Origin of the sequence: Rhodococcus sp. PSBB066 (genome assembly GCF_017068255.1) — a bacterium.
GTDB lineage: Bacteria > Actinomycetota > Actinomycetes > Mycobacteriales > Mycobacteriaceae > Rhodococcus > Rhodococcus aetherivorans.
This window is the reverse complement of the sequence record NZ_CP070859.1, coordinates 6002114-6058675: the sequence shown is the minus strand read 5'-3', so window position 1 is coordinate 6058675 and position 56562 is coordinate 6002114. Positions and strand designations below refer to the sequence as shown.

Here is a 56562-nt window from a genome sequence, read left to right as displayed (position 1 = left end):
CACCCTCGGCCGGGTCAACGGCCGTCTCAACGGTGTCGGTACTCCGTCGGTGCCGCTGTCGTACGCGTGGTGGCACGAGCCGATGCCGTCGGACACGCAGGTGGTGCGGGCGGTGATGCGGTGGGACGGCTACGACCCCGAGCACTCCGCCTGCGGCCTGGTCGTACGGGCGAACCCGTACCAGGATCCAGTGACGAATCCGGGTGCGCAGTTCGGTGTGCAGTTCTCGTGGACGCGTTCGATCATGGCGCTGTACTACGAGGACTACGACGCGACGAATGGTTTCGTGCCGGTGACCGGCGTGGCGCAGTATGTGTCGACATCGAAGTTCCCGGAGGGCGCGCTCGTCGAGCTACGTGCCGAAGGGAACCTGTACACCGCCCGGGTGAACGGCACGATCATGTTGCAGGGCACCGTGGAGAACAGCGTGATCCCGTTCTCCAACCGGTACGTCGGACTGACCATCCAGGACGACTCCGCGGTGCAGAACGGCGGCGGGCCCCCGGGGCGCCTCGACGACTTCCAGGCGCTCACCCCGTAATCTACCGCCGATCAGACTCTGTGCACGAAAGCGCCCCGCCTCCGAACAGGAGGCGGGGCGCTTTCGTCGTCTGTGCGGTCAGGAGTTCACGAGTTGGTGGACACGCTGAAACGACACTCCCAGTACTTCACCGATGTCGCGGAGGGTCGCACCGCGCTGTTGAAGCGCACGTGCGGCGGTGATCTGCGCTTCGGCGGCGCGGGCGCGCGCTTCCTCGGCGGCGCGCTGAGCCTGGTGAACCTCGCGCACTGCGGCCGCGAGATCATCGGGCAGCTGGACGTCGACCTCGATCTCGGCTTCCGGGGTCCCCGTCATGATGTGCACGAGATCGGTCGTCATCTCCTTGACCTCGCGCAGGTGGCGGGCCTGGGTGGTGCGGTCCACCTCCGGCACGTGGACCGACCACCACCCGTCGTCGTGGGTGAGTTGTGCGGTGACCTTCACTTCTTCCACCAGTCCTTTCCGAGCTTGTCGGCGGCTTCCTTGTAGATCGCCGTGGTGGTCAGTTCCTTGATCTCGTTGTGGCGGGGGACCGGGATCATCAGGCCGTCGATGGTGACGATGGTGTGGCGTCCACCCTCGGTGACCTCCACCGTGAGGCCCGCGGCCTTGGCGGCGTTGCGGAGGTTCTTGAGGATGTCCCGGCGCTTCGTCATAAGGATAGTCTAGTGTGACTAGACATATCAAGTCAAGTGAAACTAGACAGATTTGGCGCAGTGGTGGCACGGTGGCGTCCGAACGTGAAATCACCCACACAACGAATGCGCCCCACCTCGCCGAGGTGAGGCGCATTCGTCGCTCTCGAGATCCGCTTACTCGCAGGCGACGCCGTCGTTGTCACCGTCGAGGTGTGCCGCGTAGCCAGGCTCCCCGCGGAAGATCGGAGTCACGCCGGCCTGGCGGGCCTCGGTGCAGTTCGCGTACGACGGGCCGGACGACCCGGCAGAACCGGAACCGGAGCCGGATGAGATCCACGACAACGGGCCAGCCGATGCCACAGCGGGCGCCGCGATAGTCATCAGTGCAGCGGCGAAACCAGCAGCGACCAAACGTGCCTTCATGTTCTCCCTATTCGTTCGACGGAACCCCGACGAATGGGACATTAGATGACTGTCTCGGCATCGTGACAGCCAGGGAATCCTGCCCGAAGTGGGGCGGCCCCATTAGGGCGCCAGCTTCGGACCGAAGCTGGCTGTGCCTATCCGTCGACAAGGAGTAGAAGAACCAGGATGATCACCACTCCGATGGACAGGGAGATCACGAGCCCACCGGTGGGGGATCTGGCATCACCGAAAAGCGGTTCGTCGGAATCCCATTTCCACCGCCGCTTACCCACCCCGCCATGAAACCGCACTGTCCGGTATGTCTGCAATGAGTAGATCTACGCGCGCGGCTTGGAGCGGCGGCCGTACATGTGGGCCAGCGGCTCGTGTAACGGTCGAACCAGCGCCGCCGACACTACCGGCGGTAACCGTGAGTACCCCGACGCTCGACGGTGCCGCAGCAGAATCGCCCCCGCTCCATTGCCTCCGGCGCGGGGGCGATTTGCTTTTGCGCAGGTTACGAGCGTCTTGCATGCAAGGGTGCGAGTAATGCTCGCTCACTACCGGCGGCCGAATCGGCTGTGCAGCCCCCTGCGGCGCACAGACCGATCCGGCCCGAGTTGAGGATCGCACGCAGCCCTGAGAAATAGATGAGCCTCCCTGAACAAGAGAAGAGCCCCGCCGGGGAATCAACTCCACTCCGGCGGGGCTCCTGGCCGCCGGCAGGGGGGATGCGGCGGCCGATACCGCCCGAATGCAGGGGGTGCACGGGCGGCCAACAGGAACTTTACTTCAACTTTGAACCAGATTGAAGACCGCCCACAGCGCCCCTCCGTCGGTGCGGCCGGTGGAGGCGCCGACCGCACCGACGGTGGCGCCCGCGGCGTCACACGGATCCCCGCCGTCCAGAACTCCACAGCCGGGCGGGCGCACAACGTCGGGGTTGCGCACTTCCGAAGGTGGAGAAGCGAGGAGCCGAACGCGATGTCCAGCCCTCCCCGGCGGTCCACCACGCTTCGACGAGGGTGAGATTTCGACAAACCGGGCGTAACGCCAACAGGTGTCCGACTGCCCGCCCCGCGGAATACGCATGGCCAGTGTCAGGGCTATGGCAACATTTGTAACGTTAGGGACTAAAGTCCCGACAACGTTGCCGGTGGTCCCGCATCCCCCGAGGCGGGCCCACCCTTCCGCACTACCCTCCCCGGTGTGTGGATGAGAAAGGTACCGTCGGCGGACGCGCCGACGGGACCCAGCGGGCAGGAAAACGAGCAGGGCCGGCTCTCACTGTGCAGCCCCCCTGCGACGCGCAGACCGAACCGGCCGGTTTCCAGAATCCCACGCCCGCCTGCGGTGAGGACGAAATCGGACTGAAAACCCCGCCGGAGAGAGAGTGGGGCAACTCCGGCGGGGCCTCGGTCACCGTGCAGGGGGGGTGACGGTGACAAGACCAACGGTATCGAAGGTCGAGCGACCTCGTGGGAGAACGCACGCCTGGCCCGCTCAAGTAGGTGAAGCCCCGCCGGGGATCTCTGTGAGGAGCCAACCGGCGTGGCCTGGCCGCCGGACGGGGGAGAACGGCGACCAAGATCAACTATCCAGGTCGGCGTCGATGAGGCGGGCTGAGAAGCTCCTCTCACAGGCGCTAACAAAGTACCGCCTCAAGGCTATAGACGGCTGGGATCCCCGCCCCGGGAGGTGTAGGGTTCTGTGGAACAGGTAGTCGAACACGTGTGCGAATGGAGAGGGCTCATGGCCGACAAGTCGCCGATTGAATGGACCGAAGCTACCTGGAATCCAGTGACGGGATGCGACCGCGTTTCGGCTGGATGTGACAACTGCTACGCTCTTACTCTCGCTAAGCGCTTGAAGGCCATGGGGGCGGAGAAGTATCAAAACGACGGTAACCCTGTAACCTCTGGCCCGGGCTTCGGGGTGACAATCCATCCGCAAGCCTTAGAGCAGCCATACAAGTGGCGAAGTCCGCGCCTTGTATTCGTAAATTCAATGAGCGATCTATTTCACGCTCAGGTGCCAATTTCCTTCATTCGTGACATCTTCGATGTGATGCGTAATACGCCCCAGCACACGTACCAAATTCTCACGAAGCGTGCCCTCCGACTTTCCCGAATTGCGCCCAAACTCGACTGGCCCGAAAACGTATGGATGGGTGTATCGATCGAGGACTCCAGCACCCTTGGGCGAGTGGACCATCTCAGAATGGTGCCAGCAAGTATTCGTTTTCTATCCTGCGAACCGCTCCTGGGTCCGTTGGATGGAATCGATCTGCGCGAGATTGATTGGGTTATTGCTGGCGGCGAATCCGGCCCAAATTATCGCCCGATGGAGATTTCTTGGGCTCGGGGAATTAGGGATGCATGCGCCGCCGCCAGCGTCCCATTCTTCTTCAAACAATGGGGTGGGCGGACGCCAAAAGCGTTTGGCCGTGAGCTAGACGGTAAGCTCTGGGATGAGATGCCAGACTACGCGTTAGCTTGAGGGTAAGGAGAACGTGACACCTGCGGAGAACTGCCGTTTTCCATTCGGTCTGAAAACAATAATTTCTCCGGCCTTCTCCATTTCTTTGAGGATTGGTGTCACATGTGTTTCCCTATAAGGGGTACATAAGACGGCGAATTCCTTCACCTCATCCGCTGAAATACCGCTGCGTCCGACATATTCGTTGACGATCGCCTGCTTCAGCGGTCGAAGGTCCGGTGTCTGCTCAAATAGGGTGCCCTGACCGTCCATGCGGTCTGAGAACTTATAGTTTCCGCCTGGATCGATCTTCCACATTGCGGCCTTCATCCGTTGAACCCCGACTGGGCTATTGGTTGCATGAATAAGCGCATATGATACATTTCCAGTCCGGTTCAGCATATAAAATTTCTGGATGTGCTCTAGCTTTGTGTTCTTGGCTAGAGATTTGGCGTAGACCTCGACCAAATGTCCGATTCGGTCGTGGTTTTCTTCGTATTCGGCAAGTACTTCATCAACTTCCATTCCGTACAGTGCCTGAATCGGCGCCTCTTGGTGGTCTCTGGTGATGAATCGCTGTACGAAACCAACCATGAAATTGATAAACAGCTCGCTTCGCTCCGTTTCGGCTATCCCCTTCAGTAGGTCCATGGGGAACCGTGTATACCCGAATGGATCGATGAAGGCAAATGTCGGTGCGAGCTTCCGGTTCTGCTCACGAACAGCCTCGATAAGTCGATTCATTTCGTTATCGAAGGAGCCGTTGATGACATGAGTCTTAATATTATCGGGCCATGGCGCTAGCTCGATCTTTAGGCGCTCTAGCTCCTGTTCCAGTGACGCGCAGTTATCAATATCCTTCTCAATAAATACGAACACGAACTCACAACCTGACATTTTCGGAAGGAAGTGATGAGTGCGTAGTCGGCGCAAAGCAATCTGCGGTGATCCTTCGCTACCGTCGTCGTACCTACCGCGGCCAGCAAACCCGTCAATGTAGAGCACGCGTCCGCGCCATCGAGACAAAATGGGAAACCAAGCGCCGAGATAATTCTCAAGGATTTGATGCTTCGCCTTTGTGTGTGGAGCCATTTTCCACTTACTTGGGTCGCTGTCCTTGCTCACGTGTTCTCCTCTTTGGGGCAGTCGGCTAAGTCTCTGACGAAGAGTCGAACAAACCGATCGTTCTGTTACAGTGTGACTGTCGGTATCACGCAACCATCTAACGCCTGCGGTTGGCCGCTTCTCGGTGGCGTCCCGGTTGATGACAAACGCCTTGTCCGATGGCCGGGGCGTTCACGGGGCCGGATCTTTCCTCCGGCCGACTGGGAACCTGCTGAAACTCGAACGCATGTGCAGAAATACTGGTTATGGCCTCATTCGAACGCGCACCCAGGAAGTGCCCGAACGGACACTCACTCACCCTAGAACGGGATCCTCGTCGGTTGGGTCCCATGCAACTGCACACTGGTCGCCGTGGGTCGCCACACGTGGATCTGCCGAACTTTGCGAGACAACGATTGGCCAGCCGCCGCATGTCGGTCCGCTGCGGCCCGGAGTGAAGTGGTCGTGACATGAAGAACGCCCCGGGTGTGTGGGTGCCGGGGCGTTCAGTCAGCAGTGTAAGAGAAGGGTGTCACCTTCGGCGTAGACTGGTCCGTTCGCCGTTGCCGGGCTGCTGCGACCTATCCGGCAGCGCACTCCTGAGTCCACCCGGTCGTCCCGTCGGTGAACATCGTCGTTCCGGTCTGATACATCGACGAATCCATGCAGTAGTCGATGACCTTCCCCACCAACGGCTGCGGATCACCGATCGGGGCACCGGTGTAGCCGACAGGGGGACTCCCAACCGGAGCCTGCGCGGGCGCCGGAGCGTCAGTGGTCCGGGCTGTAGTCACCGCAGGCGAAGTGCTGACCGGTACCTCCTCCACGATCTCAGACTCAGGCGCGGCGGCCACTTCCGGAAGCACCCACTCGATCCGCACATCATCACCGCTCTGTGTCGTGTGATAACCGATCACACGCGCATCGTTCGGCACGTCGAGCGTCACCGTCCCATCTGCCGACGAGTTCGCCGGCAGATCGATGAACGCGTTCGACCCGCGAGTCGAGCATGGCGTCGCATCCGATGTGTCGAGGTTCTTCGCGATCTTCCCGGCATTGTCGACGTAGTAGAAGTCCGACTGCCAGAGCCACTGGGTCGCTGTCGCATCGCCGATCGCCACAGTCGCCTGGAATGCCTTCTTCGTGATCTGGTCGGGGTCCGTCGTGTTGATGGGACACCCTTCGGTGGTCAGCGCCGTATCGGAAACCTCAAGGACGATCGCGCCGCTCTGGGACACGGTCGCGGTCTCACCGAGTGCGATTTCGACTGCGCCCCGAGCGTTGAGGCCGGAGGACCGCTCCGCGCCGGTCGTGCTGGTAGGGCCGGCTGATTCGACGACCTCGGTGCCGTCGTCGCTACCTCCGCAACTTGCGAGCAGGAGTATGGCGGCGGGAGCAAGGGCGACGGCGCGGAGTCTCATGCCCGGATCATCCCATCCGGTCTGTTTTGTGTTACTTCCTGGCCGGCTCGTGCCCACCGTCGTACCGACGTGTCGGTGACACCGACTTCCTTCGCGACGGCGCGGAAGGACATGGTTGTGGTGGCGAGCAGCTCAAGTGCGCGTGCTCGCCGATCTTTGGGTGTCTCGACTGCCACCTCCGGTTCGACAGTCGGTGCCGCCGCCTCCGCAGGCATCGTGTCCGGGGTTGTGTCTACGTCGCGACCAGGTCGCGACTGTGCGTCGCGGGCAAGTTGCACCGCGAGGTGCGGCGCGACCAGTAGGCACAGCGGTGGCACCACCGACACCGCTGCGGCCGCGAGCGGCGGGAGTGGTCCCGGCGGAAGGACCTGGCTGCCGACGGCGGCGGTCATCGATACTCCGGTGCCGGCGGCGAGGAGGGTCCACGCGTAGCGGCGGGATCCGGTAAGGCGAAGGACGCCGCGGGTGGCGACGATGGTGATGCCGTCGACGATGAGCGGCCACACGTGTGCGGCGTAGGCGCCGTAGCCGGCGCGGAGCGCGAGGTCTACGAGCTTGGTATAGGAAAGCAGGAACGCGAGGGCGGCGATCGTGACGGTGAGGTACGCGTCGGTGCTGTGGGCACGTTTCATGGAGGGATTCCTTCCGGGGAAGTGCGAACGGAATCGAGTTCGAGGGAGTACGCGCGGGCGAAAGTTGTCACACAGTTGTCACAACTCGCGCACCGATGCACGTTCCCGGGCGGTGGCGAGCGCGGTAAACGCGCAGGTCACGGTGTTGCACGACGGCCACCGTTGGCCTCGTGTTCGCCTTGTAAGCGAGCGGTCGTCAGTTCAATCCTGACAGGGGGCTCTACCAGCGGAAACGCTGCACGGCAGGTCAGGGGCCGGTTCCGGGAACGGGAGCCGGCCCTGTTCTGGTTCTTGCCCACATTCTCTCGCTCGACGCCGTCGTGGCCGGCCTGCAAGCCCGCGGGCGCGAAGCTCGTCGCGGCTCCCGTGGCGCCGCAGAGTGCGCGGTGTCAGGAGGATCGCCGGGAAATGTCGCGGTGGGATGTCGAGATCCCGAGCACGGCTCCGTCTCTGAGGTGAACACGGCCACAATGGGCTGTACCGCATCAAGGAGAACACGATGGCCAAGTACCTGCTGCTCAAGCACTACCGTGGCGCGCCGGCACCGGTCAACGACGTGCCGATGGACCAGTGGACGCCGGAGGAGATCTCCGCCCACATGCAGTACATGAACGACTTCGCCGCTCGGCTCGAGGGCACCGGAGAGTTCGTCGACGCGCAGGCGCTGTCCCCGGAGGGCACGTTCGTCCGGTACGACGGCGAGGGGCGGCCGCCGGTCACCGACGGCCCGTTCGCCGAGACCAAGGATCTGATTGCCGGCTGGATGGTGATCGACGTCGACAGCTACGAGCGGGCGCTGGAGCTGGCCGGCGAGCTGTCTGCGGCTCCGGGGGCGGGTGGGAAGCCGATTCACGAGTGGCTCGAGGTGCGCCCGTTCCTGTCCGCGCCTCCGACCGTCACGGAGTGAGGCACGGTGGATGAGACCCTGCTGCGGACCCTCACCCCCACGGTGATCGGGATCCTCGTCCGCCGCGGAGCCGACTTCGCGGCGGCCGAGGACGCCGTGCAGGACGCCCTGGTCGAAGCGGTGCGCGTGTGGCCGGACGATCCGCCGCGGGACCCGAAGGGCTGGTTGGTCGCCGTGGCCTGGCGCAGGTTCCTCGACGCCACCCGCGCCGAGTCCTCCCGGCGGCGGCGCGAGGTGCTCGTCGAGGTCGAGCCCGGGCCCGGCCCGGCCGAGGCAGTGGACGACACGCTTGCGCTGTACTTTCTGTGCGCGCACCCGTCCCTGACGCCGGCCTCGGCGGTCGCGCTGACACTGCGCGCGGTCGGCGGTCTGACCACGCGACAGATTGCGCAGGCCTACCTCGTGCCCGAGGCAACCATGGCCCAGCGCATCAGCCGGGCCAAGCGGACCGTCTCGGGTGTCCGGTTCGACCGGCCCGGTGACGTCGCCACGGTGCTGCGCGTGCTCTACCTCGTCTTCAACGAGGGCTACTCCGGCGACGTCGACCTCGCCGTCGAGGCGATCCGGCTCACTCGCCAGCTGGCGGCCATGATCGAGCATGAGGAGGTGGCGGGCCTGCTCGCGCTCATGCTGCTCCACCACGCACGGCGCCCGGCGCGGACCCGTACCGACGGCAGCCTCGTGCCGCTGGCCGAGCAGGATCGCAGCCTGTGGGACACCCGTCTGATCGCCGAGGGCGTCGACGTGCTCCAGGCAGCGCTCGCCCGCGACCGACTGGGGGAGTTCCAGGCCCAGGCCGCCCTCGCCGCGCTCCACGCCGATGCCCGCACGGCCGAGGAGACCGACTGGGTGCAGATCGTCGAGTGGTACGACGAGTTGCTGCGGTTCACCGACAACCCGGTGGCCCGCCTCAACCGCGCCGTCGCGGTCGGCGAGGCCGACGGCCCGCGGGCCGGTCTGGCCGCCCTGGCGGGGCTCGACCCCGCCCTGCCCCGCCACGCCGCCGCCGCGGCGTACCTCCACGAGCGTGCCGGTGACCTGGTGACCGCAGCACGGCTCTACACCGAAGCGGCCCGATCGGCGCCCAACCTCCCCGAACGCGACCACCTCACGCGTCAGGCTGCACGGCTGGGCGCAGAGCTCCGCCGTCGAGGAGGCCGTTCGAATCCCGGAAACAGGACCGCCAGGGTCCCCCACTACTGACACCGTGTATGCCTCTGATCGGTGCATATGGGCGCTGGAGACAACGGCCCGCCGCGGCCCGGAGGGACGTGGTCGTGACGAGCATCACTGTCATATGTGCTTTCGGGCCCTAAAATTCCCGGCGTGCTTCCCGAACCGAACGATCGTATTCTCACGTCCGTCCGAAAAGGCGCCGTGCGGCTCGGCATCGTGTGTGGGTCGCTCGCACTCGCAACTGGACTGGCACCTCTGGCTGACGCGGATCCGGGTACCGCGGACCCACATGCCCGCCCTGCCGGGCCCGAATTCGCTCCGATTCCGAGGATCGCGGCCTCGCCGCTCATAGACACCGCCGACGAGAGGGGCGGGGACAACTACCGCGCACCGGCTCCGGCGACCCCCTTGGTGCTGCGTGCGGCCGACGACTTCGATCGCCCGGACGGCCCGCTCGGCCCGAACTGGATCACCTGGGGTGGAGGCACACTGAAGATCGTGAACGGTCATCTCGACGGCCGGGGGACTCCGTCGACTCCGTTGAGTCTTGCGTTCTGGAGTGAGCCGATGCCGAGCGAGACGCAGGTGATGCGGTGTGTGGTCCGCTGGAACGGACGCGAGCCGGAGCACTCGTCGATCGGTCCGGTGGTGCGCGCCAATCCCGGTGTCGACACCGGTGTGCAGTTCGCGTTCACCGACAGCATCATGGCGTTGTACCACGAAGATCCTGCCAACCCGAACGGGTTCACCCCCGTGGCGGGGACTCCGCAGTACGCGTCCACGTCGAGGTTTCCCGAAGGCGCAGTGATCGAGCTGCGGGCCGAGGGAGACCTGTACACAGCCCGGGTCAACGGCAAGATCGTGCTGCAGGGGACCGTGGGGGCCGACAAGATCCCGTTCACGAATCGGTACGTCGGCACGGTGATCCAGGACGACAGCCGGGAACGCGGCGGTGGCCAGCCCCCCGCTCAGCTCGACGATTGTCGGGCGTTGACCCCGTGACGTCGCATTCCTGTCTCCTTCAGCACAGGCCACGATGCCGCAGCCAACCCCTGCGCGCCGAGTTGCCGCTGTCCAACGCCCGGACGCCGCCCGGCTGTGCGAGCGGATCCGCGGCCAGCCGGAAATCGTCACCCGGGATGAGCACATGGCCCGGACAGCTCGCTCCAACGCCCTCGAAGCCACCCGCCAGGCCGACACCACCGCGGTAGCCGAGCCACTCGAGCCGCTCACCGTCGCAGCAGCTGGAAAGCACCGTCGGGTCGCTCGCCGACCGCTGCCACTCGCAACGATCGAGGGTTGATCCGGCTCGGAGAGATCATCCAGGACACGGTCGAGCGGAAAATGCACGACCCGGCCCTCATCGGCCGCGAACTCGATAGCGTCTCAGGCACCGGTCCCGCCGAGACCGGACCGATGCACCCCATCAGGTTTCGGACGGCCTTGTCACCTGTCGATAATGCTAGCCTTCGGTTCGTCGACAGCTGACGGTCCGGCACGCTGATACCGAATGCCATATCAGCGTGTCGAGTCTGCCACCGCCACTATGCCGGTTCGGCTTCGTCGCCGAGGTCGGGCGCGTGGCATGGCAGCTCGTCTCTTCCGCTTCGGTGCCGGCATCGGTGTTGGGGCCGGTCTCGTTGCGCTGGTGTGCGGCGAGTGCTTCGCCGACGGTGCGCAAGTAGGCGGTGCCGGCAGTGCGCAGTGCGTCGTATAGTCCCGCCCGCCCGGTGTCCTGCCCGACCGGCGCTATTTCCCCAGCGGTGTGCTGTGCGGAGGCTGGCGGGTCGAGGGGCACGGTCGGCTTGCCATACGCCGTGTCGGCCTTGTTCGTGGGTCATGGCAACCTCCCTGCTCGAAGCGCCGGACTGGGCGACCTGCTTGTTCTGCCCTTCTGGCGCAGGGAATGTGGACCAGCATGAGGACCGGGGAGTGCCATCTACTCACGGGAACGTAGGTTCGACATCGGTAATGCCCCGGGGCTGGCGGCCGCGTACACCGGTCCCCGGTGCGGCTGCGGTGTGTCCCCGACATCGGATACTGGGCTGTCCAGCGCGACAGCCGGAGCACACACACGGCCGTGGGTGTGGGGCGTACCGGGGCGGCGTGGCTACTCTCCGAGATATGACCCTGTGCCCCAACATATTACGATGTTCAGGCAATTGGTGCGGTGGGAGGATTGTGCCATGATCACCCCCTGGTCGGAAAGAGCAGGGCATCAGCCGGGCGACCGCGCAGTTGTGTGGGGATTTCCCCGTATCCTCGTACACCGACGTCGAAGCCGTAGTCCAGGAGATCAGGGCGCGACTGTAGATCGTGCGCTCGATGGTTGGGGTGCAGGCCTGGACCTTCGGACCCGAAGTGGAGTTCCAGGCCGCAGGCATACAACGAATTCCCCTTTTCGATCACCGGGGAAGAATTCGGCATGCTGGTGGTGATCGGGCAGTTCGCCGCGCAATTGTGGGTGGGATTACGGGTGGCGATGGGTTCGGCTGATCCGTTCCTGTGCATGCTCGCCGCGGTGGCGACGATGTGGATCATGTTCCAGACGTTCGTCGACATCAGCTGCACGGTGACGGCGGTGTTGCCGCGCTATTCTGAAACTGTCCGCAGAGGTGGCACATGGCATTGAAGGAACGGCGAACAAGCCTGATTGTTGCGTTGAAGCGGTCGAGCCGACACGCTGGAACAGGTTGCTGCGATGGCAGGCGGTGATCCGCGGGCGACTCAGCGCGACGACGCGACGGCCATCGGTGCCGAACTCGGGGCAGCGGGTTTCGAGGACGCCGAGCAGATCGGACGCGGCGGCTTCGGCATGGTCTACCGCTGTCGGCAGCGGGCCTTGGACCGTACGGTCGCCGTCAAGATCCTCACCGTGTCATTGGACGAGGAGAACCTTGCCCGGTTTCTGCGTGAGCAGCGGGCCATGGGCCGGTTGACCGGGCATCCCAACATCGTCCATGTCCTGCAGGTCGGGACGACCGACAGTGGCCGGCCCTATCTGGTGATGCCGTACTACCCCCAGACTTCCCTCGACGCATGGATCCGCCGCCAAGGTCCGTTGTCGGTCGACGACGCCCTGCGGATGGGGGTCCGGCTTGCCGGTGCCTTGGACACGACCCATCGGCTGGGAGTCTTGCACCGCGATGTCAAACCGGCGAATGTCCTTCTCACCGAGTACGGCGAGCCGGTGCTGACCGACTTCGGGATTGCCCACATCGAAGGGGGCTTCGAAACCGAAACCGGGGCGATCATCGGGTCGCCCGCATTCACCGCGCCGGAGGTGCTCAGCGGCGAGCGTCCCAGTGTGGCCTCGGACATCTACGGCCTCGGAGCGACGTTGTTCGCAGCTCTGACCGGGCACGCTGCCTTCGAACGCCGACAGGGTGAGCAGGTGGTCGCCCAATTCCTGCGGATCACCACCCAGCCGGTCCCGGATCTACGCGAAAACGGATTTCCGGATGACATCAGCCGCGCTGTTGAACGCGCCATGGACGCCGATCCCCGCCGACGCCCGAGCACTGCAGCAGCCTTTGGGCACGAGCTGCAACAAATCCAGGTGAGTCGAGGGCAGCGAGCCGACGAGATGGCGCTGCTCGAGTACAGCGGCCGGCTCCGGCCCGGATTACCCGATGCTGTGAGACCTGTCCGCCGAGTGGGGAACCTGCCCGCCGAATCGACCACCTTCGTGGGGCGCCGGCGAGAAGTTTCCGCCGCGAAGAAGAGATTGACGGCCTCCCGCGCGCTGACGCTGACCGGGATCGGTGGGGTGGGTAAGACGCGGCTGGCGCTGCGGGTCGCGACGGAGCTGCAGCCGAGCTACCGCGACGGTGCGTGGCTGGTCGAGTTGGGAGAACTCAACGACGAGGCGCTACTCGTCGATGTCGTGGCCGAGGTACTCGACGTCCGAGATTCGCCGGGTCGATCGCTGGAGGATGCAGTAGTCGACTTCGTGGCCTCGCGACAGCTTCTGCTGGTACTCGATAACTGTGAGCAGATTGTCGACGCTGCGGCGCGGCTGGCGGACCGGTTGTTGCGACACTGTCCGGATCTACGCATTCTGGCCACCAGCCGTGAACCCCTCGGTATTCGCGGTGAGGTGGTCATGCGGGTATCGCCGCTGTCGGTGCCGCCCTTGGATCAATTGGGATCGGTCCGGGAACCGCGCCGATTCGATGCGTTGAAGCTGTTCGTCGAGCGGGCAGCAGCCGCCGTGCCGGACTTCGAGTTGACCGAGTACAACCGTGCCGCTGTGGTGGAGGTCTGTACCCGGCTCGACGGACTGCCCTTGCCCATCGAGCTGGCGGCGGCCCGCATGCGGGTGATGTCTGCCGAGCAGCTCCGGCAACGCTTGGCCGAGCGGTTCACCGTCCTGACCACGGCGGAGCGGCACGTGCCCACACGACAACGGACGCTGCGTCTGTCGATCGACTGGAGCTACGATCTGTGCACGCCCGCCGAACAGCAACTGTGGCAACAGTTGTCGATCTTCGCCGGCAGTTTCGGCCTCGAGGCGGTCGAGTACCTGAGTGGCGGCACCGCGACCTCTACCGACGTTCTCGACCGGGTCACTGCGCTGGTCGACAAGTCGATCATGATTCGAGAACAGCACGATGATCAGGTTCGCTTCCGGATGCTCGAGACGATCCGGCAGTACGGTCGCGAGAAGGCTCAACAGTGTGATGAGTACCTCGGGTGGCGCCACCGCCACCGGGAGTGGTTCGAGCAGATGGTCCTGCGGGCAGAAGCGGAATGGATCAGTCCCCGGCAGCTGGACTGGATCACCTGCTTGAACAGAGAGTTGCCGAATCTGCGTGAGGCCCTCGAGTTCGCTTCGACCGAACCGGCCGCGTCCAGATCGGATCCCGCATTACGGATGGCCACCGCGCTGTTTCCGTACTGGCTGGCACGGGGGCTGCTCAACGAAGGCCGCCACTGGCTCGGACGTATGCTCATGCATCCTCTCGCCTCCAGCAATGACAGGATCGACGCCCTCTATGCCCACAGTGTTCTCGCCGAACTGCAGGGCGATTTGGCTACCGGGGCTGAGTTGGTCGAGCAGTGCAAAGCCCTGGTCCAGGGCGCGAACGACCCGCTCCTGGATGCCCGCGCCGATCACGCCGCCGGCCTTCTCGCTTTGTACAGCGGTGATCTGGTCCAGGCCTGCACGCATTTGGAGCGTGCACTCGCGGTCTTCGATGCGGAACATCACCTTTCGCGGCACGTCTGGATTCTGGTGATGCTCGGTCTCGCATACGAATTGCGCGGCGATACCGACCGAGCGATCGAGTGCCACCGGAAGGTGCTGGCCATCACCGAAGCGCACGGTGAGTTCGTGTATCGGTCCTACTCGCAGTGGGCCTTGGGTGTTGCGCTGTTCCAGGAGGGCGATCACCATGAGGCTCGGGTGATGCTCGAGCAGGCGCTCGGTGTGATTCGGCGTGTCGGCGAACCTCTGGCTGCTGCGGTATGCCTCGAGGCGCTGGCGTGGACCGAGGACGTTGAGAACCGTGCCGAACGCGCTGCCGTACTGATGGGCGCAGCGGAGTCGTTGGGACGTGCGACCGGAAGCTCATCGCTACTCTTCCGTGCGCTTGACCGCAATCATGCGGAATGCGAGAAGTCCGCGCGGATTACTCTCGGTAACAACGAATTCGAAGCCCGACTGCGCCACGGGAGAGGACTCGGGCTCGACGATGCCGTCGACTACGCTCTGGATGGCTGATCGCCTCGTCGACGGACCATCCCTTCATCTCGTTCGTGAAGCCCCCAGGTCTGTCGAGACGCGGTGGTGGATAACCGAACACCCTGCCGAGGAGGAGGCAGGGCGCTCGGCTCCGGCCGATCGCTCAACTGAGACCACGACCACCGACAGGGGAGAGGCAACCGTGGGGATGGTGGGTAGTCCGGCATCGGCTGGATCGGTCGGACCTTTCGCCAGCGGATCGACGGAGGGGCGCATCGACCAACTCTGGACGCGCTGTCAGATGGCGTGGCAGTGGCCGCCGTCGACGTGGACGGCGGTGCCGGTGATGTAGCCCGCTCGGGGCGAGAGCAGGAAGGCGGCGGTGTCACCGAACTCGTGAGCTTCGCCGACCCGACCGAGCGGGATCCGCATCCGGTCGGCCATCGTGTGTAGGTATTCCTCGACGTCGCGGCCCGCCTCGAGTGCGGGGCGCTGGATCTGGCCGCTGCGGATGACGCCGACGAGGATTGCGTTGACCCGGATCCCGTCGGGCCCGAGTTCGGTGGCGAGCGCATTGGTCATGCTCAGCCCGGCGGCGCGCAGAGGGGCACTCGGCATGGCTTTGCGTCCGGGAGTGCGGGCGCCGGTGCTCAGGACGTTGACCACGGCCCCGCGGCTGGCTCGCAGGTGCGGAAGGGCGAGGCGGATCGTCCGGGCGGCGGCGAGGAACTTCAGTTCGTAGTCCGCGATCCATTCCTCGTCGGTGATGTCTTCGAACCGGCCGCCGGTATGCACGCCGGCGGCATTGAGCAGTCCGTCGACGCGGCCCCACCGGTCGGTGGTGGCGTCGATAAGGGTGGTGAGGTCGTCGATGCGGGTGACGTCGGCGGGGACCGCGTGCACGTCGTGACCGAGGGCGGTGACGGCGTCGTCGAGTCGACGCTTGTCGCGGCCGCAGATGGTGACGTGGGCGCCTTCGGCGAGCAGCGAGCGCGCGGTCGCCAGACCAAGGCCGTCGGAGCCGCCCGTGATCACGAACGCCTTACCGTGCACACCGAGATCCATCCGTCTGCCCTTTCTCCTCGAGTTTCGCGCCCCGAGACCCGGGGTCGACGTAAGCGGTCAAACCAACTCGGAGGCGCGTCGACTCCTCTGGGACAGCTTTGCTGCGCACGCTTCGGCCAGTTTGCGCTTTGCCGTCAGCCCCAAGCCGAGCGTCGGACGTGACTGCAGCAGGGTGTGCAGTCGTAGGTAGAAGGTGTACGGCGTGACGCCGAACTGGGGAAGAATGTATTCGTCGCCCCCGCCGAAAGGGAGCCACTTGGTTGCGAAGTCGATAAACTCTTGGTCTTCGGTGGTCATCGATCTCTCCTTTCGTTCACGTTGTGCCTCGGGGCGCAACGGACCGGACGGGAAGTACTGATCCGTAGATGGATCGGCCCAGTGTGAGAAGTTCGGGCGTTCCGGCATCCAGTGGGCTGGTCTCCAGTGTTGCAAACAATCATTTGTTTTTCAATACTGCGGATTGATTCCCCTGGGTGCACTCGGCCGACGCAGGGGCGCCCTTTCGGACAGCTGCCGCTGATCGACGGGCGGATGCACAACGCGACTGTTCGCACACACTGCAGCGCAGGACTATCGCGGCGTGTCCTGCGGTCCCGCCCTCGAATCGAAGGCCCGTGCAGTGTCTGCATTGACGTGTTCAAACCCTGCTCTTCCGCCACAGGACTGACTCCCGCCGTGACCGCACCGCCGTTGCGAGGTGGGAGATCAGCGTGTCGAGGTGTCGTGCACCTTGACCACTTCCAGCATCGCCTTCACATTGGTGATCTTGATGCGGGGACGTCCGTGTTCCCTGCCTTGCTTGCGTTCGGCAGCGTCGATGGCCTGCCATCCTCGGTAGTCGACGACCTCCGGCTGTCGTTCGGTGACGAGGGCGCTCAGTTGTTCCCTGCTGCAGTCGGAAGCGGGTCCCTCCAGTGTGCCGGCGAGGAAATCCTCGAGCAATACCTTGACGGTCTCCTGGGCGCACTTCTTGTTGGTTCCGATGACGCCGGAGGGTCCGCGCTTGATCCAGCCTGCGGTGTACACACCGGTCAGGGACTCGCCGGTCTGCGGGTCGATGACCCGCCCGTCTCGATGGGGGATCGTTCCTGTGGCGTCGTCGAAGGGGACGCCGGGAACGCCTGCGCCGCGATATCCGATGGAACGCAGCACAAGACCCGTCTCTATGGTCTCCGTCCGGTCGGTGAGGCGGGCTTTGAGAGAGCCGTCGGCGGCCCGATAGAGTTCATTGTGTGCGATTTCGATGGCTTCGACATGGCCGGCGCCGAGCACCGCGGTCGGTGAAGCGAGATAGCGCAGCACGATTCGCTTGCGCGTCGGGTCGGGGACTCGGGTGGAGTACTCGCGGGCGAGCTCGGTCTTGAGCACAGTCGAGGGCTCGGCCGCGGGGTCCTCCAGCGCAGCTCTGCTGTGCTCGTCCAAGATCAGATCCTGAGAATCGACCACCACGTCGACCCCCTCGAGCGCTCCGAGAGCCAACAGCTCCGGGGTAGTGTATGCGGCTTGAACCGGTCCGCGACGACCGAGCACCAACACCTCGCGAATACGGCTGTGTCGCAGAGCGTCCAATGCGTGATCGGCGATGTCGGTTCCAGCGAGATCGTCCGGGTCGGAGACCAGGATACGTGCCACGTCCAAGGCGACGTTGCCGTTGCCGACGACGACGGCACGTTCACCGGACAGATCGAACTGCAGGTCGGCATAGTCCGGGTGACCGTTGTACCAGGCCACGAACTCGGTCGCAGCGTGACTGCCGGGCAGGTCTTCACCCGGAACGCCGAGACGACGGTCGCGTAGCGCGCCGACCGCGTAAATGACGGCGTGGTGGTGCGACATCAGCTCCGGGTGGCTCAGGTGCTTGCCGATTTCGACGTTGAGGTGAAACTGCAGAGCCGGCTTGGCTGCGGCGTTTCGGAAGAGATCGGTGACAGCCTTGGTGCGCTGATGGTCGGGAGCCACACCCGCCCGCACGAGCCCCCAGGGGGTGGGGAGCCGGTCGAACATCTCGACCTCGACGGCCCCGTGAACGTTGGTGAGCAGATCATCGGCCGCATAGCAGGCCGCCGGGCCTGAGCCGACAATCGCAACCCGCAACGGTTGGTCCTGCTCGGGCAATGCGATCGTCGATACCGAAATGTTCGGCATGCCCTTGGACTGGAGCGGGTGCTTGTCGAAATAGTCTGCGTTGATGCTGGCGTACCGCACGTCGGTCCCGGTGAGGTCCCACTCCGGGTAGATGGCGCCGACCGGGCATGCGTCCATGCACGCCCCGCAGTCGATGCACGTCACGGGATCGATGTAGAGCATCTCCGTGTTCAGGTATTGCGGGTCCCCCGGGGTGGGGCGGATGCAGTCCACCGGGCACACCGGCACGCAGGAGGCGTCGTTGCAACACGGTTGGGTGATCACATAGGCCATGACAAGTGTCCTCGGTACAACCCTGCAGAAGGGGATGGAAGTGGCGATGGATGGCTGGTCGCCATCGATGAAAGCGTGGTCGGTGACGAGTGAGTGTGTCGGAGTAGCCGGGTCAGCGCTGGAAGGTAGAGGGGGCGGGCGCGGAGACGTTGCCTTTGCTCCGCGCCCGCCCGTGTGTCCCGTCCTAATTGTCGACGAGGGCGATCGCTCCCTCGGGGCAGTTTCGCATCCCGAGTTCGGCGGCTGCCTCCTGGCCGGGCGCCACTTCGATGGTGGAACCGCGGTCGGCGTTGTAGCCTTCGTCGTCGAGTCGGTACACATCCTTGGCGAGGATGAAGCACCGTCCATGACCTGAGCACAGTGTGCCGTCGATCTCTACCTTCATCGTGATCCTCCATCACGTCGTTCATGCGTGGTTCACTACATCCACGACCGAAGTGTCCGGTCGCGCCACTGGTCGGCGCGTCTACGCCCGGAGCATGCTGGTCAGAAGACCAGGTGCAGATCCTTCATCGTGCGCAGAATTCCGGTCTCGTAGCTCGGCTCGGTTCCCGGCTTGATACCGAAATCGGGGATCCGCTTGAGCCACTCGTCGAAGGTGGCACGCAGTTCCAGTCGTGCCAAGTTCGACCCGATGCAGCGATGCTGGCCTACGCCGAAAGCGGTGTGGAGCACCGTCTGCCGGGTGATATCGATCTTCCCGGGATTTTCCACCACACGGGGATCGCGCGATGCTGTGCTGTAACCGAGCAGAACAAAATCCCCTTCCTTCATCGGCGTGCCGGCGACCTCGGTGTCTCGGGTGCAGGTGCGCCCGAGGGCAACCACCGGTGGGAAGACCCGGACGAATTCCTCCACCGCCCGTTCGATCATGTCGGGATTGTCGACAAGGGCTTCACGATCCCCCTGATGCGTGGCCAGGTGATGGATGGCACCCGCCATGACGTAGGTGGTGGTGGCGATGCCACCGAAGGTCAGGTCGACGAGAATGCTGACCCGGTCCTCCCACGGTGCAGGCTGACCGTCCTCGTACTCCACGCCGGCGGCGATGACGTCGACCAGGTCACCGCGCGGGGGCTGGTTCTTGCGGATCTCCAGGTATTGGCCGAGGTACTCGAAGACCTTCGCCATGTGTCCGGGCCGTTCCTCCGGCGGAGCGAAGGTGCCGTTCTCCACGCCGGTGACGAGCATGTCGAGGTCGTCGATCGGCACGCCGAGCACGTTCTTGAAGAAGGCCCATCCCGGTAGCTTCGATCCGAATTCGCTGACGAATTCGCATTCGCCCTTGTCGATGAATCGGTCGATGAGGGTGTTCACGTCGGCGCGGATCTGATCCTCGTACCGGGCGACGGTGGTCGGGCTCAGGTACGGGTTCAGGACCTTCCGCCATGCCGTGTGCTTGGGCGGGTCCGATTCCTCGGGCATGAGGTACGGCAGCCCCTCGGGGCGGTTCGGCATGTATCCCTTGGCGCTGCTGAAGGTACGCCAGTCCTGGCCGACCTTCCGCACGTCTTCTTGACGGGTGACCATCCAGTACCCGTTGCCGACGTTGCTGCGCACAACCGGGCACTTCGCGACCATCTCGTCGAGGATGTCGAAGAAGTGCTCGTTGAACTTCGGGTCGTCGATATCGAAGTCGTTGAACATGTCTCGTCCGAAGCGTCCCTTGAGGGACTCGACGTCCGGGGTGGTGCGCGTCTGCTCTTGAGTCATGCCTCGTTGCCTCTCTGGGTGGACTTGGCCCGACGGTCCGGGTCAAAAAACAAGTGTCTGTTTTTTCCAAGGCTAGATGCCGATCGGTGTGACGTCAACCACCCTTCGGTCAGGGTTGTGAGTGCCGGCACTCTCGGCTGCTTCTGGCGGCGCCACCATCCCTCCTCGGCCTGACGGGGTAAAGGCGGCTTCATCGTCGTCTACCCGGCTTGTGCCGAAACCTATTGACGCTGTTTGCCCCCCGCGTTACCGTCTCTGGAAACGAATGATTGTTTTCCACGGTCGTTCACCCGATGCGAGGAGGAAGAAATGTCCGGAAGGCTGGCAGGTAAGGTCGCCGTCATCAGCGGAGCGGGATCGGGAATCGGAGAGGCGACAGCGGAGGTCTTCCATCGGGAAGGTGCCAAGGTCGTGGTGGCCGATATCTCCGGAAAGCAGGAAGAGGTGGCCAAGCGCCTCGGCGAGGGCTGTATTCCGGTCCACGTCGACGTCTCCAAGTCGGCCGACGTCGAGGCGATGATCCAGGCAGCCATCACCCACTTCGGCCGTCTCGATGTGCTGTACAACAATGCAGGCATCGACGGCGACCAAGCGGCCACCGGTGAATACACCGAGGAGGCGTGGGACCAGGTGCTGAATGTGAACCTCAAAGGTGTATTCCTCGGCATGCGGCACGGCATCCCGGCAATGATCAAGAACGGTGGGGGCTCCATCATCAGTACGGCCTCGATGGCCGCCAACGTCGCCTTCGCGAACATGCCCGCCTACTGCGCGAGCAAGGCAGGCGTCGTTATGCTGACCAAGACTGCTGCCGTGGAGTACGCCAAGGACAACATTCGCGTCAACGCCATCCTGCCCGGCGTGATCGGCACCGGAATGACACCCCACCTTCCGGCCGATCTCATCCAAGGCATCAAGGACGCCACCCCGTTGAATCGCATCGCCAGTCCCTCCGAAGTGGCGAACCTTGCTCTGTTCCTCGCCTCCGACGAGTCCTCGTTCATCACCGGCGACGACATTCTCGTGGACGGCGGCTACACCCTGGTCTGAACGCGTCAGCGTCGTGACAGGGCGGCCGGGACAAGCCGTGACCCGGCCCATTGAAGGGAATGGGGCTCGGCATGCAGGCTGTGCTGCCGTCGATGATCGGTTCCGGTGGCGGGAAGATTGTCAATGTCTCCTCGGTCGCCGCGCTGATCGGCATGCAGAACACGGCCGCGTACGCCGCTGCGAAGGGAGGCATCCTCGGCCTCTCCCGCCAAGCTGCCATCCAGGACGCCTCCGAGAAAATCCGGGTCAACGTCCTCGCGCCCGGCACTATCGAGACTCCCATCCTGGGCGATATCCCGAAGGAGCTGTACGACGTGATGATCGCCGGTACCCCGGCCGGCCGACTGGGCAATCCCGACGACGTCGCATCCATGGCTTTACACCTGCACGGCTCCGGTGGTGACCTCGTCACCGGACAAACCTTCGTGGTCGACGGAGGTGGGACCGCCCACTGAGCCTGTAAATCGGCAAATGCGACGCGGTGCGCCGTGTCGGATAACGAAGTGCTACAGCGTTATCCGACACGGCGCATGGTGTCCGCGACATTCCCACCCAGGAGAACGCGACGACACACTGCGTGCAGGACCCGTCCAGAGCCAAGTTATCGAGTACGAAGTGAACGCGATGTGTACGCCCATGGTAACGAGGCCGAAGACATCACCACTGACGTCGGCAACCTGAACCACACCGGAGACCGCTGCCCCCGCGTCACATGCAGTGAGAACCAGGACCAACGAGATCCATGACTAACCGGGCGCCAAGACCAAGATCAGTCCGATGGTGAATCCTCTGCTTTCCTACGCCCGCGTGGAGTTCCGGCGCTTCCTCCAACTCAGTCGTCAGGACGGGTGAGGCAGACCCACGCGCAGGGTCTGCCTCACGTGCTCCGGCCCAAGGGGCGGAACCTGAGGGACGGTCACGGTCGCCACGGCGTGGCGATGCGTGTCGACAGCGTGGGCACTTGTGGCTGCGAACGCTATTGCAGGCCGTCGAACGCACGTCGGGCACGATTCCACAAGAATCGGTCCGGCGGGGGTACCCCCGGGCATGCGTCAGCGCGGGTACCGGGGCTTGGCAACGCACATCCCCATCCGAAAAAGCGTGCGACGAGAGGGCCGATCGGGACGGCCACGCCTGAATCAGCATCCCACCCGTGCCGTGCGGAACGGTGGAAGTCGGCGTTCCTGCCCGAGGACCGAGAGTGCAGCGACGAGGCTGGCAGCCCCCATCGCCAACCAGGCAAACGAGTACGAAGCGGTCGTGACGAGAACCCCCATTATCGAGAGTCCTACGACACCACCGCCGAAGTATGCACCTTGGACCACACCGGAGGCCGGTGCCACCGCATCGCAATACCGGCTCGTGACCCCGTGTACGAGCAGCGGGATCCACGACCAGCCGGGCACCAAGACCAAAATCAGTCGGGCGACAAATGCTCCGGGAATCCCTGACGCCAACAGAACGAAACCCCACCGCCGCCGGCCACCACCATCATCCAGGCCACGGGGAACGGGTCCGATCCCCGCCGGTCGACTATCAGAGCACACGTCAGACGGAACAGGATCGATCCACAGGCACAGGCGGCAACGACGAACGAGACGGACGCGATGTCCAGGCCGGCAGTGGGAGCGGCGATCACCACGAAGGCCGTGGCGCCGCCCAATGCCACGTTGCCGGCCAGGACCCCGGTCATCATCACCACCAGAGGGACGCAACGACACCTTCTCCAGAGCAGCGGCCGGGACGGAACGCGTCCGTTGCGATTGTGCCCCGCGTAGCCACAGCACGATCAGCGCGGCGACCAGACCCCCGATGCCGAGGGCGGACCGCCATCCGATCAGTCTCTCCAGCACCGGCGCGGTTGCTCCGGCCACCATCAGCGCCGTCACGGGACTGGCACTTGCCGCCGCGAACGCAAGCGCGCGTCGTTGGACGCGCACACCCGACATGATCACCACGTTCACTGCGGGTGTGGCCAAGGCCGGAGCGAGTCCGACCACCGCGAGTGCGAGTACCAAACCCGCACCGGAGTGCGCGGCCCAGGTGAAGACAAGACCCAGGGCGAACGCACCGAGGCCGGCGGCGCGCAGTGCTCTCACGGCGCCCATCGGTCTGCGAGTACGGCCCTCGGAAACGCGGCAACGGACGCCACCAGCCGATAGCCGGAGAACGCGAACCCGAGGACAGCTTCGTCGAGGTGCAGATCGGATGTTCTCGCCCATCGCGCTGACCAGAAGCTGGGCAGAATGCGCATGGTGTTCAGGGAGATCGCGTCCACTATGTGTCTGCTACGAATGCTCGCCGGCGACTCTACCGATACCGGAGTGTCGTCCGTGCTGCCCTCGATCAGGATTTCTTCTCGCGCCTGTGCGGGGCTTCCGCCCTCTTCGTCCAACTCGTCGTCCTTTTCACGACGGTGAGGCAGACCCGCATACAGGGTCTGCCTCACCCGGTCCCGCCGGCGGAGCTGGGGCATCCGAGCCCCGTCGGCGTGACGCTCCGCGCTGACGGGCTCGATCTCGGCGCAGTGACTCATCGCCCGTGGTGGAGGCGGGCGTGGCTGTCTCGCCGTCGCTCGCGGACACAACTCGAGATCACGAGGACCGCGGGTTGCCCGCACGCAGGGTCTGCCGCCTCAGTTGTACTTTCCGAGATAGCCCGCATCGACGGGGATAGTGGCGCCGGTGACGTACTTCGCATCGTCCGACGCCAACCATGCGACCGCACCCGAGATCGCCTCCGGCTCCATCCACGGCACCGGCAGCAGGTTCATGGCGGTGAAGGTGTCACCGAAGTCGTCGAACGTGGGATTCTCCACTCCCGGTGCGAAAGCGGACCAGATCGCGTCGTTCTGGATCATCTTCGTGTCGACGGAGCTGGGGTGGATGGTGTTGACGCGAATGAACTGGGGTGCAAACTCGTTCGCCAAGGTCCGCATGAGTCCGACGACGGCGTGCTTGCCCATGTTGTAGTGCACCTGGTTGGGGAAGCCCCGCATCCCGGCGGTCGAACTGATGATGATCACCGAGCCGCCGCGGCCGCCGTCGACGATGTGGGGAAGGGCGGCACGACACGTGTTGTAGGGTCCGTGCATCTGTACATCGATCATCTCGTGGTACGTCTGTTCGGGCATGTCGAGGAAGGGAGCGCTGGACCAGATCCCGGCGTTGGCCACGACGATGTCCAGGCGGCCGAACTCCGCGACCCCGGCATCGACGGCGGCGCGCAGAGAGTCGAGGTCCCGCACGTCTGCCGTTCGCGCCACGATCCGTCCACCGGCTTTGTCGACGAGCCGGGCGGTTTCGGCGAGGTCGTCCTGGGTCGCCAGGTCGTACGGGACGCTCGCCATGTTCGCGCAGAGATCGACGGCGATGATGTTCGCGCCCTCCTCGGCCAGGCGCACGGCGTGTGCGCGTCCCTGCCCGCGGCCGGCTCCGGTGATGAAGGCGACCTTGTCCTGCAGTCTGTTCATGTGGATCTCTCCTGGGACGATTGCTCGATGGGTGGTGTTGTTGTGAGACTGATCTGGGTGGTGACGGCGTCGTCGGCGGCTCAGCCGCCGAGGCGTGAGGGATCGATGGTCAGCGGACGCTGATAGGAGATGTCCGAACGGTCTCGGCGAGGCTGGGGACCCGTCCGCATGAGGGTCTTTGTCCGTTCCGGAAGGTTTTTCACCACTGTCATCGCGACCTGGTCGAGTTGGTCGGGGATCGAGTCGAGCGGTGCCCAGTCCCGGATGCAGGCGCGCGCGGCGATCGCCCAGTGGCCGTCGCGTTTTTCGAATCGGTCGAGGTAGCGGCCACCGCTCATGGTCAGGGGTGTTCCTTCACGGTTGAGCCCGACGAACATGTAGTACGTCTCGGTGTGGGCGACATCGCCGTCGAGCTCGCAGGTGATGTTGAAGATGGCATGTTGGTGGGACAGGTGGGTCCGGGTGTGCATGTCGATCGCCCAGTCGGCGAACTCCTCCGGGCTTCCGACGAAGACGCCGTGGTCGTCGATGGCGTCGGGATGGTAAACCGACAGCAGCAATTCGCGATCGAGCCGGTCCACCGCCCGTGAATAGGTCATCAGGCAGTCGCGGATGCTCTGCCTGTCCTGCAGCTCTCGAACCGAGGCGGCCAGCTCGGTCAGGGACGGGGTTTTCTCGATCTCGGGATTGGCGGTCATCACTGCTCCTTGTCGTCCAGCGGGGCGCATCAGGCGATCGGGTGGTCCTCGCGTACACAGGCGATGTAGTCCCGCCACACGATGCGGCCGGCGAGGACGTCCTCGCAGGTGTAATCCTGGGTAGGGGTGTCCCACCGCAGATCGGTACTGACGAACTGGAGCAGCGCTCCGAACGTGACTCGAGGCGAGAGGAACGTTTCGCTCCAGGCCGATAGGCGGGTGTCGGTGTCGATGGGTTCGCACCCGTCGGTGCGCAGGGCCTCGACCGTGCGCGGGATGTCGTCGACCAGGAACGTCATGTGGTGAAAACCCGGGCCGCGGCGGCGCATCGCTTCGGAGATGAGCGAATCGCTGCGCAGCGGCTGCATCAGTTCCAGTTTGAACCCGGGCAGCATCCAGTGCGTCAGCCGGATCCCGGTCTCGTCGTTGTCCCCGCCGCACAGGAACGTCCCGCCGATCACGTCACGGAAAAACGTTGCGGCTTCGGCCATCGACGAGACCGCGAAGGCGACGTGGTCCACCTTGGTGATCCGCTCGGCGGTCCGGCCGCCACAGACCGTGGGATCGTCACCTGTCGAGGACATCGTGGTTCCTTCCGTCGAGTTGTGGGGATCGAGTGCTGTGCCGGTTATTCCGGGGCGGGCTCTGCGGATCGTCTAGCCCGAGGACGTGTCGCCTACCGGACGGCCGTACGCGATTCCGTGTCCAGAGTCTGCGCCGCCTCGTGTAGCGCGGCTGCGTCCGCGAGTTCGGCGGTGAACTGGGTACGGGTGATCGACCACAGACGCAGAGCGGCCAGGGCCGAGATCGCGAGCGGGATCGAGGCCGCCAGGAAGATGTACTTGGGGGCAACGGATTCGGAGGCGTAGCCGGCCAGGATCGGGGTGATGATCGCGCCGATACGGCTGATACCGACCATCAGGCCGTAACCCCGAGCGCGGGCGAGCGCCGGGTACATCGGTGGTGCCATGGCGGTGTAGGAGGACACGGACACGAACACGGCCAGTCCGAGTGCGGTGGCCATGACGAGGGCGAGGGGTCCGCCCATGGTGAGGGTGAAGAGCACCAGGCTGACCACGGCCAGGCTCAGTGCCATCCAGGCGATTCGGGTGGCGAGGAATCTCAGGCCGATGAGCCCGAAGACGATCGATCCGGCGAGGCTGCCGATGCTGATGATCGTGCCGGCGATGGCGCCGTCCTGAGTGCTGCCGCTGGCGTCGGCGATCAGCTGCGGCGTCCAGGTGCCGACGAAGTAGTACGCCGCGGTGAGGAAGGCGTAGCCGATCCACAGCAGTACGGTGCGCTCGCGCAGTTCGGCGCTGAGCACCCGAGGCTTGCCGGGGGCGGGGGGAGCGACGGTGGTCGACGACTGCGGTTGCTGCTCGGTGGGGGTGTAATCCAGGCCCAGTTTCGTCGCGATGCGAGCGACCTTGTCCTGTGCCCCCGGCTTGTCGGTGGTCAGCAGGAAGGTCAAGGTCTCGGGCAGCAGAGCGGCGACCAGGACGAGTCCGAGGAAGCTGACGGCGGCCCCCACCCAGAACATCGCCTGCCATGCCCCGCCGAAGATCGACATGAGGGACACGCCGGTAAGGCCGGCGAGGGTGCTGCCCAAGGGAAATCCGACGGTGACGATGCCGATGGCGAAATTGCGGCGCGCGGCCGAGGAGTACTCCTGGGCCACCACGATCATGGTGGCGCTGATGACGCCGACACCGATGCCGGTGAGGAAGCGGCCGCCGAGCATGACCGCAGAGTTCGGTGCCAGGGCGGTCGTGACCATCGAGACGATGTTCAGGGTCAGGCCCGCCAGGATCAGAAGGCGCCGGCCGTAGCGATCTGCCAGAGGAGCGACGAAGATCGCCCCCGCCGCCATGCCGAGGAGTCCGGCACTGATCAGGTATCCCTTTTCGCTGGGGGCGGCGAAGTCTGCCGGTAGATGAGGCAGCACGAAGCCCATGGCGAAGAAATCGAAGCCGTCGAGCATGTTGCAAAACATGCACAAGACAACGATGAGCCACTGATAAGGCCTCATCTTCGTTGAATTGATCTTGCTGATGACATCCATACCTTCTGCTCCCTCGTGGAACGGTGACGGGATGATGGCGTCTACCCAGCGCGCCGTGCCCGCCGGCTCGGCGGGCACTGGGTCGGTAGCTGCGGGCCGACGGAACCGATGGGACACTGACCTCGATCGAGGTGCGCCCTGACGTTCCGTGCCCGGACGGATTCGTCCTGGACGACGGTGCTTCCACCGTGGCGGGCATCGGCCGAGCCGGACGAACGCCATAAAAAACGATTGATTGTTTTCTGCGTCACACTGTGCGCTCCCACTCGGGGAATGTCAAGAAGTTTCAAAGCGATCTGTCGACTCGGTCACCGTCCCGGAGCGGATCTCAGCGGTTCCGGATGGCGGGGTTCGAAGAGGTCCCTGCCCTTCGGCCATCGTGCTCAGCACCTCCCGGACGAGAACGGCCATGTCGTGAGCCCACACGGAGGTCAGACCGCCATCGACGGTGAGAGATTGGCCGGTGACGAATCCGGAGCGGTCACCAGCGAGGAACACTGCCACGTCGGCGATGTCCTGGACTGTGCCGGCACGACCGAGCGGGTGCAACTCGCCCAGCCGTGGGGCCAGTCGGTCGAGGAACTCGTTGTGGCGTTCGCGGCCGAGGCGGGTGGCCTGGGCGAGGATGGGGGTCAGGATGACACCGGGAGTGATGACGTTGGAGCGAATCGCGTAGCGGCCCAGTTCGTGGGAGGCGGCGCGGGCGATCTGCTCGATTCCGGCCTTGACGGCCGAGTAGGACACCGATCCGATGCCGGCCAGTGTCGTGGCGATACTCGATATCGAGACGATGCTTCCGCCGGTGCCCTGGGCCTTCATACGCTGCCCGGCATGCTTGTGCCCCAGCAACACCGATCGTAGTAACAGATCGCTGGTGCGGGTGAAGGAGTCGGCGTCGACGTCGAGCAGGCGACCCTGGCCGCCGAGTGCGCCGGCGTTGTTGACCATGATGTCGATCCGGCCGAACGTGTCGACTGCGGCGGCAACGAGAGCCTGGATGTCGGTCTCGCAGGTGACGTCGGTGTGGTGGAACACGATCGAACCGGGATGGGTGTCGGCTACTTCGGCGCCGCGGTGGTCATCGATGTCTCCGACGAGCACCACGGCGCCGTTGTCGACGAACGCTTCGGTGACGGCGCGGCCGATCCCGCCCGCGCCACCGGTGACGACGGCTACCTTGCCGTTCAGTTCTCTGCTCACGAATCCCTTTCCGATCACTCGGTCCCGCAGAACCGTCCGTATGGGCGATGTCGGCCCCCGACGGCCGGTGGCGGATCGGCGGTGCGACCTACTCGCCGACGATGATCGATTCGGTGGGACAGCCGTCGGTGCGCGACGCAGATCCTCTACCGACACCCCAGGTCACAGGCCCGCGAACAGTCGGATCCAATACCTGAGCCGAGGGCCTCATCGCCAATGCTCCATGGGCATTCCCGCTACCGGAGACCACAACACCTGCACCTCTCGATTGCCGAGCCCACCCAAATAGAGCGTCTTCAGATCCGGTCCTCCGAAAGCGATGCTGGACAGGTTGGACACACGAGACCCACGGCTGTGCGAAATCTGATCCCAGGTCAGGCGCCCCTCGGCATGGGCCGAGGCGATCGCGTCCAGCTCACTGCGATTGACGTCTTCGAACACGACGGTCCAGGTCATATCCGGTGCGATGCGGATCAGGCGGTTGGAGATGACACAGACGATCCAGAGCGCGCCCTCCGCATCGACGGCCATGCCATCGGGGAAGGTGTCTTCCGGGTAGGTGATCCGGACAGGATTACTCAACAGGCCGTCTGCCGCAACGTCGTACCGGGTGGTGCGGCAGGCAAAGGTCTCGTTGACGAAAAGGTACTTGCCGTCGGGCGAGAGCCGTAGTTCGTTCGTCCAGTTCAGCCCATCTGCCGCAACAGTGACCTTGCCATCGTGCACCAGCAGGATCTGCCCGGTGTTCTCTTCCGCGGTGAAGTGGTCGTGCTTGCGTCTCAACGAGCTGATGGTGATCCAGGCCCGGTCACCGTCCACCAGCACGAAATTGGTGCGCGGTATAGCGGTCCCGTCGAGCTCGGTCGCGAAGGGGCGGGCCTCACCACGCCGTCCGACCCGCCAGACACCCCCCGCCTTACCCATATTGGCGAACAAGAAGTCACCGTCTGCCGTCAACGCGATACCGTTCGGCCGAAAGCCCTGCGCAATCAGATCTGCCTCGACGGCGGGGCCAGTGGTCCCGTCGGGCGCGATCCGCGCGATACCGAGCGTCCAATCGCCGGTGTAGATCGAGCCATCGCTTGCTGCCAGCACGCATTCCGGCCGGTTCAGGCCACTGCCGATCTGCGACAGATCCGCCGGCTGAAACGGCTCGATTTCGGTCAGCACCATTTGTCTTCTCTCCTGATTGCAATGGAGTCAGGCCGCGATCGGAGTGCGGTCGGGATCTCCGATCGCGGCGACTCTTTGGGGGCTCAGCGGTTGCGTCGGCGTGCACCAAGCGTGACGCTGCCGCTCACAAGGCCAGGTAACCGCCATCGACGGGAATCGTGACTCCTGTGACATACGAGGACATATCGGAAGCGAGGAACACCGCCGGGCCGGCGATCTCCTGTGTCTCGCCGACACGACCGAGCGGTAGTCGTTGGAGGAACTTCTCGCCCGCTTCACCGGTCACCGTCATCAGGTCGCTCTTGATCCTGCCCGGTGCCAGTCCGTTGGCTCGACCACCTGTCGGGCCGAGCGTTCGGGCGAAATACTGGACCAGTGAGCGGACGGCAGCCTTGGACGCGCCGTAGGCGGCACTCGATCTCGGCGCCGTGAATCCGGCAATCGACGAAACGAAGATCACGCTTGCGCCCGCATGCTTCAACGTGGGCAGCAGCGCGACTGTAATGTCCCATTGCGCAGTGAGGTTCACGCCGATGACCTGATCCCACTTCTCCGCCTGATCAGGATCGTTCGGTCTGATGCGGGGCGCGATGCCCGCATTGTTCACCAGCACATCGATATTTCCGTATTGCTCGGCCATCCGAGCGCCGAAGGCATTGACGCCCTCACGGTCGCTGATGTCCAGGATCTCGGCAGAGGCCGAACCACCCGAAGCCTTGATGTCCGCAACCACGACATCTGCTGCTTCCTTGTTCCTGTCAACCACCAGGACGTGTGCGCCTTCCGAGGCCAGAGCGGTCGAGATGGCCGAACCCAGGCCGCGGCCACCTCCGGTCACTACCGCCGTCTTATCGGACAGTCGTGTCATCTGCTTCTCTCCTTTCGCGAATCAACCGGCCGGTGTGGCAAGTCGATCGATTTCTGTGTGCATTCGGTGCCTTGGCCAGCTGTAAATCCGAGACGTCGCAGGATCACGACATGACGTATCCCTTGTAGCCGTTGCGGGTCACGTCCTCGCAGTACTCCCGGAACCTGGGATTGCCCCCAACGAAGAGCAACACCTCGCGTTTGTCGCGCCCCTCGATGTTCTTGTTGATGCCGGTGAACCAGGAGTTCGTCTGCCCAAGGAGCAACTTGCCCATCAACTTCGTGCAGTAGAGCGTATAGCTTTCGGCTGCATCGGGTTCCGGCTCTATGCGTTGGACATGGTTTTCCTTTGCATGGGCCATCATTTCGCTCAGCCAGTCGACGGCGAGCGCCGAGCAGCGCGGAATGTTGCAGAAGGTGGCCCCGCTCTGCGGTCCGACAAGCAGGAAGAAGTTGGGGAAACCGGGGCATTGCATACCCATGTAGGTGGTCACGCCATCAGCCCACGCATCCTTCAGTGCCACACCGTCCGTGCCGCGGATGTCGATACGGTTCCACGCTCCCTTGACTGCATCGAAGCCCGTGGCGTAGATGATGACGTCGAATTCGTGCAGGGTCTCGGTGGTCTGGATGCCATCGGGTGTGATTCTGGTGATCGGCGTCGTGTTCAAGTCGACCAGGGAGACGTTGTCCTGGTTGTAGACCTCGTAGTAGTCGGTTTCGAGAGGCACCCGCTTCATGCCGAAGCCGTGATCTTTCGGGATCAGCAGTTCGGCGGTGCGGGGGTCCTTGACCCGCTCACGAATCTTCTGGGCCACGAATTCCGAGACGTACTTGTTGGCTACCGGATCGGACAGCACGTCCTGATACGCACCGAGCCACAGCGAGAATCCCGGGCCCTTGTACAGTTCTTCCAGCTTGGCATCGCGCTCCTCCTTCGGAACGTCGAACAGGTTCTTCGGAATGAACTCGTGCGTATAGCCGGCAATGGATGCGTCGCACTTGGCAATGAACTCGTTGTAGTGCGATTTGATGTAGTCCATCCGCTCCTGGGTCATGGGACCGTTGCCCAGAGGCGTGCACCAGTTCGGTGAGCGCAGGAACACCGTCAGGTTCTTGGCGACCTTTGCCATCTCCTGAATGACCTGCACACCCGTTGAACCCACGCCGATCACGGCTACGCGCTTGTCGGAGAAATCCAGATCGGCGGGACCGAATCCGTTCGGGTCATGCGGCCAGTTCGCGGTGTGGAAGCTTTCGCCCTTGAAGGTGTTGATGCCGGGGGCGTTGGGCATCTGGGGCGCGGACAGCGGTCCGAGGGCCGAGAAGACGAAGCGTGCAGTCACCGGAGCGCGATACTGTTGTTCGAACTCGAGTGTCCAATAGTTGTTCTCGTCGTCGAAGACGGCCTTCTTGACCCGCGCGTTGAAGATGTAGTCCTTGCGGATGTCCATGAGGTCGGCCGCGCGGTGGATGTATTCGAGTACTTCCGGTTGGGCGGCGAAGCGCTCGGACCAGTTCCACTCCTGCATGAGCTCTTCATTCCAGAAGTAGCCGTACACTTCGCTCTCCGAGTCGACCCGAGCGCCCGGATAGCGGTTGTGATGCCACACACCGCCGATGTCGTTTGACCCTTCGACGCCCAGGACGGAGTAGCCCATCTCGCGCAGTCGATAGGTCTGGTACAGACCGGTCAATCCCGCGCCGATCACCACGGCGTCGAAATCGAGTTCTTTCGTCATTGCACTTCCTCTCGTTGGCCTGGGGGCGAGCGTTCCGGGCGGCCGAACAGGCGAGCCGCTTCGCTGCGTCGATCGAGCCCCGGACCAATAACAATCGTTTGTTTTTCATGCGCCGCACGTATCCACGGATATGTGTCACGCGTATGGGGCTTGCAGGGAATTCGAGGCCGGTCAGAGCCCCATCTGCTTGGCGATGATGCTGTGCTGGATCTCGTTGGTGCCACCGCCGACCATGCCGTGCTTGGCCTCGCGGAAGTAGCGCTCCATGTCGTACTCGGGCAGCGTCGCGTAACCGCCGAGGGCCTGCATGCCGTTGGTGGCCACCCGGAAGGCGGTCTTGGCGGCGAAGACCTTGGCCATGGAGACCTCCTTGAGCGCCTTCTCTCCACGGGCGAGCTTGGTGGCGGCGCTGTAGACCAGCAGGCGTGCCGCCTCGACCTCGCACTCGTCCTCGGCCATGCGGTGCTTGAGCACTTGGAAGGACGACAGTGGCCGGCCGAACTGGGTGCGGTCCTTGGTGTAGCGGATGGTGTCGTCGAGGGCGGTGCGGGCGTTGCCGACGTAGGTGGCTGCCAGGCTCAGGCGCTCCCATTCGAGGTGGCTGCCGACGACGGTCCAGCCGTCGCCCGGCTGGCCGATGATGTTCTCCACTGGGACGCGGGCGTCGGTGAAGAAGATCTCCGTCGTGCCGAGGCTGCGGCGGACGATGGTGTCGAGTTTGCGGACGTCGACGCCCTCGGTGGTGTTGGGCACCAGGATCATGCTCAGACCCTTGTGCTTGTCCTCGGACGTGCGGGCCATGACGGCGATGACTGTGCCCGGGAGGTGGGCTCCGGAGCAGAACACCTTGTTGCCGTTGATGATCCACGAGTCACCGTCTTGAACGGCGCGGGTGCGCAGGCCGGCGGCATCGGAACCGGCATTGGGTTCGGTGATGGAGATGCTGAACTTGATCTTGCCTTCCATGAAGTCCGGCAGGTACTTCTGGCGCTGCTCGTCGGTGCCGTGGAACGCAATGTTGGTGGCGGTGAACATCGAGGTCATGATCGCCGCGGCGAAGTCGAGGCTGTACTTGGCGATGGCTTCGCAGAAGATCGCGTACATCACCGGGTCGGCTTCGAGGCCGCCGTACTGCTCCGGGATGAGCAACCCGAGCCAGCCGCGGTCGGCGATCTTCTGGTACGCCTCCTCCGGGAACTCGCGGGCCTCGTCGTGCTTGCGGATGTACTCGATCCCGACCTCACGCTCCATGAAGGCGTGGACGGTCTCGTGCCACATCTGCTGCTCGTCGGTGAAACGGAAATCCATGAGTTCTCCTGGGGTGTGACGGGGGTGATATTCGGAGGACGCTGTGGTCTTGACCACCTTAACCGCATCTGATAGCAATAAACAAGTGATTGTTTTTTCAGCACCGTCCGCCCCGGTGTTCTCAGTCGGGCACCATGGAAAGATGTGAGCGTAGATGGGTCTGCAACACACGTACCAGGGCATACGAGTCCTCGACCTCAGCGAGAACATCGCCGGTCCCCTCGCGTGCATGATCATGGCCGACCTCGGCGCCGACGTGATCAAGATCGAACGCGCCGTCGGTGGCGATTCCACCCGGCTGCTCCCGCCGCAACGGGAAGGCACCGGAACGGTGTTTTCCACAGTCAACCGCAATAAGCGCAGCGTCGCCCTCGACCTCGCCACCAGGCAGGGGCGAGACGCCGTCCTGCGCCTAGCCCGCGACGTCGATGTGGTGGTCGAGTCGTTCCGGCCCGGTGTCGCCGAGCGACTGGGCCTCGGATTCGACGACGTCACCGCCGTCAACGACCGAGTGATCTACTGTTCGATCAGCGCCTTCGGCCGCGGACGACTCGGCCATGACCGCCCCGGCTACGACGCGCTGGTCCAGGCCTTCACCGGGATCATGAGTCTGACCGGTGACCCCGATGGCCGCCCGGCCCGCACCGCCCCCTCCCTCGTCGACATCTCCACCGGGATGTGGGCCGGCATGTCGATCATGGCCGCGCTGGCCAACCGGCCCCGTCAGGACGGTCCGGTCCGCCTCGAATCCACCCTGATCGACAGCGGCCTGTTCATGATGTGCCACCAGATCATCGGCCTCGTGGCCGCCGACTTCCACCCGCAACGACTGGGATCGGCCGCCCCCAGCACCGCGCCCTACCAGGAGTTCCCCACCTCCGACGGATCGATCATGGTCGCCGCCGCCACCAACCGACTCTTCCAAAAACTCTGCTCTGCAATGGAAGCCGAGGAACTCGTCGACGATCCGCGATTCGCGACCGTCACCGATCGGGTGCACCACCGCGAGGACCTCACCACCGAACTCGAGAAGGTGTTCGTCACCCAATCGTCCGGCTACTGGCTCGCGCGCATCGCAGCCGCCGGGGTGCCGGTCGGTCCCGTCCACTCCCTCGAGGAGGCCCTCGCCCACCCATTGACCAAGGAACGCGCACTGGTGGTCGACGACCCCGCTGCCGCACAGGTGCGCCTGCCGCTCGACCAAGACCGCGACCTGCCGCTCGTCTCTCCACCGCCGCTCGGCCAGCACACCGAGGACATCCTCCGTGAGGCCGGCTTCGCCCCCGAAGAGATCCGTGCCCTCGTATCCGCCGAGAACACCCTCCCGTGAACCGGAGACCCGCCGAGATGAATCCTGACACTACGACCGAACGCCGCTTGGCGCTGGAGCAACGGTACGCCCCGTGGCGGCCGCGTACCACCGCCCAACTGTTCGACGAGGTCGCCGCCGAGTACCCCGAGCGCCCCTTCGTCCTGACCGACGACCGCACCTACACCTACGCCGACATGCACCGGTGGACCCTTCGACTCGCCGCCGGACTGATGGCGGTCGGCGTGCGGCCCGGCGACCATGTCGCCGTGGACATGGCGAACTTCGCCGACTTCATCGCACTCAAGCTGGCAATCGCCCGGATCGGCGCGGTGTCCGTCGCGGTCAACTACCTGCTCCGGCACGAAGAACTGGCCTACGTGCTGCGCCAGTCCGACGCGAGCGTGCTGATCACGATGGACGAGTTCAGAGGGCTCGACTATCTGGACTGCCTCGACCGGATCGCTCCGGGCTGGGAGGACAACGGTGGGGGAGAGGCCCTGCCGCGGCTGCGGCACGTCTTCGTCCGCGCCGTGACCTCGGACCTGCCCCGCCGCGGCGCTCCGCTGTCCTGTATCGAGGCCGCCGGTGCCTCGATCCCCGACGAGCAGGTGCTCATGGTCACCCGCGGGGTCGGCGCGCGGACCGTCTCGGACATCCTGTACACGTCCGGGACCACGGGCAAACCCAAGGGGGTCATGCTCGTTCACGATGCGGTGACCCGCACCGCCTACAGCTCGGCCTATACGCGGGCCTTCCAGGACGGGCGTCGCATCGGCTACGCCCTGCCGATGTACCACGTCTTCGGCTACATCGAGGCGATGGTGGCGGCGATGTTCGTCGGTGGTGCCGTGGCACCACAGGTGACGTTCGATCCGGCGGCCATGCTCGCGTCGGTCTCACGCCACGACATCGACGAACTCATCTGCGTGCCGACGATGACCTCCCGGCTGCTCGACGCGGCCGCCGACGGAACCTACGACCTCTCACCCCTGTCGACGATGTTCTCCTCGGGCACCGCCCACAGCCCGGAGATGTGGCAGCGCATGCTCGACGTGCTCGGCGTCGAGGAACTGTTCACCGCGTACGGGCAGAGTGAGACCACCGCGTCGACGATGTGCACGCTGCCGGGAGACGCGCTGATCCGGTTCCAGACCACCAACGGCACCGTCAAGCCCGCCGGCGCCGCCGGCGACCCCGGCCTCGGCGCTGCCGTGGCGGTGTACAAGGTCATCGCGACCGACACCGGCGCCGATCTGCCGGTGGGAGAGATCGGTGAGCTCGTGGTGCGAGGCCCGGCGGTCACCCCCGGGTACTACAACAAGCCCGCCGAGACCGCGGCGCTGTTCACCGCGGACGGGTGGATGCGCACCGGCGACCTCGGTCGCCTCGACGCAGACGGTTACCTCACGCTGACCGGTCGGATCAAGGAGTCGTACCGCTGCGGTGGTGAGCTGGTGCTCCCGTCGGAGATCGAGGCCGTGCTCAACCGCCACGAGGCGGTGAAGGTGGCACACGTGGTCGGCGTTCCGCACGAGCGCATGGGCGAAGTCGGATGTGCCTTCGTCGTGCCTGCCGACGGCGCCTCGATCCAAGAAGACGAGTTGATCGCCTATTGCAGCGATCTGCTCGCCCGATTCAAGGTGCCGGCCCATGTCCTGGTGGTCGCCGAGCACGAGCTTCCGGTCACCGTGACAGGCCGGGTGCAGAAGTTCCGCCTGGTGCAGCGGGCGACCCAAGTGCTGGCCCAACGCGTCGAAACGGTGAGATGACCATGGCCCAACCCTCCAACGACATCGTCATCGTCGGCGGTGGCCTGGCCGCCGTGCGGACCGCGCAGGGGCTGCGGACCCTGGGCTACGACGGGCCGATCCGTCTGTATTCGAACGAGTCCGAACCGCCGTACGACCGCCCGCCGCTGTCGAAGGACTTTCTGACCGGTGAACTCGACACCGACGGCCTGCATTTGCTCCACGACAAGGCCCTGGCGAGACTCGACCTCGACATCCATCTGGATTCGGAAGTCGTCGCGCTCGATCCGGCCGGCCGCCGTCTGGCCCTTGCCGACGGCACCACCGTGCCCTACGGACGCCTCGTGGTGGCCACCGGGGCGCAGGCCCGCCGATTGCCGGGGTTGTCGCCCTCAGCGCGCATCCACTACCTGCGTACCGTCGACGATGCCCGTGCGCTACGCACGGCGTTGGCCGACGCCTCCCGGATCACGGTCGTCGGAACCGGCTTCATCGGGCTCGAGGTGGCCTCGTCGGCCCGCCACCTCGGTCTCGAGGTCGACGTCGTGGCCGCCGACGAAGGACCGATGATCGGCATCGTCGGTCGCCGGCTGTCCCAGTGGCTGACAGAGCTGCACACCGCGCACGGGGTGCGCCTGACCAATTCGGTCGTGGTGTCGTCGGTGGACGAGTCCGCCACGGGGGTGACCCTCACCCTCGACGACGGCACCTCCCGCTCCTCGGACATCGTGGCCGTGGGGGTGGGCGTCGGCCGCGAGCTGCAGTGGTTGCGCGAGGCCGGGCTCGAGGTGGACCGAGGCCTGGTGTGCGACGTCGACGGCCGCACCAGCGATCCGTTCGTCTTCGGTGTCGGGGACATCGTGTGCATGCACATCGGTCCCGAGCACGAGGACCTGCAGCACTGGACGGCCGCCGCCGACAGCGCCCGCCGCACCGCCCACGCATTGATGGAGGCCGAGCACTCCCACGACCCGGGCGACGGGTTCTTCTGGACCGAGCAGCACGGCCACCGATTGCAGTTCGTCGGTGCCGGCGGCACCGACGCCGAAGTGGACGTGCTCAGTGGATCGATCGACGAGGGGAAGTTCGTCGCGCACCTGCGCTGCGGGAGCACCGTCACCGGGGTGTTCGCCTCCAACAGTCCCCGCGAATTCCTCGAGGCGCGTCTGGCCTTTCAGAAGCAGGCCGCGGCCGGCGCCGTCGGCTGACGGCGAATTCTTACGATCAGGAGGTACCTGTGAGCATCGATATCGAACGCACCCTCCCCGTAGCGGACCGGGTGGCGATCACCGAGTTGTACGCGCGCTACTCGACGTCCTTCGACACCGGGGACGTCCCAGGATGCATCGAATTGTTCACCGAGGACGGCACATTCACCGTTACGGGGCGGGAACCGGTGGCGGGCACAGCGGCACTGGCGCAGTTCTTCGCCGCCGCGGCCCAACGGTCCGCCGGCACCCATCACATCGTCAGCAACATCCTGGTGGAGAAAATGTCCACGGATCGGGCGCGGGGCAGCGCGCGCGTGCTGGCACTGCGGGTCGACGGCGAGACCGTGCGTCTGGCCGCCCTGGGGCGGTACCGCGACGAGTTCGCCAAGGTCGACGGCCGTTGGCTGATCCACACCCGGTGCGTCGACTCCGGTGTGCCGGACTCGCTCGTCGGCGCCGTCGTCGTCCGGCCCGACTAGGCGTGGGCTGCGCCGTGGCCGACGCGCACGCTCGCCAGCACGATCTCGGCCACGCCCGCAGCGACCGCCTCGGCCGGCTCCGAGCCGTCCGCGGGCAACCATTCCGGGCACCAGTTCACCATGCCGAGGACGGCGCGTACGGCGGTCGGACGATCGAGGTCGGGGGCGAATTCGCCGGCCGCTACCCCGGCGTCGATGATGTCCCGGAGCCGGTGTTCGTAGGCGTAGCGCTTGGCCACGATCCGGGTGCGCTCCGGTGGTTGGATGTGGCGCCACTGGTGGTAGACGACTCGGGCGCGGTTGACGTCTTCGGCCACGACCCGCACGTGGGCCTCGACGAAGTGCCGCAGTTGTTCGGTCGGAGTGCCGGGCAACTCGGCCACAGCGTCGAGGTACTGGTCGATGCCGCTCTCGACGAGACTGACCAGCATCGTGTGCTTGCTGTCGATGTGGGCGTACACGCTGCCCGGCTGGATTCCCAGCGCCTCGCCGAGGTCGCGCACGGAGGTACCGGCATAGCCTTGCCGGCTGAACAGACGCACCGCTGCCGCCATGAGCCGTTCCTGCTTGGTCGGTTTCTTCGGTGCCGAAGCGCGGGCACGGGACTGCCGGGGCATGGCGCCTCCTTTCGAACGGGTGGCCGTGCAGTGCGGACACCACGGCATGACACCTGATTGTTCTCTACCCGGTTTCCGACGAGTACAGCGGTCTTGTTACCGGCCTCACCTGATGTTACATTCAAAAAACAAATGATTGTTCACCGCTCCTCGGTGACTCGAACGGAGGAAGTTCGATGAAGCAATTGGCCACCCCCTTCCAGGAGTACTCACAGAAGTACGAGAACATCCGCCTCGAACGAGACGGCGGCGTCCTCCTGGTCACCGTCCACACCGAAGGCAAGAGCCTGGTGTGGACCTCAACCGCACACGACGAGCTGGCCTACTGCTTCCACGACATCGCGTGCGACCGGGAGAACAAGGTCGTCATCCTCACCGGCACCGGCCCCTCGTTCTGCAACGAGATCGACTTCACCTCGTTCAACCTCGGCACCCCGCACGACTGGGACGAGATCATCTTCGAAGGCCAGCGTCTGCTCAACAACCTGCTGAGTATCGAGGTGCCGGTCATCGCGGCGGTCAACGGACCGGTGACCAACCACCCGGAGATCCCCGTCATGTCGGACATCGTCCTCGCCGCGGAGTCCGCCACCTTCCAGGACGGACCGCACTTCCCTTCCGGCATCGTGCCCGGGGACGGCGCCCACGTGGTGTGGCCGCACGTGCTGGGCTCGAACCGTGGACGCTACTTCCTGCTGACCGGCCAGGAACTCGATGCTCGCACCGCCCTCGACTACGGCGCGGTCAACGAGGTCCTGTCCGAGCAGGAGCTGCTGCCCCGCGCCTGGGAGCTCGCCCGCGGTATCGCCGAGAAACCGCTCCTGGCCCGCCGGTACGCCCGCAAGGTGCTGACCCGTCAGCTGCGGCGGGTCATGGAAGCCGACCTGAGTCTCGGCCTCGCGCACGAAGCGCTCGCCGCCATCGATCTGGGAATGGAGTCCGAACAGTGACCAGCACAGCACCCTCGACCGTAGCCGAGACGGGGACTTTCCACGTCGACCGCTACTTCGAGGACTTCCCGGTCGGCACGGTCTGCGTCACCGGCGGTCGCACCGTGGACATGTCCGACATCTCGATGTTCGCCGGCCTGACCGGCGACCACTATCCCCTGCACACCGACGAACAGTACGCCAGCCGAACCCAGTTCGGTACCCGAATCGCGCACGGGCCCTTCACCTTCTGCATCGCGGTGGGTCTGGTGGCCCTGGCCGGCTTCTACGGCGAAGCCATCGTCGCGATGCGCGAGGTCCAGTCGATCCGTGCCCTCAAGCCGGTGCGTCCCGGCGACACCGTGCACGTCCGGGTCGAAGTGGTGGCTGCCGAACCCGCACGAAAGCCCGACCAGGGCATCCTCTCCCTCGATTACACCGTGGTCAACCAGCACGACGAGACGGTGATGACCGTCCGAATGGTGTTGCTGGCCAAGCGACGTAGCCCCTTGGAAGGCTGACACATGACACTCTCTTCGACCGATCTCGGTTTCAACCCCATGGCGGGAAGCCCTCTCGAAGCAGCTTTCGTGGGTATCGCCGAAATCCCCTCCGGGCGCTATCCGAACCGCCCCTTCATCGGCTCCCTCGTCGAGGTCGCGGTCGCCGCGGTCCGCGACGCCGGCATGCAGATCTCCGACATCGACACGGTGCTGCTGATCCCGTGCCTGCACTCCGCGGACGATCAGGCCGACCTCATCTTCTCCCGTGTGGTGGAGGAACTCGGCCTGCACGGCCGCGCCAAGGCCAGCGCCATGCTGCACTCCGGCGGATCGACCAGCGACAACATCACCCGCACCGCCGCCGGCCTGATCGCCAGCGGACAGGCCAAGAACATCCTGGTGGTCCAGGCCGACAAGTGGGGCTCCGCCCCCGTCGCGGACATGGTCGACATGCTCAGCGGCTACGGCATCCCCCGCGAGTGGGAGCGCCCCACCGGCCTGACCTTCAACGCGGTCGGCGCCCTGATCACCCAGCGATACATGGCAGCGTCCGGCTCGACTCCGGAAGAGATGGCCGCGGTATGCGTCGCCCTGCGCCAGTGGGCCCGACTCAATCCGAATGCGATGTACAAGGACAAGGACCTGACCGTCGAGCACGTGCTCGGCTCGAAGATGGTGTGCGATCCGATCCATGCCATGGAGTGCCCGATGTTGGCCGACGGCGCCACCGCGTACGTGATGACCAGTACCGAGAATGCCCGCAAGACGCATGACCGGTGGGTCCGGATCGCCGGCTCGGGCGGCTGCGTGTCGCACTACAGCATCGGTCAGGAGAACGACCTGGCCACCATGGGATGGCGGCGGGCCGGTGAACGCGCCTACGAACAGGCCGGCTGGGGCCCCGACGACGCCGACATCGCGCAGGTCTACGACTCCTATGCGGCCGTGCTGACCATCGGCCTCGAGGGCCTGGGCCTGTGCAAGCTGCATGAGGGCGCCCGGCTGTTCGCCGCCGGGGAGTTCTCTCCCGGCGGCCGCCTGCCGGTCAACACCAACGGCGGTCTGCTCTCGGCCGGGCACACCGGCGTCGGCGGCGGCACCGCCCTGCTGGTGGAGGGCATCCGCCAGCTCCTCGGCCGCGCCGAGGACGCCCGCCAGATTTCCGATTGCCGGCGTGCCGTCTGCGGCGGCTCCGGCGGCACCTATATGGACAGCCAGGTGCTCCTGCTCGAGCGCGTGGACAAGTGAGGGACAACATGACGACTTCTCTGACCGACGAGTACTACGCCGCGCTGAGCCGAGGCGAACTGGTGATCCAGCAGTGCGGTGGATGCCACAACCCCATCATGTACCCGAAGTACGTGTGCCCCTCCTGCGGCAGCACCGATCTCGGATGGACGCCCACTCCCGGCGCGGGACAGCTGCACAGTTTCGCGATTCAGCGAGTGGGGGCTCCAACCGGATTCGAGGACGACCTGCCGTACGCCGTCGGCGTGGTCAAGCTCGATGAGGGCGTCCAGCTCCTCGCCCGTCTCCGTCCCGATGCGAACGGCGGCTGGGACGCCTATCGCTGCGACATGCGGGTCCAGTTCGACACCACCCCGGACGAAGGCCGCCATATCGCCTGGTTCCGGGCGGAATAGGAAGCCGGTGCCGTGTCTATCCCCGAGATGAACATCGCGACCTTCCTCGCCAAGTCCGCAACCCACCACCCGGATCACCCGGCCATCGTGGCCGGGGCCCGGACCGTCACCTACCGCGAGTTCTACCGTCGTGCCCTGAGCATCGGCGGCGAACTGCTCGCCCGCGGGCTGCGTCGCGGAGACCGGGTCGCCTTCGCGCTGCACAACAGTCCCGAGGTCCTCGAGACCGTCTTCGGGTGCCTGGCCGCCGGGCTGGTCGCCGTTCCGATGAACGCCCGGCTGCACCCCAAGGAGATGGGCTACATCGTCCGCTCCTCGGGAGCGAAGGTACTCATCCACGGCACCGCCTTCACCGCCCAGATCGACGAGCACCTGGGCGAATTCGACGGCATGCAGTGGCGCTTCGAGGTCGGGGGCACCGCGGGCATCGAACCGTACGACCGCCTCCTCGACTCCGGCACGCCGCTCGAGGCGCCTGTGGAGGTGACCGCCGAGGACGCGAGCTGGCTGTTCTACACCTCCGGCACCACCGGACGCCCCAAGGGCGCGACCTGGACCCACCGGACCGGCCGCGTGGTAGTGATGAACTACCTCGCCGACGTCTACAACATCGACCATGACGATGTCGTGCTGCACGCCGCACCCCTGTCGCACGGTAGCGGAATCGTCGCTCTGCCCACCATCGCCCGGGGCGCAACCAACGTCATCCTCGATGCGCTGAGCTTCTCCCCGGAACTGCTGTTCGACACCGTCGCCCGGCACAAGGTCTCCCACATCGCCTTCCTCGCCCCCACCCAGATCGTCGCGATCCTCGACAAGTACGACCCGGACCGGTTCGATCTGAGCACCGTGAAGGCAGTGTGCTACGGGGGAGCCCCGATCTACCTCGAGCACCTCAAGGCCGCTGTCGAAACCTTCGGCCCGATCTTCGCGCAGATCTACGGCCAGGGGGAAGCTCCGATCACGGTCACCGGACTGACCCGGGAGATGCACGCCCGGTTCGCGGCCACCGACGATCCCCGCCTCGGATCGGCCGGCATAGCCCGCACCGACGTCGAGGTGCGGGTGGTCGATGCCGACGGCACTCCCGTCGCTCCCGGCCAAGCCGGCGAAATCATCGTCCGTGGCGACGTCGTCATGCGCGGGTACTGGAACAATCCCGAGGCCACCGCCGAGGCGCTGCGCGACGGATGGCTCTACACCGGCGACGTGGGCACCTTCGACGACCAGGGCTACCTCTACCTTCTGGACCGGACCAAGGACATGGTGGTCTCGGGCGGCAACAACGTCTACCCCCGAGAGGTCGAGGAAGTGCTGATCACCCACCCTGCGGTGGCCAGCGTGGTGGTCTTCGGCATCCCCGACGAGTACTGGGGCGAAGCCGTGCACGCCGTGGTCGTGACCGAACCGGGCCACCAGGTCACCGCCGAGGAGCTCATCCGCTTCTGCGGGGAGAACCTGGCCGGATACAAAAAACCCAAAGCCGTGGAGTTCGTACCGGAACTCCCGGTCAGTGCCTACGGGAAGATCCTGCGCCGCGAGGTCCGCGACCGCTACTGGGCCGGCCACGACCGCAAGGTCGGCGGCGGCGCACGCGGCGTGGCGACCGCGACGCCGTAACGACCTTGGCATGCCGGGCCGCCGCGACGGCGCCACGACCCTCGCGGTGGCCCGGCCGCCTCACAGAACCAGGAGTTTGCCGTGGACAGAGTTTTCATCGCCGGCGTCGGCATGACACCGTTCGTCAGCCGCACCGACCAGACCCTCGGCGAGATGGCAGCCGCGGCCGCCGCGCAAGCCTTGACCGACGCCGCCATCGAGCCCCGCGACGTCGGCCGGGTGTATTTCGGCAACGGCGCCGCCGGCCTGCTCACCGGCCAGGAAATGATCCGAGGCCAGGTGGCGCTTCGCCACACCCCCTTGGCTGGAATACCCCTGGTCAATGTGGAGAACGCGTGCGCCTCCGGCAGCAGCGCGGTGCTCGGGGCATACGACGCCATCCGCGCCGGCCGCTGCGACGTGGCCGTGGCCATCGGCGTCGAAAAACTCTCCCACAGCGAGAAACACCGCACCTTCGCCGCCATCCGCGGCGCGACCGATGTCGCCGAACTCGACACCGATGCTGCTGCCCAGGAACTGAAGAGTTCGGCCCTGCTCGACGTCTACGCCGCCGAGGCCCGCGAGTACATCGACACCTACGGCGCCTCGGTCGAAGACTTCGCCGCCGTGGCGGTCAAGAACCGCACTCACGGCGCCCTCAACCCCCGGGCCCAGTTCGGCACCCCGCAGACGATCGACGACGTGCTCGCCGCCCGCATGATCGTCGACCCACTGACCCTGCCGATGTGCTCACCGACCACCGACGGCGCCGCCGCCGTCGTGCTCGTGTCCGAGCGCTACCGCAACCGCAACGGGGCAGGCACGTGTCAGATCCGGGGAATCGACCTGGCCTCCGGCCACGGCGCCGGCTCGGAACCGGTCGCCCGCGCTGCCCGCGCCGTCTACGACGCCACCGGCATCGGCCCCGACGACCTCGACGTCATCGAGGTTCACGACGCCGCAGCACCGTCGGAGATCCTGCAGTACAGCGAAATCGGATTGTGCGAGGACGGGGAAGGACACCTGCTGCTGCGCAAGGGTCAGACCGCCCTCGGCGGCCGTACCCCCGTCAACGTCAGCGGCGGTCTGCTCAGCCGGGGACATCCCCTCGGCGCCACCGGCTGCGCCCAGATCGTCGAACTGTTCGACCAGCTGAGCGGACGAGCCGGAGCCCGGCAGGTCGAACGCGCCGGCGTAGGGCTGGCAGTCAATGCCGGCGGATGGCTGGCGGGCGCCTACGCCACCACCGTCGCCACCCTCCTCACGCGGTGACCGTCGTCGGCACCGTCCATCCAGCACCCAAGGAGACACCAGTGCGGCAAGACCTGGAAACGCTGTACTACGAGCAGGCCGACGACGGCGTCGTCGTACTGACACTCAACCGCCCGGATCGGGGCAACGGGGTCGTGCCGGAACTGGTCCGGGACTTCGTGGAGACCTTGACGCGGCTCGAGGCCGACAAGAGTGTCCGTGCCCTCGTCCTGACCGGCGCCGGGAAGCAGTTCTCCGCCGGTGCCGATCTGAAGGCGATGAAGGACTACCTCGAACATCAGCACCGCGTCGAGCACGAACCCTACAACGCCCGGGTACTTTTCCCCCTGACCCAGCGTGTCGTCGCATCCCGGCTGCCGACGATCGCGGCGATCAACGGGGGCGCCACCGCCGGGGGCCTCGACTTCGCCCTGGCATGCGACATCCGCATCTGCTCCACCAGAGCGAAAATGGGGGAGACCTACATCAACATGGGTCTTCCCCCTGGCAACGGTGGCTCCTACTTCCTGCCGCGACTCCTCGGATCGGGCATGGCGGCGGAATTGGCGCTGACCGGGGACGTCATCGACGCGCAGCGCGCTCTCGAGATCGGGCTGGTCAACCGTGTAGTCGAACCCGAGGACCTGCTCCCCGAGGCGGTGGCGCTGGCCGGCAAGATCGCAGCCAAGTCCTGGCGCGCGGTCGAGGCCACCAAACAAGCCTTGCGCTCGACGTGGCAAGTCGACCTGGCCACCTCGATGACCAACAGCTTCTGGGCGGTCTCGGCCCTGCACTACGGGCCGGATCTGCTCGAAGGGGTCTCGGCCTTCCTCGACAAGCGTCCACCACGCTTCAACGAGGATCGGACACACGCCGCGGATTCGCCCACCGCGGATCCGGCGGCATCGGCGCCCGCTCACGCCTCACTACAGTGACGCCTCACTACAGTGACACTGTGAGCACTTCGGAACGGGCACCTGCCGCCGCCACGCGCGAAACGATCCTCGCCGCGGCGACGGCACTGTTCGGTGACCTCGACTACCCGGCCACCTCCATCCGCGACATCGCCCGGGCGGTCGACATGCTCCCGGGCAGTATCTACGCCTACGTCGAGAGCAAAGAGGCGATCTTGTACGAGATCGTCTCCACCGGGATCGACCGGTTCGTCTCTGCGGTCGAATCCATCGACCCCGCCACCGCACCGGACGAACGACTCGAACAAGCCATCCGTGCCCACATCGACATCGTCGCCGAAAACCCGCAACGGGCCCTCGTCGTCTTCCATCAATGGCGGTATCTGGGCGACGAGTCCCGTGCCCAGGTGATCGCAGCCCGGCGCCGTTACGAAGAGTTCTTCCGCACCACCATCCGCGAGGGCGCCGAGACCCAGGTATTCCGCCCTGACCTCGACGTTCGCTACGCAACCTTGACGGTTCTCGGCGCGCTGAACTGGGCGCCGGAATGGATCCACGCCGACGATCCAGCGCGTGCGGACAGCGGGCGGAAGCTGGCAGACATCCTTCTCGCCGGGCTGCGTCCATTCGACGAGAATGCACCGTAGCGGTCGATGTCGCAGCAGCCGGGAAGCGGCACGAACCCGATGCTGTCGCCTTGGTAACGACTGTTTGTTTGGGTTACATTCGTAAGAAGAACTGACCGTCCCGGACGGGGAAGGGGGAGGCATGCCACCGAGACAACGGCGTAACAACAGCCGTTCCGCAAAGAGCGGCCCGGTTTCGGCTGCGGAGATCCGTGCAGCCGCCTTGGCCTTGTTCAGCGAGCGGACGTTCCCCGTCATCGGGATGCGAGACATCGCTGAGGCGGTCGGGCTGCTGCCCGGTAGTCTGTACGCCCACATCAGCAGCAAGGAAGAGTTGCTCGCCGACATCGTCACCGAGGGCATCACGAACTATCTGGTAGAACTCCGCCCCTTCCTCGAATCCCAGGATCCGGCTCCCGATCGGATGCGCGGCGCCGTCAAGGCCCACGTGAAGGTGCTGGCGAAGACCCTCGAACAGACCCGGGTCGCCTTTCATCAATGGCGGTTCCTCGGTGACGGTGCCCGAGAGCAAGTAGTCGAGCTGCGTAAGCAGTACGAGAATGTATTTCTGCAGATCTATCGGGCGGGGGTCGCGGAGGGCACCTTCCGGAAGGCGCGCAGCGAGCGCATCGCAGTGCTTGCGGTGATCGGCATGCTCACCTCCGCATCGGAGTGGTATTCACCCGAAGGTCGGCTCGGTGCCGACGAGTTCGGTGAAGCCCTGGCCGAAGCCGCAGTGGACGGGCTCGTCGCGACGAGCTGACCGGCCGAGGACGGGTTCCAACTCCGTGGTGCATATTGAGCGACACTGCTAGTCGGGTCGCGACCGAGCGCCGGCACAGCGCACCGGGCCGGCACGCCCCGACGGGAGTGCACCACGGGACCGCCGCCGAGGTGCATCGTCGGCAGCCGCTCGGCGAGTACTGGGCTGCACACTCCGAGCGGTTCCGCCGCCCCACGGCGCCGGCCCTGTCCGGGCTCACTGGCCGCAACACCCGCCTGTCTCGAGCAGAGTGGCAACTACCGGCTTGATCATGCGCATGACCGTCAAAGCGTGGGAATGTGCTCGGCTCAGGTCTCGCTGTCCGGGTGGATCGGTGACGTGCGCAGCTCGCTCTCGTCGCCCTCGGAGACCTCGAACACCTGCAGGGGCGTGTTCGGGGGAGGGGTGCCCTCGTTCCGTCCGGGCGTTGCCGCCGCGGAGGGGGCCGTCGACGACTCGATCCGCCGGCGGAGCTCGGCGAGAAGCAAGTCGGTAGGCACCCGGGTGAGATCGGGCCCGGCACCGTCTTCCGGGATCTTTGTCACCGTGACCACCCCGGCACGCTCGTGGAAACGCATCGACCGATGCGATTGTCTCAGAGCGCGTGACGGCGAGTCATCGGTTTGCGGGGTCGGTGCGACGCATCGCGCGCCGGGCCTGCTCCTCGGTGAAGTTCGGTGTCAGGCGCAATTCCTCCAGGGGGACTTCACGTTCGGTGCTGCGGACCTCGACGCGCACGGGGTCGCCGGTGGCGTCGTCGGACAGGCCGAGGGGGCCGCCGCGCTCGCCCTGGAGGTACTTGTCGCCCCACTGCATCAGCGCGAGCACCGCAGGCAACAGGTCGCGGCCCTTCTCGGTGAGGATGTACTCGTACCGTGTCCGCTGCCCGGGCTTCTTGTAGGGCCGGCGCTCGAACAGGCCCTCGGCGGTCAGTTCGCGCAGGCGTGCGGCCGCGACGGCCTCGGTGATGCCGACGCGGCGCGCGAAGTCGTCGAACCGGGTGGTGCCGTAGTAGGCCTCGCGCAGGATCAGCATCGCCGAGCGGGTCCCCACCACGTCCATCGCCTTGGCGATCGAGCACTGGGAGGCCTGCCAGGCGTCGCGATCGGCGAGGAAGCCGTCCAACCGTGCCGCATGCATGCCCCCATCCTATCTGACTTGCCAAGGCCATAGTCAGCTTCTAACCTCTCTGGCTATGGAAAGACAAAGTCAGGTCTCGGTCCGGATCGGCCCGCTCCTCGCCGTCCTCTCGGGAGCGCCCTTCGTCGCGAGCCTCGATCTGTTCGTCCTCAACGTCGCACTGGGCGACATCGGGACCAGCTACCCCGGCAGCTCGCTGGGAGAGCTCAGCTGGGTGCTCAGTGGCTACGCGATCGTGTACGCGGCGCTGCTGGTCCCGCTCGGTCGCTGGGCCGACCGCATCGGCCGCCGGCGCGGCTTCCTCGCAGGCCTCGGGCTGTTCACCGTCGCGAGCGCGGCATGTGCGCTGAGTCCGTCGCTGTGGGTGCTCGTGATCTGCCGGCTGTTCCAGGCCGTCGGAGCCGCGGCGCTGACGCCGGCCAGCCTGGGGCTGCTCGTGAGCGCGGTGCCGGAGGCGCGACGTGCCGGTGCCGTGCGGATCTGGGCGGCCACGGGTGCTGCGGCGGCGGCGTTCGGCCCGGTGGTCGGCGGGCTTCTGGTCGAGGTCTCGTGGCGCTGGGCGTTCCTGATCAACGTCCCGATCGGGATCCTGCTCCTCGCCGTCGCGCGGCGCGTCGTGCCGGACATCCGCCCGGTCGATTCCGGCACCCGCCTCGACTTGGCCGGCGCCGCTCTGCTGACGCTGGGCATCGGTGCACTCGCGCTCGGACTCGTCCAGGGGCCGGAGTGGGGCTGGGCCGACGTCCGCATCCTCGCCGCGTTCGTCGTCGCCGCCGGGGCCCTGCTGCTGTTCGCGCACGTCAACGCCCGGCACCCCGCGCCGCTGATCGAGCCGAGTCTGCTTGCGGTGCGCTCCTTCTCCTGGTCGAACGTGACCGCCCTGATCTTCAGCGCGACGTTCGCGGCCGGTCTCCTGGCCAATGTGCTGTGGGTGCAACAGGTCTGGGGATACTCCGCGCTGCGGACGGGTCTGGCCGTGGCTCCCGGGCCGCTGATGGTGCCGCTCTTCGCCGCCGTCGGGCAGGTGCTCGCGCGACGTTTCACCCCCGGCGCGATCGCCGCAGCGGGATGCGTGCTGTGGGGCGCAGGCGCCGGCCTGGTCCTCGCGACGGTGGGGCCGGAGCCGGAGTATGCGACCGCGCTGCTGCCCGGCTGGCTGATCGGCGGCGTCGGCGTGGGGCTGGCCTTGCCGACCATCCTCTCGGCCGCCACGGCGCAACTGCCCCCGGCACGCACCGCCACCGGCAGCGCGATCGTCACCATGAGCCGGCAGCTCGGCACCGTGCTCGGGATCAGCGTGCTCGTCGCGATCCTCGGGGCCGGTGACGATGCGGTGTCCGCCTTCCGATTCTCCTGGTGGACGATCGCGGCGGTTGCCGTCGTCGCCGCCCTCGCCGCCGGAGGTATGACCCCCCGCCCGTCCACACCGGAAGTGAAGGTCCTGGCATGACCCATCTCGCCCCCGCCCCCTTCCCGATCGAATTCGATTCCAGCTGGCTGGGATTCGGTGGCGTGCACGGCGGACTCGTCGTCGCGGCCCTGATTCGCGCGGCCGCCGTGGAAACCGGCGCAACGCCGCTCGCCGTCTCGGCGCACTTCACCGGCCCTGTGCAGCCCGGCCCCGTCGACGTCGCGGTCGACGACGTCCGCGGCGGCCGGACCGTGAGCGCCCGGGCATCGATGCCGGACTCGGTCACCGCCCTCGTCCGGCTCGCCCGGACGGTGGGTGAAACGACCTGGCCGCGTACGGGAAGCGATTTCGGCGGCACGGATCCCGTGACGCTGCCGCCCCTGGAGATCCCGGTCGACTTCGTGCCGTTCTCGCAGTACCTCGACATCCGGCCGATCAATGCGGCCCGGCCCTTCGGCCGGGGCGACGACCCGGAATTCGAGGTGTGGATACGGCTGATGTCCGCGGTCGAGTTCGCTCCGGTCGAGCGCGCCGCGATCCTCCTCGATGCGCTGCCGCCGGGGTTGTTCGCGACGATGTCCGCACCCGTCCCGGTTCCGACGGTGGAGTTCGCGGCGCATTTCGCCCCGTCGCGTGCAGCCGCCGACGGTTGGTATCACCTGCGGCACCGAACGGTGTGGGCCACCGAGATGCTGTGCGTCGACGAGGCGGAGCTGACCGACGGCGACGGCCACCTCGTCGGTCAGGCCCGGCAGCTGCGCCGCATCCTCGGAGGCTGATGGAGGCGTCGGTGATGCACATCACGGAGTGGGACGGCGAACCGCGGGTAACACCTAGAACGTACCGCTCGATGATCTTGATGACGTCCCCCGTGGTGCACCCTGCTGCTGCGGGAGCGTCGTTCGTCCCCGCTCATGCGAGGACGGAAGGATCGTCACTCGACACAACGGAGGTAAACATGGTTCTCGGTTCCCTCGCTGCAACGCTGTTCACGCTGCTCGCCGGTCTCGGCATCCTGCTCTGACCCACGCTCGACCCACGCCGCAAGCGCTCCGCCTCGAAGCGGGAGCGCTTGCGGCGCGCGGTCCCGGCTCGTGCCGGGCCTGTCTCGACGGCCGACGGTCAGCGGCCGTTGCCGCCTCCATTGTTGCCGCCCCCGTTGTTTCCGCTGTTGCTGTTGTTTCCGCCGCCGTTTCCGTTGTCGTTGCTGGGCTTTTCGGGCTTGGGAGGCTTCTCCTCCGCCGGCGGTTGCGCCGGCGCCGGGGCCGGCACGGGAAGGGTGGTGAAGACGGGCCCGGTGTCCACGGCCGAGGGGGTGGGCGAACCCACGCTGCCGACCGGTGTCGGGGCGGTGGCGGGAACGCTGCTCGTCCCCGGCGTGGCGACCGGCGGTGTGTCGCCGCCCTGACCCCAGGCCAGCAGGAGGAGGGCGACCACCGCCGCGGCGGTGAGGCCGATTGCGAGCAGGATCCGGCGGCGACCGGAGTCGGGCGCCGCGTCGAACGTCGACCGCGTCGGGACGGGTGCCGGCACGGGCGGCCCGGCAACGGTGAACCCCCGGGTCGGCGCGTGGATCACCTCGGTCACCGGATCGGCGCGGTGCGGTTCCCGCAGTGCGGCCAGGTGCGGTTCCCGCAGTGCGGCCAGGTGCGGTTCCCGCAGTGCAGCGAGCATGTCCCGGGCGCTCCCGAAGCGGTGCTCCGGTTCGCGTGCCATCGCACGCTCGATCACGGCCACGAGTGCGGGGTCGACGTCCGGTCGCGCGGTGGCCAGCGGCGGCGGCGGCCCCTGCGTGATCGCCCGCGCCAGGGCCAGCAGGTTGTCGTAGTCGTAGGGTTTTCGCCCGGTCAGCGCCTCGTACCCCACGGCCCCGGCGGCATACAGATCGTCCGTCACGCTCGCCGGTGTGCCGGAGAGCCGATCGGGGCTCAGGTAGGCGACGGTGCCGACGAGTTCACCGGTACGGGTGTAGTCCTCGCCGGCGCTCTTGGCGATACCGAAGTCGGTCACCTTCACCGTTCCGGTCTCGGTGAAGAGGATGTTGCCGGGCTTGATGTCGCGGTGGAGAATCCCGGCGTCGTGCGCCGCGGCGACCGCAGCCACCACGGCGATCAGTATCGCGCGCACCCGGTCCTCCGGCATCGGGCCGAGGGCGATCTCGTCGGCGAGGGTGCGGCCGGGCAGGCGTTCCATCACGATGTACGGAACTCCGGCGTCCTCACCGCTGTCGTGCACCGCGACGATGTGCGGATCGGTGAGGTTCGCCGCGGCTCGCGCCTCGGCTTCGAAGCGCCGGCGCACGTCGGGCTGGCGGCCGAACTCGCCGCGCAGCACCTTCACCGCGACGGGCCGCCCCAGCCGCGTGTCCCAGCCGTCGTGGATCTCGCCCATGCCGCCGCAGCCGAGCAGGCCGCGCAACTCGTAGCGGCCGGCGAGCAGTTCGGGAACGGGCATGGTTCCAACGCTAGTGCGGTGCCGGAGGTGGTACCAGGCAAGCCTCGCCGGACGGCCGTCGTCATGCGGTCCGAGTCGGGTGGCGCGGCGGGACGCCGCCGTCCCGTGACCGGTCAGGTGGGGGTGCCGGCCGCGCCGCATCCGGCTGCTGCGGCGTCCCGCAGGTCGTCGACGGATACTCCCGCGACCGCCGCTGCGGCGGCCACCCCACCGAACAGGGTGCCGACCAGCCCGTGCGACGGGCGCACCCCCGCACCGGCGTGGAACAGGCCCTCGACCGGTCCCGTCGCGCCGAGGCGGGTGAACGTCTGGCTCGGGGTGAACGCCGGGCCGTACGACACGCCGCCGGTGCAGCGCATGAAGCGTTCGTCGGTGACGGGAGTCCCCGTCTCCTCGTGGACGATGGCGTCGGCCAGGCCGGGAACCGTGCGTTCGGCCGACCTCACGAGCCGGTCGCGAAGCTCGCGTCGTCTCGCGTCGTAGCGCGCTGTCGAACCGCTTCCCGGTGTTATTCCCCACCAGGTGTGCTGTGCCGGGGCCGGGCCGATCAGCTGAACGTTGGTCTGCCCGGGCGCGCACAGCCGGGGGTTCTCCGGGTCGGCGAGGCTCGCGATCCACAGGCCGGCGGACGTGGACGAGGGAAGCTCACCCGCACGGAGCGCGGCGTACTCCGCATCGAAGTCGTCCGTGTCGGTGACGAGACGGGTCGCGTTCGGATAGCCCTCGGCGGCGAGGTCCCGGTCGAGAATCAGATAGACGACGGCGAGCGGCAGGGCCAGTTCGTAGCTGCGTACCCGCCGGAGGAGCCGGGAAGGCACACGATCCGGCGGCAGCAGCGACAGATACGTCTGCTGAATATCGACCGCCGACACGACCGCGGGGGCGAGAATATCGCGTCCGGCCCCCGGAACGGTGTCGAGCGATGCGTCCTGTGTTCGTACGCCGCGAACTCTGCCGTCGTCGACGAGAATCCGGCTCACCTCCGTGCCGAGCAGTACGTCGCCACCATGGCCGCGCACCACCTCTGCCAGGCCCTCCGAGACGACCCGCGATCCGCCTTGCGGGTACGACAGGCCCTCGAGATAGGTGTGGATCATCCGGGCCGCCACCGGCAGCGACAGCCGCGACGGCGCCACGGCCAGACTGCCGGTCGTCCAGCCGAGAAGTGCGGTGGTGAGTTGCGGGGAGGCGTGCAGATGGCGCAGGTAGCCACCGGCGGTCGCGCGTCCGTAGCGCAGCAGGCCGCGTAGCCGCCACGGCAGCTGTGGCAGCTCACGCAGGTGCGGCCGCTCCGCGATCCGTCCCAGCTCCTCGGTGAGCAGCTCGACGGTGGTGAGGAATTCGTCGATCGTGTGACGCTCTGCCGGAAATGCCTCGTACAGAGTGGCTTTGAAGGCATCCATGCCCTTCGGGACCGCCAGTTCGCGGTCGCCGTTCAGCAGCCGGAACATTCCTGCGGGATCGAACTCCCGGAACGTCACGTCCACACCGAACGGTCCGAGTGCGTGTCGCACCGGCGCCTCGGAGGTGTAATGCAGCCCGATGTCGAACTCGTATCCGTCGTGGGTGAAGGCGGACATGTGCCCACCCGGCTGGTTGCGGGCGTCGGCCACCAGTACCCGGCGCCCGGCGGCCGCCAGATATGCCGCGGCCGTGAGCCCACCGGGTCCGGCCCCGATGACGATCACGTCGTAGTCGTAACGCTCTTCCATGCTGACCTCCGGATTGCGGGGAAATCGCCGGTTCGGGGCGCCTTTCAGTGGTGCCGGATCTCGCGGGTGGACGGGTGGCCCGCCACGTTGCGGACGAAGGTGACGAAGGCGGCGACGATTCCGATGATGCTGCCCACGATTCCCAGTCCCAGCGCAATGCGCACCACGAGCGGCCAGTCGAACGAGGCGTCGCCGAAGTCGAACGGGAACACCTGCCAGATCCGCAGCAGCGCCAGCAGCGCGACCGCGGTGGTGACCACGTCTCCCAGCGCCTTGAACCAGACGGGATCCCACACGAAGTACAGGAGATTGGCGACCAGGCTCGCCAGGATCGAGGCATTGACGAAGCCGATGACCGACCGGGTGCCCTCGGTGAGGAATGGTACGGCTTCCCAGCCCGGCCACACGTTGGCGGCGTACAGCACCGCCGCATTGAGGAGCACCGCGACGAGATACCCGAATCGCCGGGCGGCGACCGGGGAGCGCGGACGGGTCGTGGTGGGTGTCATGGCGACCTCCCTCGGGCAGGACCGTCTTCCACGCTAGCCCCGGCGTCCGGATCCGCGTCAGGGAAGAAGGTCCCCGGCCGGCCGATGAGTTTGCCGTCGCTCGGCGGTCGGAACAGGTGCAGCATCGTTCGCAGCGGAGGAGTGAGCACCATGTTCGACCGTTCCCCAGCCTTTTCCGGCTTCGCCGTCGACGACGTTGCCGCGGCCGCGAAGTTCTACGGCGACGTCCTCGGCGTCTCCGTGTCCGAGGAGCACGGAATGCTCCACCTGCACCTCGACGGCGGCCGCGACACGTTGATCTATCCGAAGGAGGACCACACCCCGGCCACCTACACGATCCTCAACTTCCCGGTTCGCGACATCGAGAAGGCGGTGGACGAACTCGCCGCGCGCGGAATCCGGTTCGAGCGCTACGAGGGTGTCGACGGCAAGGGCATCTTCCGTCGGGTGGGTCCGCCGATCGCCTGGTTCCGGGACCCGGCGGGCAACATCCTCGCCCTCCTCGAGGTGGACGAGGCCCTGGCCGACGAACAGATCCGCGCGCTGATCGAGGAACACACCGCGGCCCGCAACGCCAAGGACGTCGATCGGCTCGCCGCGTGCTATATCCCCGGTGCGACGGTGTTCGATCTGGCGCCGCCGCTGCGCAAGTCCGCTCCCGACCCGCAGGCCTGGGCGTCGTGGTTCGCGGGGTTCGACGGCCCTCTCGACTGCGAAGTGCGGGATCTGCGCGTCGAGGCGGCCGGCGACGTCGCGTTCTGCCACGCGCTGTCGCGGCTGGGAGCGACACAGCTCGGTGGACCGCGATTCGACATGTGGTTCCGTGTCACGTTCGGTCTACGCCGCGTCGAGGGGTCGTGGCGGATCGCGCACGAGCACGAGTCCACCCCGTTCCATATGGACGGTTCCTTCCGGGCCGTCACGGACCTGCAGGAGTGACCGGCTCAGTCCGGTGGCTGCAGTTCGTGCCTGCCGCTGTTGCCCGTGCCGCCCGAGTTGCTGCGCAGCCACCGACCGGGCAGCTTGCCCGCGAGGTCGCCCAGTGGGCCCACCGCCCCGCGGAGCAGTTCGACGGTCTCCTGCAGCACGTCGATGCTGGTGCTCATCCGCAGGATGCTGGGGGTGAGCTGCGCCAGCGTCTCGGACAGCGACACGATCTGATCGAGCGGACCGCCCTTGGCGAGGAGGCGCTCGAGGGCGCCCTGTTCGGCGAGGAGGGTGTCCAGCACTCCACCCCGCTCGAGGGCCCGCTCGAGCAGGCCGCCGGGCTGGAGGGCGATGTCGACGATGCCGCCGGGGGCGGTGAGGCGTTCGACGGGCCCGCTCTCGGCGAGCAGGCGCTCGAGCGGGCCGCTGGGTGCGGTGAGACGGTCGAGGAGGCCGCCGTTCGACAGCAGGCGGTCCAGCGCCCCGTCCTCGGCGAGGATCTTCTCGAGCGGACCGCCGGGGGCGGTGACGCGGTCGAGGGCGCCGCCGGGCTCGAGGAGGCGGTCGAGGGGGCCGCCGGGTGCGGTGAGCCGGTCCACCGGCCCGCCGGGGGCGAGGAGGCGGTCCAGCGGTCCGTCGGGGCGCAGCGCCTGGCCGAGAGGACGGTCGTCGGCGGCGAGCACGGAGACCTGTTGCAGCAGGCCCAGCGGTCCCCGCGGATTCGCCACGCCGACCGCGCTCAACCCCGCGTACGTCCGGGGGGAAATCGCCAGGCGGACGGTGGCGATCGCGCCCTCCGCCACGCCCAGGGCCGAGTCCGCTGCGGCGAATCCGAGGCGGACGGGAAACGCGAGCGCGGACGCCAGACTCATGCCTGTCACTGTAACCGGCACAACAGTCCGGCTCGGCGGGACGAGCCGTTACCGAAGGTCGTCAGGAGACGCGGAGCGTTCCGACCCGTACGTACGTCTCGGTGCATCCGCAGCCGTGGGCGAGGTCGGAGCAGTCGACCACCAGCATGTGCCGCACGCGGGAGGTGTCGAAGCAGTCGGGTT

The 56562-nt window shown here is 66.1% G+C and carries 55 protein-coding genes (2 of these 55 only partly in view); 25 read left to right on the top strand and 30 right to left on the bottom strand.

All coding sequences use genetic code 11. The features are described 5' to 3' along the window. A protein-coding gene (locus JYA75_RS27655) for a hypothetical protein (protein WP_168579144.1) crosses the window boundary here: on the top strand, positions 1 to 541 show its end. It extends 1244 nt beyond the left edge of the window; 541 of the gene's 1785 nt are visible here — the last part of the coding sequence; its start codon lies beyond the left edge, outside the window; the stop codon is at positions 539 to 541. Between the two features lie 78 nt (positions 542 to 619). Here the strand turns inward: JYA75_RS27655 and JYA75_RS27650 are convergent, their stop codons facing one another. From JYA75_RS27650 to JYA75_RS27640, 3 genes are all read right to left on the bottom strand, one after another. After that, complete coding sequence (locus tag JYA75_RS27650) at positions 620 to 994, bottom strand: hypothetical protein (protein WP_239010508.1); 375 nt, start codon at positions 992 to 994, stop codon at positions 620 to 622. Continuing rightward, positions 982 to 1197 carry a hypothetical protein gene (locus JYA75_RS27645; RefSeq protein ID WP_168579145.1) on the bottom strand — a complete coding sequence of 72 codons (216 nt, stop codon included), beginning with the start codon at positions 1195 to 1197 and terminating at the stop codon, positions 982 to 984. The genes JYA75_RS27650 and JYA75_RS27645 overlap by 13 nt, the downstream gene beginning before the upstream one ends. Before the next feature lie 156 nt (positions 1198 to 1353). Next, positions 1354 to 1560, bottom strand: a complete 207-nt coding sequence (locus tag JYA75_RS27640; protein ID WP_239010611.1) for an excalibur calcium-binding domain-containing protein — start codon at positions 1558 to 1560, stop codon at positions 1354 to 1356. 1776 nt (positions 1561 to 3336) lie between these two features. Here JYA75_RS27640 and JYA75_RS27635 point away from each other — a divergent pair. Then, positions 3337 to 4083: a phage Gp37/Gp68 family protein gene (locus JYA75_RS27635; protein WP_168579147.1), complete on the top strand. Its 747-nt coding sequence runs from the start codon at positions 3337 to 3339 to the stop codon at positions 4081 to 4083. Here JYA75_RS27635 and JYA75_RS27630 read toward each other — a convergent pair. From JYA75_RS27630 to JYA75_RS27620, 3 genes are all read right to left on the bottom strand, one after another. Further along, positions 4075 to 5187 carry a three-Cys-motif partner protein TcmP gene (locus JYA75_RS27630; protein ID WP_168579148.1) on the bottom strand — a complete coding sequence of 371 codons (1113 nt, stop codon included), beginning with the start codon at positions 5185 to 5187 and terminating at the stop codon, positions 4075 to 4077. The two genes, JYA75_RS27635 and JYA75_RS27630, sit on opposite strands and share 9 nt — an antisense overlap. A 560-nt stretch (positions 5188 to 5747) precedes the next feature. Next, entirely contained in the window at positions 5748 to 6587 is an 840-nt protein-coding gene (locus tag JYA75_RS27625) for an acyltransferase (protein WP_168579149.1), read from the bottom strand. Then, positions 6584 to 7219 carry a DUF2637 domain-containing protein gene (locus JYA75_RS27620; RefSeq protein ID WP_168579150.1) on the bottom strand — a complete coding sequence of 212 codons (636 nt, stop codon included), beginning with the start codon at positions 7217 to 7219 and terminating at the stop codon, positions 6584 to 6586. The genes JYA75_RS27625 and JYA75_RS27620 overlap by 4 nt, the downstream gene beginning before the upstream one ends. Before the next feature lie 499 nt (positions 7220 to 7718). Here JYA75_RS27620 and JYA75_RS27615 point away from each other — a divergent pair, with 499 nt between their 5' ends. The 3 genes from JYA75_RS27615 (at position 7719) to JYA75_RS29020 (ending at position 10304) form a co-directional block, all read left to right on the top strand. Beyond that, positions 7719 to 8126 carry a YciI family protein gene (locus tag JYA75_RS27615; protein WP_006942909.1) on the top strand — a complete coding sequence of 136 codons (408 nt, stop codon included), beginning with the start codon at positions 7719 to 7721 and terminating at the stop codon, positions 8124 to 8126. A 6-nt stretch (positions 8127 to 8132) separates the two neighbouring features. Next, positions 8133 to 9329: a DUF6596 domain-containing protein gene (locus JYA75_RS27610; RefSeq protein WP_029541195.1), complete on the top strand. Its 1197-nt coding sequence runs from the start codon at positions 8133 to 8135 to the stop codon at positions 9327 to 9329. A 540-nt stretch (positions 9330 to 9869) separates the two neighbouring features. Then, positions 9870 to 10304 (top strand): hypothetical protein, encoded by a 435-nt coding sequence (locus JYA75_RS29020; protein WP_231772002.1) that lies wholly within the window; start codon positions 9870 to 9872, stop codon positions 10302 to 10304. Between the two features lie 19 nt (positions 10305 to 10323). On the opposite strand, the gene JYA75_RS27600 is transcribed toward JYA75_RS29020, so the two are convergent. Continuing rightward, positions 10324 to 10557 carry a hypothetical protein gene (locus JYA75_RS27600; protein WP_146034312.1) on the bottom strand — a complete coding sequence of 78 codons (234 nt, stop codon included), beginning with the start codon at positions 10555 to 10557 and terminating at the stop codon, positions 10324 to 10326. 1074 nt (positions 10558 to 11631) lie between these two features. Here JYA75_RS27600 and JYA75_RS27595 point away from each other — a divergent pair. Together JYA75_RS27595 and JYA75_RS27590 are read left to right on the top strand one after the other, a co-directional pair. Then, on the top strand, positions 11632 to 11934 hold the full coding sequence (locus JYA75_RS27595; protein WP_081637032.1) for an FtsW/RodA/SpoVE family cell cycle protein: 303 nt from the start codon (positions 11632 to 11634) through the stop codon (positions 11932 to 11934). A 69-nt stretch (positions 11935 to 12003) separates the two neighbouring features. After that, positions 12004 to 15027, top strand: a complete 3024-nt coding sequence (locus JYA75_RS27590; RefSeq protein WP_006942917.1) for a protein kinase — start codon at positions 12004 to 12006, stop codon at positions 15025 to 15027. Positions 15028 to 15285: 258 nt separating this feature from the next. On the opposite strand, the gene JYA75_RS27585 is transcribed toward JYA75_RS27590, so the two are convergent. From JYA75_RS27585 to JYA75_RS27565, 5 genes are all read right to left on the bottom strand, one after another. After that, positions 15286 to 16053, bottom strand: a complete 768-nt coding sequence (locus tag JYA75_RS27585; RefSeq protein WP_006942918.1) for an SDR family oxidoreductase — start codon at positions 16051 to 16053, stop codon at positions 15286 to 15288. Positions 16054 to 16110: 57 nt separating this feature from the next. Beyond that, positions 16111 to 16350 (bottom strand): hypothetical protein, encoded by a 240-nt coding sequence (locus JYA75_RS27580; protein WP_044476293.1) that lies wholly within the window; start codon positions 16348 to 16350, stop codon positions 16111 to 16113. Positions 16351 to 16758: 408 nt separating this feature from the next. Next, positions 16759 to 18471, bottom strand: coding sequence for an FAD-dependent oxidoreductase (locus JYA75_RS27575; RefSeq protein WP_065923020.1), 1713 nt, complete (start codon positions 18469 to 18471; stop codon positions 16759 to 16761). A 184-nt stretch (positions 18472 to 18655) separates the two neighbouring features. Beyond that, on the bottom strand, positions 18656 to 18856 hold the full coding sequence (locus tag JYA75_RS27570; protein ID WP_006942920.1) for a ferredoxin: 201 nt from the start codon (positions 18854 to 18856) through the stop codon (positions 18656 to 18658). 101 nt (positions 18857 to 18957) lie between these two features. After that, positions 18958 to 20184 (bottom strand): cytochrome P450, encoded by a 1227-nt coding sequence (locus tag JYA75_RS27565; RefSeq protein WP_006942921.1) that lies wholly within the window; start codon positions 20182 to 20184, stop codon positions 18958 to 18960. Positions 20185 to 20493: 309 nt separating this feature from the next. Between JYA75_RS27565 and JYA75_RS27560 the strand changes: the two genes are divergently transcribed. Together JYA75_RS27560 and JYA75_RS27555 are read left to right on the top strand one after the other, a co-directional pair. After that, positions 20494 to 21234: an SDR family NAD(P)-dependent oxidoreductase gene (locus JYA75_RS27560; protein ID WP_006942922.1), complete on the top strand. Its 741-nt coding sequence runs from the start codon at positions 20494 to 20496 to the stop codon at positions 21232 to 21234. A 59-nt stretch (positions 21235 to 21293) separates the two neighbouring features. Further along, positions 21294 to 21689 (top strand): SDR family oxidoreductase, encoded by a 396-nt coding sequence (locus JYA75_RS27555; protein ID WP_006942923.1) that lies wholly within the window; start codon positions 21294 to 21296, stop codon positions 21687 to 21689. Positions 21690 to 22651: 962 nt separating this feature from the next. Here JYA75_RS27555 and JYA75_RS29015 read toward each other — a convergent pair. The 10 genes from JYA75_RS29015 to JYA75_RS27505 all read right to left on the bottom strand — a co-directional run bounded on the left by JYA75_RS29015 (position 22652) and on the right by JYA75_RS27505 (position 33759). After that, positions 22652 to 22936: a hypothetical protein gene (locus JYA75_RS29015; protein WP_239010507.1), complete on the bottom strand. Its 285-nt coding sequence runs from the start codon at positions 22934 to 22936 to the stop codon at positions 22652 to 22654. Positions 22937 to 23869: 933 nt separating this feature from the next. Beyond that, positions 23870 to 24706: a mycofactocin-coupled SDR family oxidoreductase gene (locus JYA75_RS27545; protein WP_006942926.1), complete on the bottom strand. Its 837-nt coding sequence runs from the start codon at positions 24704 to 24706 to the stop codon at positions 23870 to 23872. Between the two features lie 80 nt (positions 24707 to 24786). Further along, positions 24787 to 25434, bottom strand: coding sequence for a nuclear transport factor 2 family protein (locus JYA75_RS27540; RefSeq protein ID WP_232334115.1), 648 nt, complete (start codon positions 25432 to 25434; stop codon positions 24787 to 24789). After that, positions 25434 to 25988, bottom strand: a complete 555-nt coding sequence (locus JYA75_RS27535) for a VOC family protein (protein ID WP_006942929.1) — start codon at positions 25986 to 25988, stop codon at positions 25434 to 25436. Before JYA75_RS27535 ends, JYA75_RS27540 begins: the two co-directional genes overlap by 1 nt. Positions 25989 to 26080: 92 nt before the next feature. Continuing rightward, on the bottom strand, positions 26081 to 27400 hold the full coding sequence (locus tag JYA75_RS27530; protein ID WP_239010506.1) for an MFS transporter: 1320 nt from the start codon (positions 27398 to 27400) through the stop codon (positions 26081 to 26083). A 345-nt stretch (positions 27401 to 27745) separates the two neighbouring features. Further along, positions 27746 to 28669, bottom strand: a complete 924-nt coding sequence (locus tag JYA75_RS27525) for an SDR family oxidoreductase (protein WP_044476301.1) — start codon at positions 28667 to 28669, stop codon at positions 27746 to 27748. Positions 28670 to 28876: 207 nt separating this feature from the next. Next, entirely contained in the window at positions 28877 to 29842 is a 966-nt protein-coding gene (locus tag JYA75_RS27520; RefSeq protein ID WP_006942934.1) for an SMP-30/gluconolactonase/LRE family protein, read from the bottom strand. A 124-nt stretch (positions 29843 to 29966) separates the two neighbouring features. Further along, complete coding sequence (locus tag JYA75_RS27515; RefSeq protein WP_006942936.1) at positions 29967 to 30710, bottom strand: SDR family oxidoreductase; 744 nt, start codon at positions 30708 to 30710, stop codon at positions 29967 to 29969. Positions 30711 to 30813: 103 nt separating this feature from the next. Continuing rightward, positions 30814 to 32451, bottom strand: coding sequence for an NAD(P)/FAD-dependent oxidoreductase (locus JYA75_RS27510; protein WP_006942944.1), 1638 nt, complete (start codon positions 32449 to 32451; stop codon positions 30814 to 30816). A gap of 171 nt (positions 32452 to 32622) precedes the next feature. After that, entirely contained in the window at positions 32623 to 33759 is a 1137-nt protein-coding gene (locus JYA75_RS27505; RefSeq protein ID WP_006942948.1) for an acyl-CoA dehydrogenase family protein, read from the bottom strand. Positions 33760 to 33913: 154 nt separating this feature from the next. Between JYA75_RS27505 and JYA75_RS27500 the strand changes: the two genes are divergently transcribed. Genes JYA75_RS27500 through JYA75_RS27485 form a run of 4 tightly spaced genes read left to right on the top strand, consistent with a single transcriptional unit; the run spans position 33914 to position 38509 of the window. Next, positions 33914 to 35089 (top strand): CoA transferase, encoded by a 1176-nt coding sequence (locus JYA75_RS27500; protein ID WP_006942951.1) that lies wholly within the window; start codon positions 33914 to 33916, stop codon positions 35087 to 35089. 17 nt (positions 35090 to 35106) lie between these two features. Further along, positions 35107 to 36840: an AMP-binding protein gene (locus tag JYA75_RS27495; RefSeq protein WP_044476297.1), complete on the top strand. Its 1734-nt coding sequence runs from the start codon at positions 35107 to 35109 to the stop codon at positions 36838 to 36840. A gap of 2 nt (positions 36841 to 36842) precedes the next feature. Then, on the top strand, positions 36843 to 38027 hold the full coding sequence (locus JYA75_RS27490; protein WP_006942957.1) for an FAD-dependent oxidoreductase: 1185 nt from the start codon (positions 36843 to 36845) through the stop codon (positions 38025 to 38027). Between the two features lie 29 nt (positions 38028 to 38056). Continuing rightward, the gene (locus JYA75_RS27485) at positions 38057 to 38509 is read left to right on the top strand and encodes a nuclear transport factor 2 family protein (RefSeq protein WP_006942960.1); all 453 of its coding nucleotides are present in this window, start codon (positions 38057 to 38059) and stop codon (positions 38507 to 38509) included. Here JYA75_RS27485 and JYA75_RS27480 read toward each other — a convergent pair. Beyond that, positions 38506 to 39126 carry a TetR/AcrR family transcriptional regulator gene (locus tag JYA75_RS27480; protein WP_006942961.1) on the bottom strand — a complete coding sequence of 207 codons (621 nt, stop codon included), beginning with the start codon at positions 39124 to 39126 and terminating at the stop codon, positions 38506 to 38508. The two genes, JYA75_RS27485 and JYA75_RS27480, sit on opposite strands and share 4 nt — an antisense overlap. A 176-nt stretch (positions 39127 to 39302) precedes the next feature. On the opposite strand from JYA75_RS27480, the gene camK reads away from it, so the two are divergent. The 9 genes from camK to JYA75_RS27435 all read left to right on the top strand — a co-directional run bounded on the left by camK (position 39303) and on the right by JYA75_RS27435 (position 47354). Continuing rightward, positions 39303 to 40076, top strand: a complete 774-nt coding sequence (camK, locus tag JYA75_RS27475; RefSeq protein WP_006942964.1) for a 6-oxocamphor hydrolase — start codon at positions 39303 to 39305, stop codon at positions 40074 to 40076. Further along, on the top strand, positions 40073 to 40576 hold the full coding sequence (locus tag JYA75_RS27470) for a MaoC/PaaZ C-terminal domain-containing protein (RefSeq protein WP_006942965.1): 504 nt from the start codon (positions 40073 to 40075) through the stop codon (positions 40574 to 40576). The genes camK and JYA75_RS27470 overlap by 4 nt, the downstream gene beginning before the upstream one ends. A 3-nt stretch (positions 40577 to 40579) precedes the next feature. Beyond that, positions 40580 to 41806, top strand: a complete 1227-nt coding sequence (locus JYA75_RS27465; protein WP_203329553.1) for a thiolase family protein — start codon at positions 40580 to 40582, stop codon at positions 41804 to 41806. Positions 41807 to 41814: 8 nt separating this feature from the next. Then, positions 41815 to 42201, top strand: coding sequence for an OB-fold domain-containing protein (locus JYA75_RS27460; protein ID WP_006942967.1), 387 nt, complete (start codon positions 41815 to 41817; stop codon positions 42199 to 42201). Between the two features lie 12 nt (positions 42202 to 42213). Further along, the gene (locus tag JYA75_RS27455; RefSeq protein ID WP_006942969.1) at positions 42214 to 43821 is read left to right on the top strand and encodes a long-chain fatty acid--CoA ligase; all 1608 of its coding nucleotides are present in this window, start codon (positions 42214 to 42216) and stop codon (positions 43819 to 43821) included. An 81-nt stretch (positions 43822 to 43902) separates the two neighbouring features. Continuing rightward, the gene (locus JYA75_RS27450; RefSeq protein ID WP_006942971.1) at positions 43903 to 45072 is read left to right on the top strand and encodes a thiolase family protein; all 1170 of its coding nucleotides are present in this window, start codon (positions 43903 to 43905) and stop codon (positions 45070 to 45072) included. Between the two features lie 41 nt (positions 45073 to 45113). Further along, positions 45114 to 45986, top strand: a complete 873-nt coding sequence (locus JYA75_RS27445) for an enoyl-CoA hydratase-related protein (protein ID WP_065923017.1) — start codon at positions 45114 to 45116, stop codon at positions 45984 to 45986. A 20-nt stretch (positions 45987 to 46006) separates the two neighbouring features. After that, positions 46007 to 46612 carry a TetR/AcrR family transcriptional regulator gene (locus JYA75_RS27440; protein WP_006942975.1) on the top strand — a complete coding sequence of 202 codons (606 nt, stop codon included), beginning with the start codon at positions 46007 to 46009 and terminating at the stop codon, positions 46610 to 46612. Between the two features lie 121 nt (positions 46613 to 46733). Then, complete coding sequence (locus tag JYA75_RS27435; RefSeq protein ID WP_161996384.1) at positions 46734 to 47354, top strand: TetR/AcrR family transcriptional regulator; 621 nt, start codon at positions 46734 to 46736, stop codon at positions 47352 to 47354. Between the two features lie 308 nt (positions 47355 to 47662). Here JYA75_RS27435 and JYA75_RS27430 read toward each other — a convergent pair whose 3' ends face one another. Both JYA75_RS27430 and JYA75_RS27425 read right to left on the bottom strand, forming a co-directional pair. After that, positions 47663 to 47932, bottom strand: a complete 270-nt coding sequence (locus JYA75_RS27430) for a hypothetical protein (RefSeq protein ID WP_221776578.1) — start codon at positions 47930 to 47932, stop codon at positions 47663 to 47665. A gap of 37 nt (positions 47933 to 47969) precedes the next feature. Next, positions 47970 to 48494: a helix-turn-helix domain-containing protein gene (locus tag JYA75_RS27425; protein WP_006942980.1), complete on the bottom strand. Its 525-nt coding sequence runs from the start codon at positions 48492 to 48494 to the stop codon at positions 47970 to 47972. Positions 48495 to 48549: 55 nt separating this feature from the next. Between JYA75_RS27425 and JYA75_RS27420 the strand changes: the two genes are divergently transcribed. Both JYA75_RS27420 and JYA75_RS27415 read left to right on the top strand, forming a co-directional pair. Beyond that, positions 48550 to 49944, top strand: coding sequence for an MFS transporter (locus JYA75_RS27420; protein WP_185713860.1), 1395 nt, complete (start codon positions 48550 to 48552; stop codon positions 49942 to 49944). Continuing rightward, on the top strand, positions 49941 to 50684 hold the full coding sequence (locus JYA75_RS27415) for a thioesterase family protein (RefSeq protein ID WP_050034601.1): 744 nt from the start codon (positions 49941 to 49943) through the stop codon (positions 50682 to 50684). Before JYA75_RS27420 ends, JYA75_RS27415 begins: the two co-directional genes overlap by 4 nt. Before the next feature lie 343 nt (positions 50685 to 51027). Here JYA75_RS27415 and JYA75_RS27410 read toward each other — a convergent pair whose 3' ends face one another. The 3 genes from JYA75_RS27410 to JYA75_RS27400 all read right to left on the bottom strand — a co-directional run bounded on the left by JYA75_RS27410 (position 51028) and on the right by JYA75_RS27400 (position 54580). Further along, positions 51028 to 52359: a serine/threonine-protein kinase gene (locus JYA75_RS27410; RefSeq protein WP_185713858.1), complete on the bottom strand. Its 1332-nt coding sequence runs from the start codon at positions 52357 to 52359 to the stop codon at positions 51028 to 51030. A gap of 113 nt (positions 52360 to 52472) precedes the next feature. Beyond that, positions 52473 to 54071, bottom strand: a complete 1599-nt coding sequence (locus JYA75_RS27405) for an NAD(P)/FAD-dependent oxidoreductase (RefSeq protein ID WP_203329552.1) — start codon at positions 54069 to 54071, stop codon at positions 52473 to 52475. A gap of 44 nt (positions 54072 to 54115) precedes the next feature. Next, complete coding sequence (locus tag JYA75_RS27400; protein WP_203329551.1) at positions 54116 to 54580, bottom strand: hypothetical protein; 465 nt, start codon at positions 54578 to 54580, stop codon at positions 54116 to 54118. A gap of 150 nt (positions 54581 to 54730) precedes the next feature. Here JYA75_RS27400 and JYA75_RS27395 point away from each other — a divergent pair, with 150 nt between their 5' ends. Continuing rightward, a complete protein-coding gene (locus JYA75_RS27395) occupies positions 54731 to 55519 on the top strand; it encodes a nuclear transport factor 2 family protein (protein WP_161996383.1) in 789 nt (262 codons plus the stop codon). A 5-nt stretch (positions 55520 to 55524) separates the two neighbouring features. Here the strand turns inward: JYA75_RS27395 and JYA75_RS27390 are convergent, their stop codons facing one another. Both JYA75_RS27390 and JYA75_RS27385 read right to left on the bottom strand, forming a co-directional pair. Continuing rightward, a complete protein-coding gene (locus tag JYA75_RS27390) occupies positions 55525 to 56379 on the bottom strand; it encodes a hypothetical protein (protein ID WP_029541220.1) in 855 nt (284 codons plus the stop codon). A gap of 61 nt (positions 56380 to 56440) precedes the next feature. Further along, a protein-coding gene (locus JYA75_RS27385; protein WP_006942989.1) for a hypothetical protein crosses the window boundary here: on the bottom strand, positions 56441 to 56562 show its 3' portion. The gene runs 85 nt beyond the window's last position; only the last 122 of its 207 coding nucleotides appear in the window; its start codon lies off the right edge, out of view; the stop codon is at positions 56441 to 56443.

What these genes read in the sequence shown, in the direction of transcription:
- JYA75_RS27645 (WP_168579145.1), bottom strand. Translation starts at nt 1,197, where the DNA reads ATGACGAAGCGCCGGGACATCCTCAAGAACCTCCGCAACGCCGCCAAG.
- JYA75_RS27640 (WP_239010611.1), bottom strand. Translation starts at nt 1,560, where the DNA reads ATGACTATCGCGGCGCCCGCTGTGGCATCGGCTGGCCCGTTGTCGTGG.
- JYA75_RS27635 (WP_168579147.1), top strand. Translation starts at nt 3,337, where the DNA reads ATGGCCGACAAGTCGCCGATTGAATGGACCGAAGCTACCTGGAATCCA.
- JYA75_RS27625 (WP_168579149.1), bottom strand. Translation starts at nt 6,587, where the DNA reads ATGAGACTCCGCGCCGTCGCCCTTGCTCCCGCCGCCATACTCCTGCTC.
- JYA75_RS27620 (WP_168579150.1), bottom strand. Translation starts at nt 7,219, where the DNA reads ATGAAACGTGCCCACAGCACCGACGCGTACCTCACCGTCACGATCGCC.
- JYA75_RS27615 (WP_006942909.1), top strand. Translation starts at nt 7,719, where the DNA reads ATGGCCAAGTACCTGCTGCTCAAGCACTACCGTGGCGCGCCGGCACCG.
- JYA75_RS29020 (WP_231772002.1), top strand. Translation starts at nt 9,870, where the DNA reads ATGCCGAGCGAGACGCAGGTGATGCGGTGTGTGGTCCGCTGGAACGGA.
- JYA75_RS27590 (WP_006942917.1), top strand. Translation starts at nt 12,004, where the DNA reads ATGGCAGGCGGTGATCCGCGGGCGACTCAGCGCGACGACGCGACGGCC.
- JYA75_RS27585 (WP_006942918.1), bottom strand. Translation starts at nt 16,053, where the DNA reads ATGGATCTCGGTGTGCACGGTAAGGCGTTCGTGATCACGGGCGGCTCC.
- JYA75_RS27580 (WP_044476293.1), bottom strand. Translation starts at nt 16,350, where the DNA reads ATGACCACCGAAGACCAAGAGTTTATCGACTTCGCAACCAAGTGGCTC.
- JYA75_RS27575 (WP_065923020.1), bottom strand. Translation starts at nt 18,471, where the DNA reads ATGGCCTATGTGATCACCCAACCGTGTTGCAACGACGCCTCCTGCGTG.
- JYA75_RS27570 (WP_006942920.1), bottom strand. Translation starts at nt 18,856, where the DNA reads ATGAAGGTAGAGATCGACGGCACACTGTGCTCAGGTCATGGACGGTGC.
- JYA75_RS27565 (WP_006942921.1), bottom strand. Translation starts at nt 20,184, where the DNA reads ATGACTCAAGAGCAGACGCGCACCACCCCGGACGTCGAGTCCCTCAAG.
- JYA75_RS27560 (WP_006942922.1), top strand. Translation starts at nt 20,494, where the DNA reads ATGTCCGGAAGGCTGGCAGGTAAGGTCGCCGTCATCAGCGGAGCGGGA.
- JYA75_RS27555 (WP_006942923.1), top strand. Translation starts at nt 21,294, where the DNA reads ATGGGGCTCGGCATGCAGGCTGTGCTGCCGTCGATGATCGGTTCCGGT.
- JYA75_RS27545 (WP_006942926.1), bottom strand. Translation starts at nt 24,706, where the DNA reads ATGAACAGACTGCAGGACAAGGTCGCCTTCATCACCGGAGCCGGCCGC.
- JYA75_RS27540 (WP_232334115.1), bottom strand. Translation starts at nt 25,434, where the DNA reads ATGCGCCCCGCTGGACGACAAGGAGCAGTGATGACCGCCAATCCCGAG.
- JYA75_RS27535 (WP_006942929.1), bottom strand. Translation starts at nt 25,988, where the DNA reads ATGTCCTCGACAGGTGACGATCCCACGGTCTGTGGCGGCCGGACCGCC.
- JYA75_RS27530 (WP_239010506.1), bottom strand. Translation starts at nt 27,400, where the DNA reads ATGTTTTGCAACATGCTCGACGGCTTCGATTTCTTCGCCATGGGCTTC.
- JYA75_RS27520 (WP_006942934.1), bottom strand. Translation starts at nt 29,842, where the DNA reads ATGGTGCTGACCGAAATCGAGCCGTTTCAGCCGGCGGATCTGTCGCAG.
- JYA75_RS27515 (WP_006942936.1), bottom strand. Translation starts at nt 30,710, where the DNA reads ATGACACGACTGTCCGATAAGACGGCGGTAGTGACCGGAGGTGGCCGC.
- JYA75_RS27510 (WP_006942944.1), bottom strand. Translation starts at nt 32,451, where the DNA reads ATGACGAAAGAACTCGATTTCGACGCCGTGGTGATCGGCGCGGGATTG.
- JYA75_RS27505 (WP_006942948.1), bottom strand. Translation starts at nt 33,759, where the DNA reads ATGGATTTCCGTTTCACCGACGAGCAGCAGATGTGGCACGAGACCGTC.
- JYA75_RS27500 (WP_006942951.1), top strand. Translation starts at nt 33,914, where the DNA reads ATGGGTCTGCAACACACGTACCAGGGCATACGAGTCCTCGACCTCAGC.
- JYA75_RS27495 (WP_044476297.1), top strand. Translation starts at nt 35,107, where the DNA reads ATGAATCCTGACACTACGACCGAACGCCGCTTGGCGCTGGAGCAACGG.
- JYA75_RS27490 (WP_006942957.1), top strand. Translation starts at nt 36,843, where the DNA reads ATGGCCCAACCCTCCAACGACATCGTCATCGTCGGCGGTGGCCTGGCC.
- JYA75_RS27480 (WP_006942961.1), bottom strand. Translation starts at nt 39,126, where the DNA reads ATGCCCCGGCAGTCCCGTGCCCGCGCTTCGGCACCGAAGAAACCGACC.
- camK (WP_006942964.1), top strand. Translation starts at nt 39,303, where the DNA reads ATGAAGCAATTGGCCACCCCCTTCCAGGAGTACTCACAGAAGTACGAG.
- JYA75_RS27465 (WP_203329553.1), top strand. Translation starts at nt 40,580, where the DNA reads ATGACACTCTCTTCGACCGATCTCGGTTTCAACCCCATGGCGGGAAGC.
- JYA75_RS27460 (WP_006942967.1), top strand. Translation starts at nt 41,815, where the DNA reads ATGACGACTTCTCTGACCGACGAGTACTACGCCGCGCTGAGCCGAGGC.
- JYA75_RS27435 (WP_161996384.1), top strand. Translation starts at nt 46,734, where the DNA reads ATGCCACCGAGACAACGGCGTAACAACAGCCGTTCCGCAAAGAGCGGC.
- JYA75_RS27430 (WP_221776578.1), bottom strand. Translation starts at nt 47,932, where the DNA reads ATGCGTTTCCACGAGCGTGCCGGGGTGGTCACGGTGACAAAGATCCCG.
- JYA75_RS27425 (WP_006942980.1), bottom strand. Translation starts at nt 48,494, where the DNA reads ATGCATGCGGCACGGTTGGACGGCTTCCTCGCCGATCGCGACGCCTGG.
- JYA75_RS27420 (WP_185713860.1), top strand. Translation starts at nt 48,550, where the DNA reads ATGGAAAGACAAAGTCAGGTCTCGGTCCGGATCGGCCCGCTCCTCGCC.
- JYA75_RS27415 (WP_050034601.1), top strand. Translation starts at nt 49,941, where the DNA reads ATGACCCATCTCGCCCCCGCCCCCTTCCCGATCGAATTCGATTCCAGC.
- JYA75_RS27410 (WP_185713858.1), bottom strand. Translation starts at nt 52,359, where the DNA reads ATGCCCGTTCCCGAACTGCTCGCCGGCCGCTACGAGTTGCGCGGCCTG.
- JYA75_RS27405 (WP_203329552.1), bottom strand. Translation starts at nt 54,071, where the DNA reads ATGGAAGAGCGTTACGACTACGACGTGATCGTCATCGGGGCCGGACCC.
- JYA75_RS27400 (WP_203329551.1), bottom strand. Translation starts at nt 54,580, where the DNA reads ATGACACCCACCACGACCCGTCCGCGCTCCCCGGTCGCCGCCCGGCGA.
- JYA75_RS27395 (WP_161996383.1), top strand. Translation starts at nt 54,731, where the DNA reads ATGTTCGACCGTTCCCCAGCCTTTTCCGGCTTCGCCGTCGACGACGTT.
- JYA75_RS27390 (WP_029541220.1), bottom strand. Translation starts at nt 56,379, where the DNA reads ATGAGTCTGGCGTCCGCGCTCGCGTTTCCCGTCCGCCTCGGATTCGCC.